Consider the following 57,097-nt stretch of genomic DNA (forward strand, 5'->3'; position numbering starts at 1 on the left):
GCGCTCGCGAGCATCGCCTCGCCGGCCTTCGCGGCGTTGTATCCGGCGCCGCCCGCATAGGCGGTCTGCGCCGCCGTCGAGGTCACGAACAGCGTGTCGGCGTGGCCGTCGGCCGCGGCCGCCTCGCGCAGGAGCGGCAGCAGGGCGGCGACGAGGAACTGGGCCGACAGCACGTTCGCCTCGAACATCCAGCGCCAGTCGTCGGCGAAGCCGTCCTCGACGCGGTCGGCGCCGCGCGCACCGCCGGCGACGTGGACGAGCGCGTGGACGGGGCCGGATGCGGCGAGCCACTCGGCGAGCGCGGCGACGTCCTCCTGCCGTATGAGGTCGGCGGCGTACGCCACGACGCCCGTCTCGGCCTCGAGCGCCTCGAGCCGGTCGGCACGCCGGGCCACCCCGACGACATCCCACCCGGAGGCGCGCAGCGCCCGCGCCGCCGCCTCGCCGATGCCCGAGCTCGCCCCTGTCACCACTGCACGTCGCGTCATGCCCGCCACGCTACCGCCGCTGTTACGTCACATTTCCCCGCCGTTGTCAGCCGCCGGACGCATGCGTAGCGTCGCATCCGACGACGGCACCGGCCGTCCTACCACGAACGCAGGAGCGAAACCATGTCGGCACCCGAGAACTGGCGGTTCGAGACCCAGCAGATCCACGCGGGCGCCCAGCCCGACCCGACGACGAACGCGCGCGCCACGCCGATCTACCAGACGACGTCGTACGTGTTCGACAACACCACGCACGCGGCGAACCTGTTCGCCCTCGCCGAGTTCGGCAACATCTACACGCGCATCCACAACCCCACGCAGGATGTCGTCGAGCAGCGCATCGCGGCGCTCGAGGGCGGCACCGGCGCGCTGCTGGTCGCGAGCGGCCAGGCCGCCGAGACCTTCGCCGTCCTCAACATCGCCGAGGCGGGCGACCACATCGTGTCGTCGAGCTCGATCTACGGCGGCACTTACAACCTGTTCAAGTACACGCTCGCCAAGCTCGGCATCCAGGTGACGTTCGTGGAGAACCAGGACGACGCCGAGGAGTGGCGCGCGGCGGTGCGTCCGAACACGAAGCTCTTCTTCGCCGAGACGATCGGCAACCCGAAGATCAACGTGCTCGACATCCGCAAGGTGTCGGACGTGGCCCACGAGGCCGGCGTGCCGCTCATCGTCGACAACACGATCGCGACGCCCTACCTCATCCGTCCGTTCGAGCACGGCGCCGACATCGTCGTGCACTCGGCGACGAAGTTCCTCGGCGGACACGGCACCGTCATCGGCGGCGTCATCGTCGACGGCGGCAAGTTCGAGTGGTCGAAGAACGTCGAGAAGTTCCCGGGTCTCACCGAGCCCGACCCGTCGTACCACGGCGCGAGCTACACCACCGCCGTCGGCGACGGGCTCGCCTACGTCATCAAGGCGCGCGTGCAGCTGCTGCGCGACCTCGGCGCCGCCATCTCGCCGCAGAGCGCGTGGCTGCTCATCCAGGGCATCGAGACGCTGTCGCTGCGCATCGAGCGCCACGTGCAGAACGCGCAGGAGATCGCCGAGTGGCTCGAGAACCACGAGGACGTCGCATCCGTGAACTACTCGGGCCTGCCCACGTCGCCGTGGTACGCCGCCGCCAACCAGTACGCGCCCAAGGGCGTCGGCGCGGTGCTCTCATTCGAGCTGAAGGGAGGGGTGGAGGCCGGGCGCACATTCGTGAACTCTCTCGAGCTCTTCAGCCACCTCGCCAACATCGGCGACGTGCGCTCGCTCGTCATCCACCCGGCCTCCACGACGCACTCGCAGCTCACGCCCGAGCAGCAGCTGACCTCCGGCGTCACGCCCGGTCTCGTGCGCCTGTCGGTCGGCCTGGAGAACATCGAGGACCTCAAGGCCGACCTCGCCCAGGCGCTCGCCGCCGCGCGCGAGACCGCCGCATCCTCGGTCTGACCCGCGCCGCGAAGGCCCCGGTTCCGCTCGCGCGGTCCGGGGCCTTCGCCGTTTCCGCCTGCCCCGCCCGTGCACAACTTTCCGGATGCGCCGCGCCGCCGCCGCCCGCGACGGCGGGTTTCGGGGTGGATCGGGTCCGAACGTCCGGAATGTCGGCCGCGGGGCGGGTCAGGCGCGCTGGCGCGGGCGGATGCTGCCGAGGCCGCCGTCGACGCCGAGCACCTGACCGGTGATCCAGTCGTTCGCCGGGTCGAGGAGGAACGCCACGGCACGCGCGACGTCGTCGGGCTCGCCGAGGCGGCCGAGCGGATGCATCGCCTCAGACACGTGGCGGGAGGTCGCGCTCGCGGTGAGCCCCGCCGTGAGACGCGTCTGCACAAGCCCGGGCGCGACGGCGTTCACGCGGAGGCCCCGCGACGCGTAGCTCGCGGCGGCCGAGAGGGTGAGCCCGATCACGCCCGCCTTCGCCGCCGCGATCGCGTCGTGGTTCGGCAGACCCGCGAGCGCCGCCGCCGACGACACGAGCACGACCGAGCCGCCCGAGCGCATGTGGGCGCCGGCGGCGCGGACCGCGGCGAACGCGGTCGCGAGCGACGCCGCCACGATGTCGTCGAACTGCGCGCGGGAGGTCAGATGCGCGGGCTTCAGCAGCATCGAGCCGGCGAACACCGCGATGCCGTCGAGGTCTCCGGCGGCCGCGACCGCGGCGTCGACGGCGTCGAAGTCGGCGGCGTCGAGCACCGTGTCGGGCTGGATGCGGTCGGTGCTCCGCGCGGTCGTGACGACCCGGTGGCCCTCCGCACGCAGCATCCGGTCGGTGGCCGCGCCGATGTCGCTCGACGCGGCGATGAGGAGGAAGCTCGCCATGCCCTCATCGTGCGCCGCGCCAACCGGCCGATCCAGGGGTGGACACATCCCTCCGCCCGTGCAGGCGCCGTCCATCCGCGGGCTATCGTGAGCCCGTGGACCCGGACGCCCTCCCCCGACTCGCCCGCGCGTACGCCGTGTTCGGCACCGACTGGGCCGTCGGCACGTCGCCGCTGTATGAGGAGTGGTCGCTCGGCATCGCCGACGACGCAGAGCTCCTGATGCGACTCGCGGCCCTGCCCCCGCGGCTGCAGCAGCCCAATCTGCTCTACGCCGCCGCCCGCTGGGAGGGCGCCCCGCTCGAGCCGTTCGCGGCGCTGCGTCCGTGGCTGCTCGCGCATTGGGACGCCGTGGTCGCCACGGCGTCGGTCCGCTCGACGCAGACGAACGAGCCGGGTCGCAGCGCGACGACGACCCTTGCGCTCGCGCGCCTGGACGGGCCGATCGCGCTTCTGGAGACCGGCACGGCGGCGGGGCTGTGCCTGTACCCCGACCGGTTCTCGTACGCGTACGAGACGCCCGAGGGCGTCCGCACGATCGGCGGGGACCGGCCCCGGCTCGTGTGCCGCGTCGACGACGCCGCCGTCGTGCCGGCGGCGCTGCCGGACGTGGTGTGGCGCGCCGGGATCGACCTGTCGCCGCTGGATGCCGCCGACCCCGATGCGCTCGCGTGGCTCGAGACGCTCGTGTGGCCGGGCCCCGATCACGACCGGCGGATCGCCGGGCTGCGCGCCGCCGCCGAGATCGCCCGCGCCGACCCGCCGACGATCGTCCGGGGCGACATCCTCGACACCGTCGCCGACGTGGCCGCCGAGTCGCCGCGCGATGCGACCCTCGTCGTCTTCCACAGCGCCGTGCTCATGTATCTCCAGCCGGGCGACCGCGAGCGGTTCGCGCACACCGCGCGCACGCTCGGCGACGCGCTCGACCGCCGCGTCGTGTGGCTCTCGAACGAGTCGCAGGGCGTGCTCCCCGCCGTCGATGCGCAGCTGCCGGCGGGCCTGCGGACCAGCGGCCGCCTCGTGCAGAGCATCGACGGTCGCCCGGTCGCACTCGCGGGCCAGCACGGCGCCGTCTACGAGTCGCGGGCCTTCCGCCCGTGACGGCGCGGCACGGACGGGCGTCGTAACACTCGGGCGCGACCGCCGCGCGCCCGCGAGAATGGAAGCACCCGACAGGCAGCCGAACGAGGCGGAGACGACGAGCCGTGGACTGGCAGACATCCGAAGACACGGTGCCGTCCGCGCCCGTGACCGAGGCGGATGCGCGCCTTCTCCTCGGTCGTCCTCCCGCCACCGGCGCGTGGCGCGACGGCGACCCGCCCGGCGACCGCCGGTTCGCGGCATTCGGGGCCTTCCGCACCGAGAGCGATGAAGAGCTCCCCGGCTTCCGCCTCGCCTACGAGACGTGGGGTGAGCTGTCGCCCGCGCGCGACAACGCCGTGCTCGTGCTGCACGCGCTGACCGGCGACAGCCACGTCCGCGGGCCCGCCGGGCCGGGGCATCCGACCGCCGGCTGGTGGGACGACCTCGTCGGGCCGGGCGCACCGATCGACACCGACCGCTGGTGCGTGGTGGCGCCGAACATGCTGGGCGGATGCCAGGGGTCCACGGGGCCCGCGAGCATCGCGCCCGACGGCTACGAGTGGGCCTCGCGCTTCCCGTATCTCACGATCCGCGACCAGGTCGCCGCGCAGGTGCGCCTGGCCGACGCACTCGGCATCGACCGTTGGGCGGCCGTCATCGGCGGCTCGATGGGCGGCATGCACGCGCTGGAGTGGGCGGTCGGCGAGCCCGACCGCGTCGAGCGCGTCGCGGTGCTGTCGGCACCGCCGGCCAACACGGCGGATCAGATCGCCCTGAACTCGACGCAGATCGAGGCGATCCGCATCGACCCGCGCTTCGCGGGCGGGGAGTTCTACGACGCGGATGCGGGCGACGGCCCGCATCGTGGCCTCGCCCTCGCCCGCCGAATGGCGCTGCTGAACTACCGCAGCCCGACCGAGCTGAACGCCCGGTTCCAGCGGTCGTGGCAGTCGGGGGTCAGCCCGCTCGGGCGCGGCGGGCGCTTCGCCGTGGAGTCGTACCTCGACTTCCACGGCAACAAGTTCACGCGCCGGTTCGACGCGAACAGCTACATCACGCTCGTCGAGGCGATGAACTCGCACGACGTCGGGCGCGGGCGCGGCGGCGTCGAGGAGGCGCTCCAGCGCGTGAGTGCGACCGCGCTCGTCCTCGGCATCGACACCGATCGCCTGTTCCCGATCGAGGGCCAGCATCGGATCGCGCGCGGCATCCCGCAGACCCTCGACGGCGATGCCGCGGTCGTGCTCTCGAGCGACTTCGGCCACGACGGCTTCCTCATCGAGACGGAGCTCGTGGGCCGGCACCTCCGCCGGCTGCTCGCGACCTGAGTCAGCGCGCGACGGCCAGCGCCGGCACGCGCTCCATCCGGAAGCTGATGAGCGCGATCACGAGGCCCGCGACCGCGAGCGCCGCCCCGACCCACGCGGGCGCGGCGAAGCCGAGACCGGCTGCGATCGCGGCACCGCCGAGAAACGCGCCGAGGCTGTTGCCGATATTCAGGGACGAGTGGTTCAGCGCCGCCGCGATCGACTGGTTGTCGCCCGCGACGTCCATGAGACGCGTCTGGATGCTGGGGCTCAGCGCCGACCCCGCGAACGCGACGGCGAACGCGAAGAGCACGAGGGTCGGGAGCCACGCCGCGGTGAGGGCGAGCAGAGCGGATGCGACGCCCAGGGCGGCGAGCCCGGCGAGCAGCCAGAAGCGCAGGTCGCGGTCGGCGAGGCGTCCGCCGACGAGGTTCCCCGACGTCATCCCGAGACCGACGATCACGAGCACGATCGACACCGCCCACTCCGGCGAGCCGGCCAGCTCGGTCACCATCGGGGCGATGTAGCTGTACATCGCGAAGAACCCGCCGAACCCGATCGCGCCCGTGCCGAGGGCGAACCACACCTGACCGACGCGGAACACGCGCAGCTCGTCGCGCAGGCGGCGGCCCGGCTGCCCGGCGTGGTGGGGCACGGTGATCGCGATCGCGAGCGTCGCGAGGGCGAACACGCCGGCCACGACGAGGAACGCGGCCCGCCAGCCGACGTTCTGGCCGAGCAGCGTCCCGAGCGGCACGCCGACGACGTTGGCGACGGTGAGACCCGTCAGCACGAACGCGACACCCTGCGCGCGCTTGCCCGGCCCGAGGAGGTCGGCGGCGACGAGCGCGCCGATGCCGAAGTAGGCGCCGTGCGGAAGGCCCGCGAGGAACCGCGAGAGGGCGACGGTCTCGAACGTCGGCGCGAGCACCGTGAAGGTCGTAAAGACGGTGAGCGCGAGGGCGAGCACGAGCATCACACGGTGGCGCGGGAACCGCGCGACCGAACCCGCGATCGTCGGCGCGCCGACGACGACGCCGAGCGCGTACAGGGAGATGAGCCACCCGGCCTGCGCGATGGCGTCGTCGGGGTTCGTCGCCCACGCCGACGGGAGGAGCTCGTGCGCGACGTTCGGCAGCAGCCCCATGACGACGAACTCGGTCATGCCGATACCGAAGCTGCCGATGGCGAGGGAGAGGAGCGCCCACATCGCCGCACCCCTCGATGTGTTCGAGGGAGTCACGACGCCAGGCTACCGCCGATCAGGCATCGGCGCGAATCGATTCGAACGATCAGGCTTCGTCGTCAAGCACCGCTTCCAGACGCTCGAGCTTGCTGTCGATCTCGCCCGTGTACCCCGGGCGAATGTCGGCCTTGAGCACGAGCGACACGCGCGAGCCGAAGGGCAGCACGGCCTCCGTCGCGCGGCGCACGACGTCGAACACCTCGTCCCACTCCCCCTCGATCTCGGTGAACATCGACGTGGTGCGGTGCGGAAGGCCGGAGGCGCGGACGACACGGACGGCGGCGGCGACGGCGTCGTGCACCGAGCCGTCGGCGTTGCCGGTGCCGGAGGGTGCGACGGAGAAGGCGACGAGCATGCTCCGACGCTACCGCGCGGCGCTCACGCGCGGGCGGCCGCGCGGCGCTCGAGCATCAGCGCGAATCCGGCGCGCGCCGGCACGCGCGCGAGCTCGACGCACGCCCACACGAGCAGCACGACGAGCGACAGGTTGCGCAGGCTCAGGACGAGCACGGGCGTCAGCTCGGTCGCGAGCAGCCGGTCGTACATCACCGGGTACACGAGCTGCGTGAGGCCCGACGCAACCAGCACGATCGCGGCAGGACCAGCCCAGCGGACACGGTCGAGCACCAGCCCGAGGGCCAGCGGCGGCACGATCCACGCGAGGTACTGCGGCGAGCCCACCTTGTTCGCCACGATGAAGGCGAGCACGAGCGCGAGCGACAGGGCGGGGTACAGCCGCGCGAAGGCCGCCCCGCGCAGCACCTTCCACGCGCCGGCGGCCAGCAGGGCGACGACCACGAGCGCGAGCACGGGCGTCATCGCCGCGGCGAGCGCATCCGCACCCGGACCGGTGACCTCGTACGTGATGATGTCGCTGTTGTAGAACACGGATGCGCCGGGGGCGCGCAGCATCGCGAGCCACACGAACGGCGTGCTGACCGTCGCCTCGACCTGCAGTCCGCGACCGGTCTGGTCGCCGACGAAGCCGAACGCGAACGCGCCGCCTCCCGCCGCCACGACGACAGCCAGCACGACCGCCGTGACGATCGCCGCCGAGGCGAGCACGGCGACGCGCCGCCGCAGCGCGACGAGCGCCGCGGCGATCATCGCGGCGGGCCAGATCTTGATCCACGTGCCCACCGCCAAGAGGGTCCCGGCGAGCCACGGCCGGCGCACGAGCCACAGCGCGCCCGCGATCGCGAGGGGAACCGTGGCGGCGTCGAGCCGGTACAGGGCGACGGGGCCGAGCGTGAAGATCGCGCCGAGCCAGAACCACGCCGCCGTCCGGCGTCCGCGCGAACGGGCGTCGCCGACGAGGAGCGCGAAGCCGGCCGCGTTCAGCAGTACGGTCAGCAGCCACCAGCCCTGGATGTAGCTGCCGATCCACGCGAGCCCCCACGCCAGCACCATGGGCACGAGCGCCAGCTGCGGGTACACCCACTTCTCGGTGATGCCCACGACACCCTGCCCGGTGAGGGCGTTCAGCGACCACGGCTCGTACACGTGGTACACGTCGCCCATCGGCTGGCTGGGGAGGTTCCAGCCGGCCCAGGCGACGGCCGCGTGCACGAGGACGAACGCGACCCAGAGCGGCGCGCGTCGGGACACCCGATCATCCTAGGACGCAGCACGGTCCGGGCCGTGGACCGGCCCGGTGGTCGGCGCGGGCTCAGTCCGCGGCGAGTCCCTCGGCGACGATGCGCGGGAGCGCCTCCGCCACGTCGAGCGCCGTGATCGGGCCACCGTGTCCACCGTGGAGGGCCGCCGCGAGCCTCCCCGCGGCGCCGTGCAGCCACGCGCCGGTCGCGGCGACCGGGCCGAAGGCGTCGGCATCCGTCGGCGTCGCCGCGGCGGCGAGGGCGCCGAGCACACCGGCGAGCACGTCGCCGGTGCCCGCTGTGGCGAGCCACGGCGTCCCCGCCTGGACGCTCCGCGTCCAGCCTCCCGGGGTGGCCACGACCGTCACGGCGCCCTTGAGGAGCACGGACACCCCGAACGCCGCCGCCGTCTCGGCGGCGGCCGCCGCCCGCCCGGTGACGGACGCATCGTCGGGCACCGGGTCGAGGCCGGCGGTCTGCCGCAGCCGGTCGTGCTCGCGCGCGTGCGGCGTCACGAGCACGGGTGCCGTGCTCCCCCGCACGAGGTCGAGCGCACCGGCGTCGACGACGACGGGCTCGTCGCCCCGCAGGATCGCCCGCAGGTCGCGCTCCTCATCGTCGCCGCGGTGCGCCGCATCCGTACCCGACCCGATCACCCACGCCTGCACGCGGCCGGATGCTGCGACCGTTTCGGGCCGACGCGCCAGCACGAGCGCCGTCGGCCGGTCGGGTCCGACATAGCGGACCATGCCCGTGCCCGTCCGCCACGCGCCCTCGACGCCGAGGACGGCGGCGCCGGGATAGGCGTCAGAGCCGGTGCGCAGCCCCACGACGCCGCGGGAATACTTGTCGTCGGATGCCGTTGGGAGCCGGAGGGCGCCGCGGACGTCGTCCCCGGTCCATTCGTCGAGCGCGCGCATGCGCGCCACCCTATCCCCGAGGAGCCGCCCGCATGAGCCGCTTGTTCTCGTCCCTGACGCTGCGCGACACGACCTTCCGCAACCGCCTGTGGGTCGCGCCGATGTGCCAGTACAGCGCCGTCGACGGCTACGCCGCCGAGTGGCACCACGTGCACCTCGCGCAGTTCGCGTCCGGCGGGGCGGGGCTCGTCGTCACCGAGGCGACCGCGGTGTCGTCGGAGGGCCGCATCTCGCCCGAGGACACCGGCATCTGGGACGACGCGCGGGCCGACGCGTGGCGGCCGATCGTCGACGCCCTCCACCGCCGGGGCGCGGTCGCCGGCATCCAGCTCGCCCACGCGGGCCGGAAGGCGTCGACGTGGTCGCCCTTCTCCGGCGAGCGCGGCACGGTGCCGGCCGACCGCGGCGGGTGGACCACCGTGGCGCCCTCCGCGGTCGCCTTCGACGGATACGCGACGCCGCGTCCGCTCGACGCCGACGGCATCGAGCGGGTGGTCGCGGACTTCGCCGCCGCCGCACGCCGTGCCGTCGACGTCGGGTTCGACGTGCTCGAGGTCCACGCCGCGCACGGCTACCTGCTGCATCAGTTCCTCTCGCCGCTGTCGAACCTGCGCGACGACGCGTACGGCGGCACGCTCGAGAACCGGATGCGCCTGCTCGTCCGGGTCGTCGCGGCCGTGCGCGAAGCAGCGCCGGCGGCCGTGGTGTTCGTGCGCCTGTCGGCGACCGACTGGGCCGAGGGCGGCTGGGACGTCGACGACACCGTCGCCGCCTCCCGCGCCGTGCGCGACGCGGGCGCCGACCTCATCGACGTCTCCAGCGGCGGGCTCGTCGCGCATCAGCGGATCACGACCGGGCCGGCGTACCAGGCCGGCTTCGCGGCGCGCGTGCGCGCCGAAGCGGACGTGCCGGTGAACGCCGTCGGCATGATCGATGACGCGCGCCTGGCCGAGCACCTCGTCGCGTCGGACCAGGTCGACGCGGTCATGGCCGCACGCGAGTGGCTCCGCGACCCGCACTTCGCCCTGCGTGCGGCCGGCGAGCTCGGCGCGGACGCGCCGTGGCCGCCGCAGTACGAGCGCGCCCGCCGCCGCTGAGCCGCGCCTCAGGCCACCACGCCGAATCAGGCGAATCGGCCGGATGCAGGACGTTTGCGGCGCATTCGTCCTGCATCCGGCCGATTCGCCCGTTCCCGACGCGCAGGAGGGCGTCTGGCGGTCACGGCCGGCGGGCGGTGGCGTCCTGCACCTCGCCGACAAGTTCCTCGATGACGTCCTCCAGGAACAGCACCGCCGTGGTCCGGCCGTCCTCGTCGCGCACCTGCGCGAGATGGCGACCGGCGCGGCGCATGAGCGCGAGCGCGTCCTCGAGGTCGGTGGACTCCATGACCGGCACCATGTGGTGGATGCGCTTGGCCGCGAGCGGCCGCGCCGCGTCGTCGCCGTGCTCGGCCGCGCGCAGCACGTCCTTGAGGTGCACGTAGCCGATCGGCACGCCCTCGTCGTCGACGATCACGTAGCGCGAGTAGCCGTGCTTCGCGACGGCCCGCTCGATCTCGCGCGGCGTCGTCGTCTCGGGGAGGGTCACGAGCTCGGCGAGGGGCACGGCGATGTCGCGCGCCTTCTTGTCGGTGAACTCCACCACGGCCGCGACCGTGCCGGCGGCGTCGTCGAGCACGCCCTCGCGCCGCGACTGGCTCACGATCGTCGCGACCTCGTCGAGCGTGAAGGTGGAGGCCGCCTCGTCCTTCGGCTCGACGCGGAAGAGCCGCACGACGTGGTTGGCGGTCCAGTTCAGCGCCACGATGATCGGGTAGAACGCCTTCGAGACCCACACGAGCGGCGTCGCGAGGAAGAGCACCGCCCGGTCGGGCAGCGAGAACGCGAGGTTCTTCGGGACCATCTCGCCGAACACGACGTGCAGGTACGACACCAGCAGCAGCGCGATCACGAACGCGATGACGTCGACCATGGCCTCGCCGAGGCCCGTGAGACCCAGCGGGGCGGCGAGCAGGTGGTGGATCGCGGGCTCGGAGACGTTCAGGATCAGCAGCGAGCAGATCGTGATGCCGAGCTGGCACGTCGCGAGCATGAGCGTCGCGTGCTCCATCGCGTACAGCGCGACCCGGGCTGCGCGCGAGCCGCGCTCGGCCAGCGGCTCGATCTGAGAGCGGCGCGCGGAGATGACGGCGAACTCCGCGCCGACGAAGAACGCGTTCGCGACGAGCAGCACGGCGAGCCATGCGAGGCCGGCCCAGTCGCTCATGACTGGTCACCCCCCTTGGCCGCGCGCACGAGGTCGTCGACGTCCTCCTCCCGCGGCGCGGGCGTGAAGCGCACGCGGTCGATGCGGCGGCCGTCCATGCGCTGCACGTGCAGGACCCCGTCCTCCGTCGGCACCTCGTCGCCGACGGCCGGGATGCGCTCGAGCACGCTCATGATGTACCCGCCGACGGTGTCGTAGACCTCGCCCTCGGGCACGCGCACGCCCGCGCGATCCAGCGCCTCGTCGGGACGCAGGTCGCCGGGGAACGTGACGGAGCCGACCGACCGGATGACCCCGGCGCGCGAGCGGTCGTGCTCGTCGAGCACCTCGCCGACGATCTCCTCGACGAGATCCTCGAGCGTGAGCACGCCGGCCGTGCCGCCGTACTCGTCGACCACGACCGCCATCTGATAGCCGCGGGCGCGCAGCTCGGGGATGATCGCGTCGAGGTGGACGGTCTCGGGCACTCGGAGCGGCTCGGTCGCGATCGCCGCGGCCGGCACGTCGGGGCGCCGGTCGTGGGGCACAGCCACGGCGGATTTGACGTGGACGATGCCGACGATGTCGTCCATCGACTCCTGGTACACCGGGAAGCGGCTGTGCCCGGTACGGACGGCGAGGCGCACGACGTCGTCGACGGTGTCGTCGGCGGCGACGGCGTGGATGCTGGGGCGCGGCGTCATGACGTCGGCGGCGCTCAAGCGCGAGAACGTGAGGCTGCGATCCAGGAGCGAGGCGGTGTCCTTCTCCAGCACGCCCGCACTCGCCGACCGGCGCACGAGGCTCGAGAGCTCCTCCGCGGTGCGTGCGCCGGACAGCTCCTCCTTCGGCTCGACGCCGATCGAGCGCAGGACGCCGTTCGCGCTGCCGTTGAGGACGGCGACCGCGGGGCGGAACACCGTCGTGAACGCCACCTGGAACGGGATCACGAGCTTGGCCGTCTGACGCGGGATCGCCAGCGCGAAGTTCTTGGGGACGAGCTCGCCGAGGATCATCGACAGCACCGTGGCGAAGCCGACGCCGATGACCGCGCTGACGGGGACGACGACGCCCTCGGGCCAGCCCCACGCTGTGAAGACGGGGCGCAGCAGGTTCGAGATGGCGGGCTCCATCGTATAACCGGTGAGGAGCGTCGTCAGGGTGATCCCCAGCTGCGCGCTGGAGAGATGGGTCGAGGTGATCCGCAGTGCGTCGATCGTCATCGACAGGCGCGATTCGCCGGCGTCGCGACGCGCTTCGAGGTCGGCGCGGTCGAGGTTGACGAGGGCGAACTCGCTGGCGACGAACAGGCCGGTGCCCACGGTGAGCAGGAGCCCCACGCCCAGCATGACGTAATCCATCACGCGTCACCCCCGCTCGAGCGGGAGCCGGGTCGGTGGGGCGAGGGTCTGCGACTAGGAGGGTCGTCCATCGTGCCGCCGATTCTACGGCAGGGCCGCCGCATCCGCGCGGCCGACGGGGAGCCCGTGTCAACCCCGTCGGCGCAGCGGCCGCCCCGCCACGACCATCGCCGGATGAGCACCACCCCCCGCACCGCCCATGCGCACGACGGCCCGACGCCCACGCCCGATTCGCCCGACAAGCCGGATTCGCCGCCGCAGCTCGAGAAGCGCTCGTGGCGGTACGTCGCGAAGAAGACGCTGCACGAGTTCCAGGCCGATCAGTGCACCGACCTCGCTGCGGCTCTGACCTACTTCAGCGTCCTCGCGCTGTTCCCCGGCGTCGTTGCCGTGTTCTCGATCCTCGGCGTCATCGGCCAGGACCGCTCCGCCCTCGACGCGGTCCTCGGCATCGTCTCCGACGTCGCCCCGGATGCGGCGGAGGGCATCCGCGGGCCGCTCGAGCAGATCTCGGGCTCCCCCGCCGCCGGCTTCGCCCTCGTGACGGGGCTCGTGCTGGCGATCTGGTCCGCATCGGGCTACGTCCGCGCGTTCAGCCGCGCGATGAACCGCGTCTACGAGATCCGCGAGGGCCGGCCCTTCTGGAAGCTCATCCCGTGGCAGCTGCTGATCACCCTCATCGGCGTCGCCCTGGTGTGCGTCGCCGCGGTGCTGCTCGTCGTGTCGGGGCCTGTCGCCGAGGCGATCGGCTCGGCGGTCGGCCTCGGCGACGCCGCGGTCGCGGTGTGGTCGATCGCCCGGTGGCCCGTGCTGGCCTTCATCGTCGTGCTGATGGTCGCGATCCTGTACTGGGCGACTCCGAACGCGCGGCAGCCGAAGTTCCGCTGGCTGAGCCTCGGCGCGGTCCTCGCGATCGTGGTGCTGGCGATCGCGTCGACCCTCTTTGGCCTGTACGTGGCGAACTTCTCGAACTACGACCGCACGTACGGCGCTCTCGCGGGCGTGATCATCTTCCTGCTGTGGCTGTGGATCGCGAACATCGCGCTGCTGCTCGGGGCCGAGTTCGACGCCGAGCTCGAGCGCGGGCGCGAGCTGCAGGGCGGCATCGCCGCCGAGGAGGACATCCGGCTGCCCCCGCGCGACACGCGCGCGAGCGACAAGGTGAAGGCGCGCGAGCACGCCGACGAGACGGAGGGCCGCCGCATCCGCCAGGAGCACGACTGACACGGTCTGCGGCCGGCCGGGGTGCGCCCGCCGGCCGGTCGCGCCGCTACCAGCTGACCGGCAGCGCCTTGCCCTCCTCGTAGCCGGCCGCGGACTGCAGGCCCACCCGCGCGAGGTCGACGAACTCCGGCACGGTGCGCGCACCGGCGTACGTGAACGACGACCGCACCCCCGACGTGATCATGTCCACGAGGTCCTCGATGCCCGGACGCAGCGGATCGAGGTAGATCTTGGACGACGAGATGCCCTCGGCGAACAGCTCCTTGCGCGCGAGCTCCCACGGGTCGAGCCGCCCGAAGCGGCCGTGCACGGCCTTGGTCGAGGCCATCCCCCACGACTCCTTGTAGGGCCGGCCGGCATCGTCGGTCAACAGCTCGCCGGGCGACTCGATCGTGCCGGCGAACCACGAGCCGATCATGACGGATGCGGCGCCCGCGGCGAGGGCCAGCGCGACGTCGCGCGGATAGCGCACGCCGCCGTCCGCCCACACGTGCGCGCCGAGCTCGCGCGCGGCCTGGGCCGTCTCCAGCACCGCGGAGAACTGCGGGCGGCCGACCGCCGTCATCATGCGCGTCGTGCACATCGCCCCGGGGCCGACGCCGACCTTGAGGATGCCGGCGCCCGCTTCGACCAGGTCGCGCACCCCGTCGGCGGTGACGATGTTGCCCGCGACGATCGGGATGCCGAGCTTCGCGTCGGCGACGGCGCGCAGCGCGCGCAGCATCCCCTCCTGGTGCCCGTGGGCCGTGTCGACGACGAGCACATCCACACCGGCGGCCGCGAGCGCGCGGGCCTTTGCCGCGACGTCGCCGTTGATGCCGACGGCCGCGGCCACCGCGAGGCGCCCGGCGGCGTCCACCGCGGGCGGGTACAGCGTCGCGCGCAGCGCGCTCTTGCGCGAGAGGGTGCCGACCAGGCGCCCGTGCTGCAGCACGCACACCGTCTCCGCGTCGGCGGCCACCAGCAGGTCGAACGCGCGTCGAGGGCTGTCGACGTCGTCCGCGTCGAGCGACGCGGCGCCGCCGCGTGCGAGGTCGCCCAGCCGCGCATCCGGGAGGGCGGTGCCCAGGCGCGATGCCGGCACGACCCCCACGATGCGCTCGATCGTCAGCGGCGACGCCGTCGACTCCGCCACGACCAGGCCATGGCCCTCGATCGAAGGGAGCAGGCGCGACGCATCGGCCACGGTCGCCTCCGGCGGCAGCACGAGCGGCGTGTCCCAGCGCACCGGCTGCGCCTTGACCCAGCGGATCGCGGCGTCCAGCTCCTGGAGCGGCATGTCCTGCGGGAGCACGCCGAGCCCGCCGCGACGCGCGAGGGTCGCGGCCAGCCGCGCACCGGTGACCGAGTTCATGTTCGCCGAGACCAGCGGGATGCGCGCGGGCGTGCCGTCGCGCGGTGTGAGATCCACGTCGAGCCGGCTCGTCACCGATGATCGCCGAGGGACGAGGAAGACGTCGGAATAGGTGAGGTCGACCTCGGGTTGCGCTCCGTAGAACTCCATAGCTCCACGGTACTTCCGCCCCCCGTCGCCGCGTCAGTGCGCCCGCCAGCAGCGGTGCGAACTGGGTTAGGCTGGTTTGTGGTGCGCGCGAGGCGGTTCTGCGCGCAGTCCACCGATCTTCTTCGAGGAAAGCAGGCGATCGACTGTGTCGAGCCAGGTGACGGGCGTCGGTACTTCCAACGAGGGCGAATTCGGCGCCAATGAGTGGTTGGTCGATGAGCTCTACGAGCAGTTCAAGGTCGACAAGAACTCCGTCGACAAGGCCTGGTGGCCGATCCTCGAGTCCTACCACCCCGTCGTCGAGGAAGGCGCCGCGCCCGCTGCGCCCGCCGCATCCGCGTCGGCCGGCGCACCCTCGGCACCCGCCGCCCCCGCGAGCAGCGCGGCCCCGGGCAGCGACGCGCACCCCGTGACCGCACCGGTTCCCGTCGTCAACTCCGCACCGCCCGTCGCCCGCACGACGGCCAAGCCCGCGGCGCCCCGCCCGATCCCCGCCCAGGCCCAGGACAAGGCCCCCGCCGGCGAGGTCGCGCTCGACGAGGACACCGTCACGCCGCTGCGCGGGATGCCGAAGACCCTCGCCGCGAACATGGACGAGTCGCTGACCGTCCCCACCGCCACGAGCGTGCGCACCGTCCCCGCCAAGCTGATGATCGACAACCGCATCGTCATCAACAACCACATGGCGCGCACGCGCGGCGGCAAGGTCAGCTTCACGCACCTCATCGGCTGGGCGATCATCCAGGCGCTCAAGGAGTTCCCGAGCCAGAACGTCTTCTACGCCGAGATCGACGGCAAGCCCTCGGTCGTCGCGCCGGCGCACATCAACCTCGGCATCGCGATCGACATCCCCAAGCCCGACGGCTCGCGGGCGCTCCTGGTCCCGAGCATCAAGCGCGCCGAGTCGCTCACCTTCGGCGAGTACCTCTCCTCGTATGAGGACCTCGTCCAGCGGGCGCGTGGCAACAAGCTGACGGCGGCCGACTTCCAGGGCACGACGATCTCGCTCACCAACCCCGGCGGCATCGGCACCGTCCACTCGGTGCCGCGCCTCATGAAGGGGCAGGGCTGCATCGTCGGCGCCGGCGCCCTCGAGTACCCCGCGGAGTTCCAGGGCGCGAGCGACAAGACGCTCAACGAGCTGGCGATCGGCAAGACGATCACCCTCACGAGCACCTACGACCACCGCGTCATCCAGGGCGCCGGCTCCGGCGAGTTCCTGAAGAAGGTGCACGAGCTGCTCATCGGGCAGCGCGGCTTCTACGACGACATCTTCGCCGCCCTGCGCATCCCGTACGCGCCGATCCACTGGGCCGCCGACATCAACGTCGACATCTCCGAGCGCATCGACAAGACCGCGCGCGTGCAGGAGCTCATCAACTCGTTCCGCGTGCGCGGCCACCTGATGGCCGACATCGACCCGCTGCAGTACGTGCAGCGCACGCACCCCGACCTCGAGATCGAGTCCCACGGCCTGACGTTCTGGGACCTCGACCGCGAGTTCGTCACGGGCGGTTTCGGCGGCAAGCGCGTCATGAAGCTGCGCGACATCCTCGGCGTGCTCCGCGACTCGTACTGCCGCACGATCGGCATCGAGTACATGCACATCCAGGACCCCGAGCAGCGGGCGTGGTTCCAGCAGCACGTCGAGGTGAAGTACCAGAAGCCCGGCCACGACGAGCAGCTGCGGATCCTCTCCAAGCTCAACGAGGCCGAGGCGTTCGAGACCTTCCTGCAGACGAAGTTCGTCGGCCAGAAGCGGTTCAGCCTCGAGGGCGGCGAGTCGCTCATCCCGCTGCTGGACGAGCTGCTGCGCGGCGCCGCGTCGGCCGAGCTCGACGGCGCTGCGATCGGCATGGCGCACCGCGGTCGGCTGAACGTGCTCACGAACATCGCCGGCAAGACGTACGGCCAGGTCTTCCGCGAGTTCGAGGGCTCGATCGCCGTCGGCAGCAAGAAGGGCTCCGGCGACGTCAAGTACCACCTCGGCACCGAGGGCACGTTCCGGGCCGAGGACGGCGGCGAGCTGCCGGTGTACCTCGCGGCCAACCCGTCGCACCTGGAGACGGTCGACGGCGTCCTCGAGGGCGTCGTCCGCGCCAAGCAGGACCGCAAGCCCATCGGCACGTTCTCGTGGCTGCCCGTGCTCGTCCACGGCGACGCGGCCTTCGCCGGTCAGGGCGTCGTCGTCGAGACGCTGCAGATGTCGCAGCTGCGCGGCTACCGCACGGGCGGCACGGTCCACGTCGTGGTCAACAACCAGGTGGGCTTCACGACCACCCCGACCGATGCGCGCAGCTCGGTCTACGCGACCGACGTCGCCAAGACGGTCCAGGCACCGATCTTCCACGTGAACGGCGACGACCCGGAGGCCGTCGTGCGCGTCGCGCAGCTGGCCTTCGAGTACCGCCAGGAGTTCAACCGCGACGTCGTGATCGACCTGGTCTGCTACCGCCGCCGCGGCCACAACGAGGGCGACGACCCGTCGATGACGCAGCCGCTCATGACCAACCTCATCGAGGCCAAGCGCTCGGTCCGTCGCCTCTACACCGAGGCCCTCGTCGGACGTGGCGACATCACCGAGGAGGAGTACGAACAGGCGAAGCAGGACTTCCAGCGCCGCCTCGAGGTCGCCTTCGCGGAGACGCACGCCGCCGAGACCGGCACGAGCCCGGTCGTCGGCGCGGATGCGGCGGACGAGCCGGTCGCGGGGGCCCCGGAGACGACCGGCGTCCCGGTGGAGGTCGTGCACTCGATCGGCGACGCGTTCGTGAACAAGCCCGAGGGCTTCACGGTGCACACGAAGCTGCAGCAGCTGCTCGACAAGCGCCTGGACATGAGCCGCAACGGCAACATCGACTGGGGCTTCGGCGAGCTGCTCGCCTTCGGGTCGCTGCTGCTGGAGGGCACCCCGGTGCGCCTGGCCGGTCAGGACTCCCGCCGCGGCACGTTCGTGCAGCGCCACTCGGTGCTCCACGACCGCGAGAACGGCCAGGAGTGGATCCCGCTGACGAATCTCAGCGACTCGCAGGGCCGCTTCTACGTGTACGACTCGCTCCTGAGCGAGTACGCCGCGATGGCCTTCGAGTACGGGTACTCGGTCGAGCGCCCGGACGCGCTCGTGCTGTGGGAGGCGCAGTTCGGCGACTTCGCCAACGGCGCCCAGTCGGTCATCGACGAGTACATCTCGGCCGCCGACCAGAAGTGGGGCCAGCAGTCGAGCGTCGTGCTGCTGCTTCCGCACGGCTACGAGGGCCAGGGCCCCGACCACTCCTCCGCGCGCATCGAGCGCTACCTGCAGCTGTGCGCGCAGGACAACATGACCGTCGCGCGTCCGTCGACCCCGGCGTCCTACTTCCACCTGCTGCGCCGCCAGGCATATCAGCGCCCGCGTCGCCCGCTCGTCGTGTTCACCCCGAAGGCCATGCTGCGCCTGCGCGGCGCGACGAGCCCCGTGGAGGATTTCCTCTCCGGGCGCTTCGAGCCGGTCATCGACGACGACCGGGGTCTGGACCGCTCGGCGGTGCGCCGCGTGCTGCTGCACGCCGGCAAGATCCACTGGGACCTCCGCAGCGAGTTCGAGAAGAACCCGAACCCCGAGATCGCCCTCGTGCGCCTCGAGCAGTACTACCCGGCGCCGCTGGAGGAGCTGAACCGCGTGCTCGACTCCTACCCGAACGCCGAGCTGGTGTGGGTGCAGGACGAGCCGGAGAACCAGGGCGCGTGGCCGTTCATCGCCCTGGAGGTGGTCAAGCACCTGCACGGTCGCACCATCCGCCGCGTCTCGCGCGCGGCCGCCGCGAGCCCCGCGACCGGATCTCCGAAGGTCCACGCGCACGAGCACGCGAAGCTCATGGAGGCCGCGCTCACACTCTGAGCGGCGCCGCCACGAACGCAGGGCCCCCATCCTCGGGACGGGGGCCCTGCGTCGTGTCCGGCCGCGGTCAACCGGACGGCGCGGCGAGGCCGAGCGCGGCGCCCAGCGCGCCCACGCCGAAGTTCACGCCGTCGTCGAGCACGGCGCCGGTGTGGCCCTGGCCGTCGAAAACCTGGGTTGCGACGTCGAAGCCGGCGGCGGTCGCCGCTGCCGCGTTGCGCTGCTGGCCCGGGCCGAACGTCTGATCGTCGCCGCCCCACGTGAACACGGCGGTGTGGCCGGCATAGGTGCCCGCCGGCGCCGCCGCCATGATCGCGGCCGGGGTGCTGGCGTTGAAGCGCGCCGAGTCTCCGCCGAAGACGTCCTTCACCGTCTCGTCGACGTGCTCCGACCCGGGGTACTCGTTGCCGGAGACGTCGAGGATGTTCCCCCACAGGTCCGGATGCTGCGCACCCCACAGGGCCGCGCACGATCCGCCGTTCGAGTAGCCGCCGATGATCCAGTAGCGGTGGTCCTGGACGATGTTCAGGTGCGCCGCCGCCCACTGCGGAATGAGCTGTGTGAAGTACGTCGCGACCGCGCCGTACATCGCCGAGTCCCCGCACGCGGGATCGCGGTCGGGCGCGCCGAGCTGATCGGCGACGATCGCGATCGGGGCCAGACCGTCGTGGGCGGCGGCGTACGCGTCGAGCGCCCGCGCGAGGTTCGTCGGGTCGGGCGAGCCCGGCTGGCCCATCATGAACACCAGGAGGGGGAGCTTCGGCGGGTCGGGCACGAGCGCGGCCGGCGGCAGGTAGAGCGCCGCGTCCCGCGCCGCGAACGCGCCGCTCGGGATGCGGGTCGCCCCGGTCAGCGCGCTGACCGTGCCCTTCGCCGGCATGCCGGCGGGGGCCGTCCACGTCTGGTACAGCGTCGCGGGGTCGGGGTCGGCGGCGGAGACGGGCGGCAGATCGGCGTCGTTGAGGGCCTGCACGCCCAGGATCGCGGCCAGGTTGTGGGTGATGCCGTACGACGTGTTGACGCCCAGGCCGCCTGCCGCCAGCGACAGCACGATCGCGAGGACGCCCGCGAGCCGACGCCACCACGGCCGGCGGGCGACGCCGATCGCTCCGGCCGCGACGCCCGCGACGGCGGCCGCCGCCCACAGGGGCGCCGGCCACGGCAGCGGGCCGTCGAAGGCGTTGCGCGCCGACAGCACAAGCGCGATCGCGAACATCGCGGCGCCCGCGCCGAGCGCGACGGCGAGGGTGAGGAGGATGCGCCGCGGCGGCGCGACGACGACCACGAGCACCGCCACGACCGCGAGCACCGCAACGATGTGCAGGACCGGACTGTCGATGAGCTCGAAGGAGAGCATGAACTGCTTCATCGGCGGCCTCCCCAGGCGGTGCGCGCGAGGGCGACGAGGTCGGCGCGCGACGCGTCGGGCAGATAGGCACGGCCGACCGCCGCGCCGATCGCCGGCAGCTGGAGCGCGTCGCGGTACGCCATGAACAGCGGCCGGTAACGCGGGCGGAACTTGCCCTTGAACCGGAACAGCGAGGCGAAGCCGTACGCGGGCTCGAGGGCGTCGGCGAGCCACCGCAGGAAGGCGCGCAGGGCTGAGGGCTCCGCATCCGCTTCGTCGGGGTCGTCCGCCAGGGGCGCCCCGGACAGGCTCAGGATCTCCGCGCCCTCGTCGCGCAGCGCCAGCGCGGCCTTCGCGATGAGGAACTCCATCATGCCGTTCGGGCCTCCGATGCGCCGGCGCATGAAGTCCAGCGTCCAGCCCGTCACGCGGCCGTGCGTCCAGGTCGGCATCCAGCTCGTGACGGCCTCGATGCGGTCGTCGGGTCCGACGGCGAGGAGCAGTCGCACGTCGGCGTCGCGCAGCTCGTCGAGGGAGCCGAGCGTGAAGCCCATCTCGGGGAGAGCGCGATCGGCCACCCACTCCTCGTCGATCGCGACGATCTGCGTCGTCTGCGCAAGCGTGAGGTCGTTCCACCGCGACCACACGGCCGTGTACCCCTCGCGCTCGGCCCGCGTGAGGGGCTGGCGCACCTTCTGCCAGGCCTTGCCGGTGAACTCCAGGCCGCGCAGGTCCAGGACCGTCTCGACGCCGACCGGCAGCGCCTGCCACCCGCGCGGGCGCAGCGCGTCCATCGTCTCCTCGTGCACGCTGTAGAGGACCGGCGTCCAGCCGTGGCGCCCGCAGAACTCGGCGAACTCCTCGACGACCTCCGCCCGGTCCTCGAGAGGCGCGAGCGGGTCCGCGAGCGCGAGGGCGACGTCGCCGACCACGCGGTAGGCGATCCCCGCCGCACGGTCGGCGGGGTACCAGTACCGGTTGCCGTCCCACGTGCCGAGGAACCCCAGGGTGTCGCCGCCGCGGCGGAGGAGGTCGCGGTACAGGCGGCCGTCCTCGCCGCGCGGAAGCCGCGGGTGGCGGTACACCCAGAGCATCGCCGCGACGACGACCGCCCAGAACAGCACGCCCACCCACTGGTAGGCGAAGAGGGCGAGACCGCGGTGCGGGAAGGGCGTGTGGCCCGCCGGCTCCAGGAACACCCGCGGGATGAACCTCCGCAACGTCAGGAGGACCAGCTCGGTGCGGGTGGGGGCCGCGTCGAACTCGTGGCTGCCCGCCGCCTCCACGAGCGCGAACGTCGTCGCGCACACGACGAATGCCGCCACCACCACACCGGTCGCGGTGCCGGCCGCGCGGCGCGTGGCGCGGATGCCGAACAGCCGGCGCGAGAGCACGAGGGCGACCACGAGCGCGACGGGGATGCCGATCGACGCCGTGACCCACAGGACGTACTCCGCGCCGCTCCCGTCGTCCCATGCGCTGACGATGTCGGGCTCGAACCACCACGCCACGACCGCGAGCACCGCGAGCGCGGACTGCACGCCGACCGCGAGCATCCACGCGGCACGTCGCCCCTGGCGCAGCCCGAGCGCCGCGACGATCAGCAGCACGAGCGGCGTGGCGGCGAGGAGCGCGGGTCCCACGCCGCGCGTGAGCAGCAGGGACAGCTGGGCGTCGCATCCGGGCAGGTTCGCCGCGGCGGCGCACCGGGCGACGAGCACGTCGTCGTACTGGGCGTACGTGTCCACGACGACCGAGAACGGCCCGCGCCCGCCGCCGGTGACCAGGCCCACGAGCGGCCCGAGCGCGCTGACGGCGACGAGGAGCGCCACGAGGGCCCGCGACTCCCGCACCGAGCTGCGGTGCCAGCCGCCGTGATGACCGGTCCGGCGCACCAGAACGGCGCCGACGGCCAGCCCGAGGATCGCCGTGGCGATCCGGTACCAGTCGTCGGCGTCGCCGCCGTACAGGGCGAACAGCGCGAGGACCCCGAAGCCGCCCACGCGCAGCCGCCGCCGCCACAGCGCCGGCGCGAACGCCGACGCCGCCATGACGACCCCCACGATCGGGATGACGGGGTCGACCACCGGCACCTCGGCGGCGACCACCGGCTGCAGGTCGGTCACCGTCCACGCGGCGGCGTGGAGTGCAACCCCGACCAGCACACCCGCCACGCCGAGGACGGGAAGCAGCACGAGGGCGCGGACGCTGCCGAGCAGGCGCTCGGCGTAGGCCAGCACCGTGAGCGACAGGACGAAGGCGAAGGCCGCGTGCACCGGCGACCCCGCCACGACGAGGGCCGTCACGAGGCTCGTCCAGCGCCCGCCGGCGAAGGTCGTCAGAGGGCCGGCGCCGTACGGCGACGAATCCGTCCCCCACAGCGTGCCGGTGGCCGTCGCGGCGACGACGACGAGCACGGCGAAGCCGACGGCGACGGGGTGGGAGCGCAGCCATGCGGCGACGATCCGCCCGCGCACGAGCGGGGCGCGCACGGGCGCGTCGGTGGAAGGCACGTCCGGATGCTACTGCCCGGCGCCCTTCCGGCCCCATCGCGTGACTATGGGGCGCCTATGGGCCGGCTGTGACCTGCCCACCGGGAGGCTCAGTACCAGATGTCGAGAGTCGGCGTCACGGCCGCGGCGAAGGCGGCGTCGAGCGCGGCGAGGACCGCCGCATCCGCCCGCACGCGACCCGCCGCCGCGAGCGCGCTCCACCGCACGCCGCCCAGCAGCGCCGACGAGAGCGCCCCCACGTCGGCGCGCACGTCGGGCTCGCCGACTGCGGCCGCCACGTGTGCCGCGCCGGCTGCGCCGGCCTCCAGCCGCCACACGCCCGTCGCGAGGCCGAGGGGATCCTCGACCGCGAAGACCACCGACAGCGGGCGCGCGTACGTGCGTGCCGCGAGCACCGCGGGAACATCCAGGACCCGCAGCCAGCCGTGGTCGGTCACCGACACCCTCGCCGCGCGCTGGTCGGAGATCATCCAGCGCACGGGGTCGTCGACGGGGCGCAGCGACGCGGTGACGGTCGCCACCAGGTCGTGCTCGATCGCGAACCGCCACAGCGCCGCGTGCGCGTCGGGGCCGTCGGCGACGAGCGCGTGGATCCGCAGCTCGTGGGCCGTGTAGTCGTCGCCGCCATCGGCCAGCGCATATACGAGGACCCCGCGGTCCACCTCGCCGTCGCGATAGACGACGGCGCGGATGCGGAGGGCGTTCTCGGTGCCCGGCCGCAGCCCCGCCACCCGTCGCCACTGCCCCGGATACGCGGGCACGGCGCCGGGCTGCGCGCGTCGGACGCGTTCGTGCAGCGCGGCGATCCGCTCGGGCACCTGCTCGCGCGCGACGAACTCGAGCCGGCCGGTCGGCGTCGGGCCGGTCCACGCCGCACGGCGCGTGTCGATGCGCCAGTCGGCGGTGAACACAGCCGGCGAGAAACCCCAACGGCCGTAGATCGTGGCCTCGGTGACGGTCAGACCGGCGAGCGGGAACCCGGCGGCGGCCGCCGTGCGCAGCTCGCCTCCCAGCATCGCCGCCGCGATCCCGCGGCGGCGGTGGGTGGGGGCGACCGTCACGCCGCTGATGGCCCACATCGGCAGGACGCGCTCCGGGTCGACCGTGACCTCGCTCGCCCACGCGTCGATCGTCGCGACGGGCGCTCCAGGATCGGCGGCATGAGGGTCGGTCACGGCGGTCAGACGCCGGTTGACGAGGGCGGCCCGGGACTCGGCGATCTGCTCGGCAGTGGGCTCCTCGTCGAGGAAGCCGCGGGCCACCGCGGGCAGGAAGACGTCGAACTCGGCGCCGTCGTTGGCCATGCGCCGATAGACCAGGCCGCGCTCGGCGAGCGCCGTCGTGGAGGTGTCGTCCAAGGGGAGGTCGCGTGCGTCGACGGTCATCCTTCCAACCTAGGCGCCGGCGCCGACGTGAGCACCGGCATACTGATCGCGTGCACGTCGCCCTGCTCGCGAACCCGGCCGCGAGAGGCGGCACCGCCGTCGCCGCCGCCGAGCGTGCCGTGGCGCGGCTGCGGACGCGGGGCATCCGCACCACGGTGCTCAGCGGCGGCAGCGCGGAGGAGACGACGGCGCTCCTGCGCGCCGCGCTGGAGGCCGACGTGAGCGCGGTGGCCGTAGCCGGCGGGGACGGCACGGTCCATGCAGCGCTGCAGGAGCTCGCCGGCACGGATGTGCCGCTCGGCGTGATCCCGTGCGGCACGGGAAACGACCTCGCGCGCGCCCTCGGCCTGCGCCGGCTGCATCCGGAAGCGGCCGCCGACGTGATCGCGGACGGGCGGACCCGTCGCGTCGACCTCGCGCGGGTCACGCGCGCGGATGGATCGGAGCGCCTGTTCGCGACCGTGCTCGCGTCGGGGTTCGACGCCCGCGTCAACGACCGCGCGAACGCCATGCGGCGGCCGCGCGGGCGCGCGCGCTACCTGGTCGCCATCCTCCGGGAGTTCGTCGCCCTGCGCCCTGAGCACGTCACGCTGTCGGGCGTGTCGGCCGCGGGCGCCGCGGTCGTCTTCGACGGCGAGGCCACGCTCGTCGCCGTGGGGAACACGCCCTCCTACGGCGGCGGCATCCCGATGTGCCCGGCCGCCGATGTCGCCGACGGACTGCTGGATGTCACCGTGGTCCGGCCCGTCGGCCGTCTCGAGCTCCTGCGCCTGCTGCCGCGTGCGTATCGCGGCACGCACGTCGCGCTCGCGCAGGTGTCCACGTGGCGGCTGTCGTCCGTGCGGATCTCCGGCGCGGGGGGCACGGCCTACGCGGACGGCGAGCCGATCGCCGACCTGCCGCTGACGGCCGCCTCGGAGCCGGCGGCGGTCCGGATGTTCGTGCCCGTCAGCTGACGGGCTGTGCGCGCAGGCGCGCGATGACGAGGTCGCGCAGCTCCTCGGGAGCGGTCTCCTTGCACGCCCGGGCAACCACCTCGGTCAGCGTCCGGGCGAAGTGCGCCTCGTCCTGGCACCCCGGGCAGTGCTCCAGGTGCTCGGCGATCTCCGCGTGCGAGGTCTTGCACACCTCGTTGCGGAGGTACTCCTCCAGGTCCTGCCGGGCCTTGTCGCAGCCGCAGTCGCTCATCGTCGCACTCTCCTACTTCTGAGCGGGCGCGGCAGCGCTGATGCCGCGCTCCCGCGCGTAGTCGGTCAGCAGCTCACGCAGCATCCGCCTGCCTCGGTGCAGACGGGACATGACCGTGCCGATCGGTGTCTTCATGATGTCGGCGATCTCCTGATAGGCGAAGCCCTCGACGTCGGCGAGGTACACCGCCATCCGGAAATCCTCTGGAATCGACTGGAGGGCGTCCTTGACGACGGATGCGGGCATCCGGTCGATCGCCTCCGCCTCGGCCGAGCGCGCGCTCGTGGCCGTGGTCGACTCCGCTCCCCCGAGCTGCCAGTCCTCGAGGTCGTCGATGGTGCCCTGGTAGGGCTCCCGCTGCTTCTTGCGGTAGGTGTTGATGTACGTGTTCGTGAGGATGCGGTACAGCCACGCCTTCAGGTTCGTGCCCTGCGTGAACGTGCGCCACGACGCGAACGCCTTCACGAACGTCTCCTGCACGAGGTCGGACGCATCCGCCGGATTGCGCGTCATACGCATCGCCGCCGCGTACAGCTGATCCATGAAGGGGAGTGCCTGCTCCTCGAACTGCGCGCGCGCGTCGACCCCGGCATCGGCCTTGTCGTTCATCACGCGCCAGTCTACGTCGGACGTCGTCCGCCGGTCCGAGACCAGCGTGCGCGGACGCTCGAGCACAACCGTCATCGCACCCCTCCTTCACTAGGGTGGAACCGATGAGCGCCGACACCTATTCCCCCGTCCCGGACGCCGCACCGCGCGGCGAATGGACGGCGCCGGTCGCGACGGCGCCGCTGCACGCGACGGTCCCGGTGCCCGGCTCGAAGTCGCTCACCAACCGCGAGCTCGTGCTCGCCGCGATCGCCGACGGCCCGGGCGTGCTGCGTGCGCCGCTCCACTCCGATGACTCCGCGCGCATGATCGGCGCGCTGCGCGCATTGGGCGTCGGGATCGAGCGCGTCCCCGCCGAGGATGGCGGCGACGACGATCTGCAGGTGACGCCGGTCTCCCCCTTCCGCGGCGACGTCGAGATCGACTGCGGTCAGGCGGGCACCGTCATGCGCTTCGTGGCGGGTCTCGCGGGCCTCGCGACCGGCGATGTCGTGATCACGGCGCACGAGAGCGCGCTGCATCGCCCGATGGGCAACCTCATCTCCGCGCTGCGCGAGGTGGGGGTCGACATCGACGACGGCGGCCGCTGGGCGCTGCCGTTCACGGTGCGCGGGCACGGGCACGTCCGCGGCGGCGAGGTCGAGATCGACGCCGGCGCATCGAGCCAGTTCGTCTCGGGCCTGCTGCTGGCAGCGCCCCGCTTCGACGTGGGCCTGCACCTGCGCCACGTCGGCGACCGCCTCCCGAGCATCCCCCACATCGACATGACCGTCGAGGCGCTCGCGCACCGCGGCATCCATGTGGAGCGCCCCGCCGTCGGCGAGTGGATCGTGCCCGCCGGCCCGGTCCGCGCGAAGGACGTCGCGATCGAGCCGGATCTGTCCAACGCCGCACCGTTCCTCGCCGCCGCGATGGTGGCGGGCGGGCAGGTGACCGTGCCGGGGTGGCCGCCGCACTCGACGCAGCCCGGCGCCCTGCTCGCGCAGATCCTCCCCGAGATGGGGGCCAAGGTCGGACGCCGGGCCTCGCAGCTGACCGTGAGCGCGGGTGAGGGCATCAGGGGGATCGACCTCGATCTCTCGGCGGCGGGCGAGCTCGCCCCCACCCTGTTCGGGCTCGCCGCTCTCGCGGACGGCCCGACGACCCTGCACGGCATCGGCCACATCCGCGGGCACGAGACCGACCGCATCGCCGCCCTCGCGGGGAACCTGCGCGCCCTCGGCGGCGAGGTGCACGAGCTCGACGACGGCCTGCGGGTCATCCCGCGGCCGCTCCACGGCGGGGTGTGGCCGGCGCACCACGATCACCGCATGGCGACGACGGGCGCGCTGATCGGGCTGCGCGTGCCGGGCGTGCGCGTCGACGACATCGGCACGACCGCGAAGACCCTCCCGGGATTCACGCGCCTGTGGTCCGCGATGCTCGAGGACTCGCGCGGATGACCGCGCGGCGGACGCTCTCGGAGGAGGCGCGGTGAGCTGGCTCACCGACGACGACGAGGACGACGACGCGTTCGACGAGAGCGACGTGCGCGTCCGCCCGAACCCGAAGGCGAACCGCCCGCGCACGAAGCGCCGTCCCGCACATGCCGACGCCACCGTCGCGCGCGTGCTGGGCGTGGACCGCGGCCGCTACACCGTCCTCGTCGACGAGGACGGACCCGAGGAGCGGCGCGTCCTCGCCACCCGCGCCCGCGAGCTGCGGAAGCAGCCGATCGTGACCGGCGACCGGGCGCGCGTCGTCGGCGACACGTCGGGCACCGAGGGCACGCTCGGGCGGATCGTCGGCATCGAGCCGCGCACGTCGCTCCTGCGCCGCAGCGCCGACGACACCGATCAGGTCGAGCGGATCATCGTCGCGAATGCCGATCAGATGCTCATCGTCGTGGCGGCGGCCGACCCGGAGCCGCGCGAGCGTCTCGTCGACCGCTACCTCGTCGCGGCGCTCGACGCGGGCATCCGCCCGCTCCTCGTCGTGACCAAGACCGACCTCGCCGATCCGGCCGGCTTCCTGTCCCACTTCGACGGCCTCGACCTCGAGGTCTTCACGAGCGCCCGCGACGAGATGCCGCTCGAGCGCATCGGCGCGGCCCTCGTCGGGCACGCGACGGTCTTCGTCGGGCACTCCGGCGTCGGCAAGTCCACGCTCGTGAACGCCCTGACCGGCTCCGAGCGCGCCACGGGGCACGTGAACGAGGTGACCGGCCGCGGTCGGCACACGTCGTCGTCGACGGTGTCGCTGCGCTATCGGAGCGACGCCGGCAACGGCTGGGTCATCGACACTCCCGGCGTCCGCTCGTTCGGCCTCGGCCACGTCGACCCGGCGCACATCCTCGATGCCTTCACCGACCTCGCCGAGGTCGCGAAGGACTGCCCGCGCGGATGCACGCACCTCCCCGACGCCCCCGACTGCGCCATCGTCGAAGCGGTCGCCGAGGGACGCCTGGGCCCGGGCGGTGTCGCGCGGCTGGACTCCCTGCAGCGCCTGCTCGAGACGTTCACCGACGCCCCGGGCCACCGTAGGCTGGAGGGGTGACCACTCTCTCGACGGGCGACATCGCCCCCGATTTCACGCTGCTCGACCAGGACGAGCACCCCGTCTCGCTGTCCGCTTTCCGCGGCCGCCGCGTCATCCTGTACTTCTACCCCGCCGCGATGACCCCCGGGTGCACCACGCAGGCGTGCGACTTCCGCGACAGCCTCGGCTCCCTGCAGGGCGCCGGCTACACGGTGCTCGGCGTCTCGCGCGACACCCCGGAGAAGCTGCGCGAGTTCCGCGAGCGTGACGGTCTGGCCTTCCCGCTCCTCAGCGACCCCGATCACGCGGTCCACGACGCGTACGGCGCATGGGGCGAGAAGCAGAACTACGGCAAGACGATCACGGGGGTGCTGCGCTCGACCTTCGTCATCGACGAGGACGGGCGCATCGAGCACGCGCTCTACAACGTCAAGGCCACCGGCCACGTCGCGCGGCTGCGCAAGACGCTCGGCGTCGACGCGGCCTGAGCCCGCGCAACACGCGGCGCGCCGCGATCACGCCGCGTCGCGGCCCGATCCGCCCTCTCGGCGCGCGGAGAAGAACAGCAGCGCGCCGCACACGAGGGCCGGCACGGCCAGCAGCGCGGCGACGGCGGGGTTCGCGCCCTCTCCGACGAGCGCGCCCCCCGCGACGGCGAGGATGAGCGCCTGCACGACGATGCCGCCGGAGCGTCCCCACGAGCGCCCGCGCGCCGTCGCGATCGCGAAGGAGATCACGGCGGCGACCCCCACGAGCGTGAGCACGGCGAGGGCGAGCGCGCTGGAGAGCGACGCGATGTCACCGGTTGCGATCGCGACGATCTGCTCGACGAGGAGCACGGCGACCCCGAGCGCCTCGAGGCCCAGCAGCACGGCCGCTGCGATCCGAATGCTCATGCGTCTCCTGTTCCAGCGGACGTCGCGCACGGGTAACGCGGTGGAAACCTCTTGGTCACCTCTTGATCACACAGAGTGCCTGTGGGACCATTGAGTAAGCCGTGTGCTCCCACAGCGACGTGGGGCGAGTCTCCGACTCGCATCTCCCACCAGAGTATCGGACGCCCGAGTCCGGGCCCGAACCGACCTGATTTCCGTTTGCAAGGAGCACCCCCATGGATTGGCGCGACAAAGCCGCCTGCCTGACCGTCGACCCCGAGCTGTTCTTCCCGGTCGGGAACACCGGGCCGGCCGTCGACCAGATCGAGAAGGCCAAGTCGGTCTGCGCGCGCTGCACCGTCACGGAGATCTGCCTGCAGTACGCCCTCGAGTCCGGCCAGGATTCGGGCGTGTGGGGCGGCCTGTCGGAGGACGAGCGCCGCGCCCTCAAGCGCCGTGCCGCCCGCGCGCGTCGCGCCAGCTGACGACACCCCATCCTTCACCGCGCGCGGCGCGCCGGTCGGGTCCGCCATCAGTTCGCGCTGCGCTCGATGTAGCGCAGCGGGATCTCGATCGTGACCTCGGTGCCGCTTCCGACGAGCGTGTGCCAATCGATCGTGCCGCCGAGCTCCCCCTGGATGAGCGTGCGGACGATCTGCGTGCCGAGCCCGCGTCCGACCTGACCCTCGGGCAGACCCACGCCGGTGTCGCGCACGCTCACCTCGAGTACGTCCTCCGTCCGCTCGGCGGCGATCTCCACGTCGCCCTCCTGCCCCGCAAGGCCGTGCTCCACCGCGTTGGTGACGAGCTCGGTCAGCGCGAGGGCGAGCGGCGTCGCGTACTCGCTGGGCAGCGTCCCGAATCGGCCGGTCGTGCGGGTCTTCGCGCGGGTGTTCGGCGCCGCGGCGACCTCGGCGACGAGCTTGAGCACGCGCGCGAACACGTCGTCGAAGTCGACGTTCTGCGCGAGCCCCTCGGACAGCGTGTCGTGCACGACCGCGATCGCCGACACGCGGCGCATCGCCTGGGTGAGCGCGTCGCGCGCCTCGTCCGAGTGGGTGCGGCGGGCCTGGATGCGCAGCAGCGACGCGACCGTCTGCAGGTTGTTCTTGACGCGATGGTGGATCTCGCGGATCGTGGCGTCCTTGGTGATGAGCTCCTGCTCCTGATGGCGGATCTCCGTCACGTCGCGGCACAGCACGATCGCGCCGACGCGCGTGCCCCGCTCGCGGAGCGGGATCGTGCGCAGCGACACCTGCACGCCGCGCGCCTCGATGTCGGCGCGCCACGGCGCCCGCCCCGTCACGACCACGGGCAGCGACTCGTCGACCTGCCGCTTGCCCGGCAGGATGCGGGTGACCACCTCGACGAGCGACTCGCCCTCGAGCTCGTCGTCGAAGCCCATCCGGTTGAACGCGGACAGCGCGTTGGGACTCGCGAACGTCGTCACGCCGTCCACGTCGAGGCGGATGAGTCCGTCGGATGCGCGCGGGGCGCCGCGCCGCGGGGCCGTGGGCGCGGACAGATCGGGGAAGGCGGCGGTCGCGATCATCCCGAACAGGTCGTCGGCGCAGTCGTTGAAGGTGATCTGCTGACGCGAGGGCGTGCGCGTCTCCCCCAGGTTCGTGTGGCGCGTGAGCACCCCGACGGTGGTCACCGGCGCACCGGCGGCGTCGCGTTCGCGGACGATCGGCACCGCGCGCACACGCGTCGGGGTCTCCTCGAACCAGTCGGGCGACGCGGAGTCGACGATGCGACCGGTCTGGAAGGCTTCGCGCACCTGCGTGTGCCACTGCGGGCGCACACGGTCGCCCACGATGTCGCGGTAGAAGAGGGTCGCCGCGCCGCCCGGGCGCGTGTGCGCGACCGCGACGAACGAGTCGTCCTGCGTCGGCACCCACACCACGATGTCGGCGAAGGCGAGATCGGCCAGCAGCTGACCGTCGCCGGCGAGCCGATGCAGCCATTCGACATCCGCCGCGGACGAGCGGCCCTGGGCGTAGACGAGGTCGCTGAGGGTGGACACTCCCCCAGGCTAATCCCCCCGGGCGCTCACGCGTTGCGCACGGCCCGGCCGGCAGCCGCGCGTTCGCGCGTACGCCGGCGCTCGCGCACCGGTGCTCCGGGCGCGGGGTGGATCGCCTCACCGACGAGGCGACGCACCGCCGCGGCCAGCGGCGAGCGCGGCGCGGTGTCGGCGACGGCCCGCCCCGCCAGCATCGCCGCGTCGACGGAGCGCGGATCGGTCGGCACGAACCACACGTCGCGGATGTCGGCGAACCGCTCGAGCGTCCGCCGCACCTGGCCGCGCGCATCCAGGCCCAGGGTCGCCGCCCGCACGCGGTTGACGACGACGACCACGCGGGTCGCCCCGACGGTCGCGCGCAGCTCGGCGTAGGCGCGCACGAAGCGGGCCACCCCGATCGGGTCGCCGGCGCACACCGCCACGACGAGGTCGGCGGCCTCCAGCGCCGCGATCGTCGCGGCGTTGCGGCGCGGGCCGTCGAGGTCGCTCACGATCTCCTCGTCGCGCTCGAGGGACGCGGCGACGTCCACGACCGTCGCCTGCGCCCACGAGCGGCACGCGCCGAGGGCGGCCGCGACACGGTCGGCGGAGAGCTCGGGCCACCGGCCCGGCCGGTTGATGCCGGTGAGCACGTCCACGACGCCGCCCGCCGTGCGCACCGGCACGCTGATGCGGTCGAGCTCGGCGGCGTCCAGCCCGCCGAGCCCCGCCTGACGGCATGCGGCGGCGAAGCCCGGCCCCTCGTCGTGAAGTCCGAGGGCGAGGGCGAGCGACGGCGCGTGGGCGTCGGCGTCGACGAGCCCGACGCGGCCGCCGTCGCGGGCGAGCTCCGCGGCGATCTCGGTCGCAAGGGTCGAGCGTCCGGGCGCACCGTGCGGACCCCACACCGCCACGATGCGGCCGTCCGCCCCGCGGGGGGTGGCGGGCATCGGCGCCGCGGCGGGCAGGCGGAGCGCTTCGGCGAGCGCCCACCCGGCGGTGTCGGCGGGCAGGGCCGGCGCGACGCCTGCCCGCTCGGCCAGGCGCCGACCGCGCTCGTCGTCCGCGAGGGCGACGATGCGGATGCCCCGCGCGTCGCACGTCGCGAGGACGCGCACATCGAGGGAGGCGGGATCGGCTCCCACGATGAGGGCGTCGACGTCTTCGGCCAGCGCCACGCCGTCCAGCAGCGCCTCGGGGGCGGTGGCCGCCGCCTCCAGCCCGCTGTCGACGAGCTCGGCGGCCAGTGCCCGCCCGCGCGGGAGCGGCAGAGCGACGAGCACCCGCATCAGGGCGCCACCCCGGCGATCGGCACGACGGAGAGCACAGACCCGTCGGCGAGGGCGGCGAGAGCTGCCGCGACATCCGCCCTGGGGATCACGAGCTCGAGCGCGACACCCGAGCCCGCCAGCGCCCCGTCGTCGCGCCGCACGGCGGCCACGGTCGCCTCGGGCACCAGGATGCGCGGCTCGAGGTAGGTCGAGGGCTCTTCGCCCGGAGGCGCCGACCACAGTTCCACGCGTGTCCCCGATGTCACCGACTCCGGGACGTCAGCGGCCGCGTCGACCACGATCGAGGTGACGCGGGCGTCGTCGGCCGCCCCGATCGCCGCCGCGGGGACCAGTTCGCCTGCCGCGACGACCCGCGTCGCCACCGCGCCGTCGTCGAGCGACTGCGGGCGCAGGTAGGCGTCACCGGCGGCGCCGAGGGCCACCTCGACCGCACGGAAGTCCGACGAGTCGAGCGTCTCGCCCGGAACGATCGTGCGCGCCGCGGCGAGCACCGGTGTGGTCTGGCGCGCGGCCGCGACGACGAGCCACACGCCGGCGATCGACGCGGCGATGAGCACGATGCCCAGAAGGAAGCGCGCGTCGCCCCAGAACGGTCGCGGGCGACGGCGGGGCGCAGGAAGAGCCGTCATGGCCGATATCGTGCTCCGGCCGCGCCGTCGGCGTCCGCGATTATCCACAGCGCCGAGGGGCGCAGAGGGCGGTCGGGGGCCGACCGCCATAATGGGCACATGCCCGAGCGCCCCCCGACCGGCTCGCGCCTGCTCGCGCCCGCGCAGGTGGCGGAGCTGCTGGGCATCGGCGTCGAGGAGGTCATGGCTCTCGTCCACGAGCGGCGCCTGTCCGGCTCCCGCGTGGGGACGCCGGCGCGATGGCGCATCGAGGAGACGAGCGTCGAGGACTACCTCGCCGACCAGGCGGAGGACGCGCGGCGCATGGCGCTGTGGCGCCAGTCGAACGCGGCGAGCTTCCCCGAACTGTGGGGTCGCGGCCCCCGCGGCGAGCGCTGACGCGCGCCGATCACACCGGGCGCGCCGGCGCGCCGTCGACCGCGATCCACGCGATCGACGAGAACGGCACGAGCCGGTAGCCCACGATGTCGGATGCCCGCCGCGGCGCCCCCGCGTCGTGCAGCGCGAGGTCGAGGTGGTCGGCGCCGGCGCGGTCGATCGTGCCCGACAGCGTCCGGCCGTCGCGCGTGTGCACCGAGACTCCCGCGCGGCGACGCACGACGTCGCGGACGGCGAAACCGAACGTCGCGCGCCGCGCCACGGTGGACGCCGAGGCGGCGTCGGGGCGCGCCGAGCGGAGCAGGTCGGCGTGCGGCAGCGACACCGACACGATCGCCGCGAGCGGGACGAGGGCCGCGCCGGCGCGCGAACCCCACGGCGACAGCAGGAGCCAGTCCGCGCCGAGTCCGACGATGGGCGCGGTGATGACCGCATCCGCCCCCGCGTCGACGCCCACCGCGATGGTCTCGGCGCCACCGCCGGAGAGCGCCGCGAGCCGCTCGTGCAGGCTCAGGCGCGACAGGCGCAGCCGCTCGGCCTCGGTCTCCAGCGCCGCGCGCTCCGCCTCCCACTCGGAGGCGAGCTGATCCTCGACGTCTTCGAAGAACCGGTCCCAGCGCATGGCGCGAGGCTAGAGCACGCGCGTGAGGCCCGCGTGAGACTTTCCACATGTTGCCCGGGCGCCCTGTTGTCCGGATAAGACGCATGGTCTACTGACTGCCGAGGATCCCCCCGGTCCTCTCCTCATCCGGTCGAGAGGGGCACGCCATGGCATCGACGCCCGCGGGAGTCACCCGCACCCATCCGATGACGGCGCGCGTGTGGGATGCCGACGAGTTCTTCGCCCCGCAGCGCACATCCGCCGCCGCCCTCCCCGATCCCGAGCCGCTGCTGCGCAACCTCACCCGCGGCGTCCTCGAAGTGCTCGCGGGCGTCCGGGAGATCGAACAGCTCGCGCGCTGGGTGACGGAAGACACGTTCCGTGCGCTCCTCACGCGCGCCAACCTCGCCACGCGCGCCCGCAGCGCCCGCGGCGTGCCCGCCACGCGGCCGGTCTACGCGATCGGCTCCGTCCGGATGTGCGTGCCGACCGACGGCGTGGTCGAGTCGGTCATCGTGGTCCGCACACCGCCGCGCACGCGAGCCATCGCCGTGCGGCTGGAGGGGATCGACGGCCGCTGGCGGGCGAGCTCGCTCGCCCTGCTCTGATCAGTCCTCGGCGTCGATGAGCTCGAGGAGACCTCGCAGCGCGTCGCGGATGTCGTCGTGGTCGTACTGGCCCGCGCGACTCTCCCCCGCGATCACGCCCGAGCGGTGCACCTTCGCGAAGTCGCCGTAGGGGAACGAGTACGCACCCTTCGTGTGCGGGTCGGCGTCCTTGTCGATGCCGAGGTGCCAATGGGAGTACTCGGTCCACCCGTGCGTCTCGATGAAGTCGTTCTCCTGCCAGGCCGATGGGGCGGCCTCCGACCACGCGTCGCGGTCGTCGCGGACCACATCGCCGTCGCGGACGAGGGCACGCGCCTGACGGAGCGCGGGAGCGTTCAGTTCGATCGCCATGCGACGAGGCTAGGCGCCCGCATCCGCGCCCGGCGAGGGGCTTGACGGGTCAGGGCCGGTAGGACGCGAGGAAATTCCCGAGCCGCTCGATCGCATCGGTGAGCACGCGCGCCTCCGGCAGCGTCACGATGCGCAGATGATCGGGCGTCGGCCAGTTGAAGCCCGTGCCCTGCACGAGCAGCACGTGCTCGGCGACGAGGAAGTCGTACACGAACTGCCCGTCGTCGGGGATGTCGTAGACCTCCGGGTCGAGGCGGGGGAACGCGTACAGCGCGCCCTGCGGCTTGACGCACGAGACACCCGGGATCGACTCGAGCGTCTGCCACGCCGCGTCGCGCTGCTCGTGCAGCCGCCCTGTCGGCGCGATGAGCGCGTCGATCGACTGCACGCCGGACAGGGCGGCCTGGACGGCGTGCTGCGCGGGGACGTTCGGGCACAGCCGGGTGCTCGCCAGCAGCGTGATCCCCTCGATGAAGCCGCGCGCGTGGTCCTGGGGCCCCGTGATGACGAGCCATCCGGAGCGGTATCCGGCGACGCGATAGGTCTTGCTCAGGCCGTTGAAGGTCAGGCACAGCAGATCGGGTGCGACGGTCGCCATCGGGATGTGCACGGCGCCGTCGAAGAGGATGCGGTCGTAGATCTCGTCCGAGAGCAGCAGCAGCGAGTGCTCGCGCGCGATCTCCGCGATGCCCTCCAGCACTTCGCGCGAGTACACCGCACCGGTGGGGTTGTTGGGGTTGATGACGACGATCGCCTTCGTCTGCGGCGTGATCTTGGCGCGGATGTCCTCGAGGTCGGGCTGCCAGCCGTTCTGCTCGTCGCACAGGTAGTGCACCGGCGTGCCGCCGCCGAGCGCGGTCATCGCGGTCCACAGCGGGTAGTCCGGTGCGGGGATGAGCACCTCGTCGCCGGTGTCCAGCAGCGCCTGCATCACCATCGTGATGAGCTCGGACACGCCGTTGCCCAGGTACACGTCGTCGGGGTCCACGTGCGGGAAGCCGTCGACCTGCTCGTAGCGCGAGACGACCGCGCGGCGCGCCGACATGATGCCGCGGCTGTCGCTGTAGCCGTGGGCGTGCGGCACCGCCTCGATCATGTCGCGGACGATCTGGAACGGCGCCTCGAATCCGAACACGGCGGGGTTGCCGGTGTTGAGCTTGAGGATGGTGTGCCCGTCGGCTTCGAGCCGGTCGGCCTCGACGAGGGCCTGTCCCCGGATCTCGTAGAGGACGTCCTTCAGCTTCGACGATTGGTCGAGGGGTCGCAGCGGGCTCATCCGCTCAGACTAACGCCGGCGCACGCGTGCGACCGGCCGCGGGAGCGTGCCAATGCCGCTCCCGTGGCCGGTCGCGACCGCCTACTTCTTCTTCTCGGCGGCGCGGCGCTGCTGGCGGTTCTGCGCGGGCGCGGATGCGGCGGCTCCGCCGTCCACGCGCTGCCCGAACGCACCGCGGGCCGCCGGCTCGGCGGGCCGCGTCTGCCCCGCGGCAGAGCCTGCCGGGGCCGCGCCGGCCGCGGCGGCGGCCTGCCGCATCCGGTTCGTCGCGGCCTGCTGCACCTGGCCGCGGTCGTTGCGCACCTCGACCTCGCCGGCGTCGTTCGCCGCGGAGTACTCCAGTCGCTGGACCTCGCCGGGGCCGTTGCTGAGCCCCTTCGCCTCGACCTCGGCGGCCTGCTCGCCCTCGACGCGGCGCACCTCGACCTCCAGGTTGAACAGATAGCCGACCGACTCCTCCTTGATCTGGCCCATCATCGACTGGAACATCTGGTAGCCCTCGCGCTGGTACTCGATGAGCGGGTCGCGCTGGGCCATCGCCCGCAGGCCGATGCCGTCCTTGAGGTAGTCCATCTCGTAGAGGTGGTCGCGCCAGCGGCGGTCGAGCACCTGCAGCACGACGCGGCGCTCGAGCTCGCGCATCGCGGCCTCGCCGAGCTGCTCCTCGCGCTTGGCGTACGCGATGCGGGCGTCGGAGAGGATCTCGCGCTTGAGGCCCTCCGGGGTGATGCGCCCCTTCGTGCCGGCGTCGGCGACGACCTCGTCGATCGTGACACCCACCGGGTACAGCGTCTTCAGCTCGGTCCACAGGGCGTCGAAGTCCCAGCTCTCGGTGTGCCCGCTGCCGGTGTGGTCGTCGATGACGGCCGAGATCGCGTCCTCGATGAAGTGCTGCACACGGTCGGCGATGTCGTCGCCCTGCAGGATGTGCCGACGGTCGGCGTAGATCGCCTCGCGCTGGCGGTTCAGGACGTCGTCGTACTTCAGGACGTTCTTGCGCAGCTCGGCGTTGCGGGCCTCGACCTGAGCCTGCGCGCTCTTGATGGCGCGCGAGACCATCCCCGACTCGATCGCGACGTCGTCGGGGAAGTTCGCCCGCGACAGGATCGCCTCGGCCGCGCCGGACTGGAACAGGCGCATGAGGTCGTCGGTGAGCGACAGGTAGAAGCGGCTCTCGCCGGGGTCGCCCTGACGGCCCGAGCGACCGCGCAGCTGGTTGTCGATGCGGCGGGACTCGTGGCGCTCGGTGCCGAGAACGTACAGGCCGCCGGCCTCGACGACCTTCGCGGCCTCCTCGGCGACGGTGTCGCGGACGGCGTCGTAGACGCCCTCCCACTCCGCCTCGTACTCCTCCGGCGTCTCGACGGGGTCGAGGCCCTTGGCCTTCATCTCCTGGACGGCGAGGAACTCGGCGTTGCCGCCGAGCATGATGTCGGTGCCGCGGCCGGCCATGTTCGTGGCGACCGTCACGGCGCCCAGGCGCCCCGCGCGCGCGACGATCTCGGCCTCACGCGCGTGGTTCTTGGCGTTGAGCACCTCGTGCTTGACGCCCTTCTTCGCGAGGAGCCGCGAGAGGTACTCGCTCTTCTCGACGCTCGTGGTGCCGACGAGAACCGGCTGGCCCGTCGCGTGGCGCTCGGCGATGTCCTCGACGACCTGGGCGAACTTCGCCGTCTCGTTCTTGTAGACGAGGTCGGACTGGTCCTTGCGGATCATCGGCTTGTTGGTCGGGATCGGCACGACGCCGAGCTTGTACGTCGACATGAACTCGGCCGCCTCGGTCTCGGCCGTTCCGGTCATGCCGGCGAGCTTGTCGTACAGGCGGAAGTAGTTCTGCAGCGTCACGGTCGCGAGCGTCTGGTTCTCGGCCTTGACGGGCACGTTCTCCTTGGCCTCGATGGCCTGGTGGATGCCCTCGTTGTAGCGGCGCCCGACGAGGATGCGCCCGGTGTGCTCGTCGACGATCATGACCTCGTCGTTCATCACGACGTAGTCGGTGTCGCGCTTGAACAGCGCGAGCGCCTTGATCGAGTTGTTCAGGAACGAGATCAGAGGCGTGTTCGCCGACTCGTAGAGGTTGTCGATGCCGAGGTAGTCCTCGACCTTCTCGATGCCGGGCTCGAGCACGCCGATCGTGCGCTTCTTCTCGTCGACCTCGTAGTCGACCCCCGCCTCGAGCGTGCGCGCGATCTTCGCGAACTCCGCGAACCACCGGTTGGCCTCGCCGGAGGACGGGCCGGAGATGATCAGCGGCGTGCGCGCCTCGTCGATGAGGATCGAGTCCACCTCGTCGACGATCGCGAAGAAGTGCCCGCGCTGGACGAGGTCCTCCTTGCGCCACGCCATGTTGTCGCGGAGGTAGTCGAAGCCGAACTCGTTGTTGGTGCCGTATGTGATGTCGGCGTTGTACTGCTCACGGCGGACGTCGGGCGTCTGGCCCGACACGATGACGCCGGTCGTCATGCCGAGGGCGCGGTAGACGCGGCCCATCAGCTCGGCCTGGTAGGACGCCAGGAAGTCGTTGACCGTGACGACGTGCACGCCTTCGCCGGCGATCGCGTTGAGGTAGACCGGCAGCGCCGCGGTCAGGGTCTTGCCCTCACCCGTCTTCATCTCCGCGATGTTGCCGAGGTGCAGCGCCGCGCCGCCCATGACCTGCACGTCGTAGGGGCGCTGGCCGAGCGTGCGCTTGGCGGCCTCGCGCACGGCGGCGAAGGCCTCCGGCATCAGCCGGTCGAGCGTCTCGCCCGCCTCGTAGCGCGCCCGCAGCTCGACGGTCTCGTTGCGCAGCTCCTCGTCGGTGAGGTGCTCGTAGTCCTCCTCGAGCGCGGCGACCGCTTTCACGACCTGCTGGAGGCGGCGCAGGATGCGGCCCTCGCCGGCGCGGAGCAGTTTCTCGAGAGGGTTGGCCACGGAGGATCTCCATCTGTCGGGGGCGTCGCGGTGTCGGATGGTCCGCGACGCGCGCCTGCGGACAGGCACACCCCGCCATGTTATCCGTTCGTGACCTCTGAGGTTCCTGGCAGACCCGCCGTCCGGTCGCGCCCGTCCGTCCCGGCCGCGCCAGCTCGGCGCGCGCCGTCACGCACGACCGCGGGGGTCGTGCCGAAACGGGCGCGGAAGGCCCGATGGAAGCCCGAGGGGTCGGACCGAGGCGGTGGCGGACATCATCGAGGAGGCGGCGCGATCGAGCGCGCCCGCCCGCTGAGCGAGCTTCGCGGGGCCGCCCGCTGAGCGGTCAGCGAACACGCGGCGCGGATCCGGCGGTGGCTCGTAGGATCGGATCATGGCGGGCTTCTGGGGCAGGCGAAAGCGTGAAGAGCAGGATGCAGCCGACGCGGACCTCATGCGCCGCGCCGAGATGGCGCTCGTCGCGGCCGATGAGCGCATCCGGCTCACCTCCGACGAGTTGAACTTCGCGGTCGCCGAGCTCGGCGAAGGACCGACGGCCGATCTGCGTGCGGCGCTCGACGCCGTCAAGACGCACATGGGCGAGGCGTTCACCCTGCATCAGCTCAACCACGACGAGATCCCCGACACCCCGGAGGAGCTGCGCACACGCAACGCCCGCATCGTGCAGCTGTGCCAGTGGGCGGAAGACCTCCTCGAGGAGCGCACCACCGCGCTGCAGCCGACCATCGAGCGGGTGCGCCGGGCGCCCGAGATCCTGCAGCGCGTGCGCGACGACCGCGAGCGCCTCGCCGATCGCATCGACCCCGCCCGGGAGGCGCTGCTGCGCCTCTCGCAGCGCTACAGCCCGTCCGCGCTCGCCCAGGTCGCCGGCAACCCCGACGAGGCCGCGCAGCTGCTCGATTTCGCCGTGCACACCGCGGACGTCTCCGACCGCCGGCGCGCGGCCGGTCAGCGCGAGCAGGCCTCCGTCGCGCTGGAGGCCGCGACCGAGGCGGTCCGTCGAGCGGAGTCGCTCCTGGACGCCGTCGACGCGTTCGAGATCGAGGCGCTGCGCGCCGAATCCACCCTCGCCGCCGTCATCGACGATTCCCGCGGAGACCTCATCGAGGCACGGTCGGGACCGCAGACTCCCGCGGTGCGCGCGGCGATGGCCGACCTCGACGCGGCGCTGCAGGCGCTGCCCGCGGGCGGCGGCAAGGACGATCCGTTCACGACGCTTTCGCGGCTGCGGACGGCCAACGCGGCGCTGGACGCCGCGCGCGAGCGCGCCGCGCGGCCGGTGCCCTCGCAGGCCCACGTCGACCACGCCGTCGACGACGCCGACCGGCAGATCTCCGTCGCGCGCAGCGTCATCGCCGGGCACCGCGGCTACATCGGCGCCGACGCGCGCACGCGCCTCGCGGAGGCCGAGCGGCTGCGCGCGGAGGTTCCCCTCGGCCCGATCGACGAAGACCACCGCGAGCGCGCGATGGGCACGGCCCGCCGCGCGGGCACCCTCGCCAGCGAGGCGCTCCAGCTCGCGCAGCAGGACATCGAGTCGTCCCGCTACAACGACTGGGGCGACGGCGGCTGGGGCGGTCGCGGCGGCCGTGGCGGCGGCATGGGCGGCGGCAACATGGTCGGCGGCATGCTGGGCGGCCTCGTCATCGGCTCGCTCCTGGGCGACATCTTCGACGGCTGACCCCGCTCCGGCGCAGCGAGCACGACGCCGCCGCACGTATTCAGGCTGCGGGCCCCGACATCGGCCGAATCCGGCCCTTCCGGCGGGTGCGCCCGGGCGTCAGCCTGAATTCGTGTCGGCGCAGCGCGGCCGGACGCAGACGACGGGGCCCCCGCCGCGCGAGGACCCCGTCGGAGAGCGGACGTCAGGACGCGACGGCCTGCGGCTGCGCGGCGGTCGCGAGCGAGATCACGCCGTAGTCCCAGCCCTTGCGGCGGTACACGACGCTGGGGTGATCCGTGCGCGCGTCGATGAAGAGGAAGAAGTCGTGGCCGACGAGCTCCATGCGGTCCACGGCGTCCTCGACCGTCATCCACTCGGCGTCGAACTGCTTCTCGCGGATGACGACGGGACTGTAGGGGGCCTCCTCACCGTCGGCGACGACCGGGATGCTGCCGGTCGCGACGGCGCGGATGACATCGACCGAGGCAGGCTGCACGTCGATGCCCTGCAGGGCCCCGGAGCCCTTCTCGAACTTGGCACCGCGGGGGTGGTTGCGGTTGTCGACGCGCTTCTCCTTCGCGCGCCGCAGCTGCTCGGCCATCTTGTCGACGGCCTTCTCGAGGGCGGCGAACTTGTCGCCGTCGACCGCTTCGGCCCGCACCACGGGCCCCTTGTGCGTGAGGGTCAGTTCGACCGCCTCGTCCTCCATGCGGCCGTTGCGGTACGACCGGTGCGTCACTTTGACGTCGAGCGTCTGCGCGCGGGGACAGAGGTGTTCGATGCGAGTGGCCTTCTCCTCGACGACACTGCGGAAGCGGTCGGTGATCCCGACTCCCACGCCGACGATGCTGGTGTCCATCCGTTACCTCCTTGTTCCGGGGCCGCCCACGTCCGGGTTCCACCTTTCCAAGGGCGGCCATCCGTCGCCTTGTGTCCCCCCACCGTAGTCGCCCGGTCCCGCTGTGTCACCCGTGTTCCGCGACGCCACAGGAGGTTCATCGCGCGAGGGCCAGCCGGCGCGGCGTGGCCGCCGCCGTCACGGCTCCGACGACCTCCGCGCCGCCCTCGCGGAGGGCCCGCGCGGCCTCCTGCAGGGTCGCCCCCGTGGTGACGACGTCGTCGACCAGGAGGATGCGGCGGCCCGCGCACGGGCGTGCACGCATGCTGCCGGCCACGTTCCCGGCGCGCTCCACGCGCCCGAGCGCGCGCTGGTCGGCTGTCGGGCGCCCGAGGCGCAGCAGCGGCTCGGTGCGCCATCCCGCGCGGCGGGCGAGCAGCTCCGCGACCCGGTAGCCGCGGCGGCGCATCGACGCGCGCGAGGTCGGCACGGCGACGACGGCGTCCGCGGGGGGCCACGACGCCGTCAGGGCTGCGGCCGTGAGTCCTGCGGCGAGAGGACGCGCGAGACCCGTGCGGCCGTCCTCCTTCAGCGCCCGGATGACGCGCGCCGCGACGCCGTCGTAGACGAGACCGCTGCGCACCTCGAGCCCCGCGACGCTGCGCGCGACGACGGCGGGGAGGAGGGCCGTCCGGCACCGCGCGCACAGTACCTCGTCGGGGGCGTCGCATCCGGCGCACGCGACCGGCAGGACGAAGGCGAGGGCGGCGGCGAGCGCGCCGCGCAGCGTGTCGGAGTCCACGTCGTCAGGCTGCCGCGCGGGCGGCGCGGCCCGCGCGGCAACCGCAGTGCTCGGGGATGAGGCGTACGTGACCCATGCCGGGGAGGAGGGCTCGGCCGCGGCCGCGATCAGGGCATGCCCTGCTGCCCGGCGAGCACGGCGACCCCCGTCACCGTCTGCGCCCAGTTCGGACCCTGGCGGACGTAGACGACGCCGTCACCCGAACGCAGCCGCGCGCTCGAGTTGCCGCCGGCGATCGCGACCGCACCGTCGGGCACGGTGAGGTCGGAGCCCGGGCCGCCGACGGGCTGCTCGCGCAGCACCATCTCGCCGCCCGCGGTCACGAGCACGCCCAGCGTCGTGTCGTCGAGCCACGCGAGGCCCATGGCGTCGCCGTCGAGCGACGCCAGCACGCGCACGTCGCCGAGCGAGATGTCGGTGCCCTCCGCCGAGCGCCGGATGCCGGCGACCCACAGCTCGGTGCGGCCGCGATTGACCACGGTCGCGGCCATGCGGGTGCCATCGCGCGAGACGCGCATCGCGGAGATGCTCGCCGCGCCCGCCCACGCGTCGGCGACGGCGACGGCGGGTCCGTCGACGGGGTGGGCGAGGACGACGGGAGGGCTCGCGGCCGGCACGGTCCAGATCGTCCCCGACGGATCGATCGTCGGCGGCACGAGACCCGGGCGTTCGTCGAGCGTGGCGAGCTCGCCGTCCACCCCCGCGCGCAGCACGACGCCGGCGGTGGTCCGCGCGGCCGCCGTCGTGAGATCGGGCGCGACCTCGACCGCGTCGACGGCCACGGACGCGAGCGCCTCCGACACCGGCACGTCCTCGACCCCGTCGCCGTCGGCGAAGCCGAACGAGCCGTCCGCGCGTTTGACGAGGGACTGCGAGTCGACCCGCGTACCCCTGACGGTGGCGGCGGATGCCTGCAGCGGTGTGCCGTTGACGGTCATCTGCACGGCCGCCACGTCCGCGGTGCGCAGCGACGCCTCCAGCTGCGCCTGCATGCGGCCGAGCGCCGTCTGCCCGAGGGACAGCGCCGCATCCGACAGCTCGACCTGCGCGGAGTCGTCGACGCTCGGCACCGCGCCGGAGACGGTGACGTCCTCGGGGAACGCCGAGACCACCGCCCCCGCCAGCCACGCGCTCGGCTGGCCGTCCACGAGCGCGGTCGCCACCGCGGTCGCGATGTTCGCCGACGGGAACCACCGCTCGTCGGGGACGAGGAAGCGGTAGTCGCGGTCGAAGTAGAACAGCGACACCGAGTCGTAGACGCTGCGGAACTCCTCCTCGAAGAGCACGACGCCGTCGGGGGCGTCGGAGATGCGCCACTCGCCGTCGACCTGTTCGAGCGTGAAGCTCAGGGTCACCGACCCCTCGTCCTGCGGCGAGTAGGCGCCCGAGGCGTCGACGAGCCCGGTGGGGACGACCTGCATCGTGCTCACGCCGTCGACGGGCTCGGTCGGCGGCGTGCGATGGGCGAGCCGGTCGATGATCACGCTCGCGCGCGGGTTCCACTGCGCCGCGAAATCGGGCGCGAGGAACTGCCGCGCGATCGCCCACTCCCCTTGCGGACCCGACCCGGCGCGGATGAACCCGTTCACGATGTCCTCGGGCGACGCACCCTGCTGCGGGCCGTTCGGCACGAAGCGGATCTCGGGGTCGCTGCCGGCGTCGACGGGCGAGAGCCCGGGGTTCACCTGCCCCGACGTCGGCAGCCCGGCGCACGCGGCGAGCACGAGGACGAGCGCGAGCACGGCGCCGCCCCACGCGCGCCTCACGCGCTCCCCCGCGGGATCTCGATCGGCTGCGTGAGGCCCAGCGCGTCGAACGCGCCCGGCTCGTCGGCCGACTCCAACGGGATGGGCGATCCCGCGGGGGCGCCGGGCGAGCGCGGCAGCGTGAGCACGAAATGCGAGCCGCGGCCGAGCTCCGACCACACCTCGAGCCGGCCGCCGTGCAGCCGCGCGTCGCCGAGCGCGATCGAGAGCCCGAGGCCCGTGCCGCCGATCGTGCGCACGCGCGAGGGGTCGGCGCGCCAGAACCGGTCGAAGACGTGCTCGACCTCTTCGGGGCGCATGCCGAGGCCGAAGTCGCGCACGCCCAGCGCGACGGCGTGCTGGTCGCTGTCCACGGTGACCACGATGGGGCGCCCTTCGCCGTGCTCGATCGCGTTGCCGAGCAGATTGCGGACGATGCGGCGGATGCGGCGGGCGTCCATCTCCACGAGCGAGTGACCGCCGGGCGCCACGAGGCGCACATCGGAGCCGTGCTGCTCCGCCAGCTGCGCCATCGAGGCGATGACGTCTTCGGCGAGGTGGGCGAGACTCGTCGGGTCGCGTTCGAGCTGCACCGATCCGGCGTCGTACCGGCTGATCTCCAGCAGGTCGGTCAGCAGCGTCTCGAAGCGCTGCACCTGCGCGTGCAGCAGCTCGGCCGCGCGCGCCGTCGTCGGATCGAACGCCTCCCGCTGGTCGTTGAGCATGTCGGCGGCGAGGCGGATCGTCGTCAGCGGCGTCCGCAGCTCGTGCGACACATCCGACACGAAGCGCTGCTGCACGAGCGAGAGGTCGGCGAGCTCCTTGATCTGGGCCTGGATGCTGTCGGCCATCGCGTTGAAGGAGCGCCCGAGCACGGCCAGCTCGTCGTCGCCGCGGACCGGCAGGCGCACCTCGAGGTCGCCCGCCGCGAGCTGCGCGCTCGTCTCGGCCGCCTCGCCGATCGGCACGGTCACCGAGCGCAGCACGAACCACGTGATGCCGCCGATGAGGGCGACGAGGGCGAGGCCCGACACCCACAGCGTCGCCTGCACGAACGTGAGGGTCTGCGCGGCGCCCGAGAAGTCGTACGCGAGGTAGAGCTCGTACGGTCCGACGCCGGGCACCTCGAGCTGCTGGCCGACCACGACCCCCGGGATCGCGTTGCCCTCGCCGTCGCGGAGCTGCGCCGACTGCCACCACTGGGTCTGGGCGTTGCTGCGCACGAGCGTGCGCAGCTCGGGGGTCACGAACGCCGGGTCGAACCCGCTCGAGTCGATGTTCTGCGGCGCGATGCTCGAGGCCTCGGTGGCGATGCGGAACGTCGCGAACGAATCGGCGGCCGACTGCTGCGCGAGCGTCGTCAAGGTGTTGCGCATGAGGTTCTGCACGCGCACCGGGTCGTCCGTCGTCACGGCGGCGTCGAGGTTCGCCTGCGCGGCGGCGGTGGCCTGCTGGGCGCCGTACTGCACCTGCCGCAGCCGCGACTGGAAGAGGTCGTTCTGGATGACCAGCGCCATCCACACGCACGCGACGAGGATCGTCACCGCCGTGAGGCCGAGCGTCACGACGATGGTGCGGAACCGCAGCGAGCGCCGCCACAGCTCCGTCACGCGCCGGGGCCACGCGCGCCACCCGGCCACGACGGTCGGCACGGCGCGACGAGGGGTGCGCGCCGCGGTCGCGGTCATCCCGGACCGATCCTCACGCGACCGCTCCCGCCCGGTACCCGACGCCGCGCACGGTCGTCACGATGCGGGGGTTGTCGGGGTCCTGCTCCACCTTCGCGCGGAGGCGCTGCACATGCACGTTCACCAGGCGCGTGTCGGCCTTGTAGTGGTAGCCCCACACCTGCTCGAGGAGCATCTCGCGGGAGAACACCTGCTGCGGCTTGGAGGCGAGCGCGACGAGCAGCTCGAACTCCAGCGGCGTCAGGGCGATCACGTCGTCGCCGCGGCGCACCTCGTGCGCGGCCACGTCCACCGTGAGGTCGCCGATGCGCAGCGATTCCCCGGGTCCGGATGCGGCGGGGCGCAGGCGCGTGCGGATGCGGGCGACGAGCTCCTTGGGGTTGAACGGCTTGACGATGTAGTCGTCGGCGCCGGATTCGAGGCCCTTCACGACGTCGGCGGTGTCGGTGCGCGCGGTGAGCATGATGATCGGCACCCCCGACTCGGCGCGCACGCGCGTGCACACCTCGATCCCGTCCATGCCGGGGAGCATGAGGTCGAGGAGGATCAGGTCGGGCCGCTCGCGCCGCCACGCCTCGACGGCCTCCGCGCCGTCGGCGCAGAACACGGTGTCGAATCCCTCCGTGCGCAGGACGATGCCGATCATCTCCGCCAGAGCGGTGTCGTCGTCGACCACCAGGATCCGTGATGTCATGTGCGCTGTCGTCCTCACCTTCGGCGCCTCTGGCGCCACGCTGCGCCGGACGCACGCTTCGTCCCCCCGCGCTCTCCACAGGGTAGTCGACGGCGCCGGGCTCCGGCCGAACGCACCGCGCCCGTGTGCCACGATAGGGAGGACCTGCCCTCGAGGAGGCCCCGTGAGCGCGTACCCGGCTTGGACGCCGGCCCCCCGCCCCGGCATCGTGCCGCTGCATCCGTTCGGCTTCGGAACGACGCTCGGCCGCTCGTTCACGGCGCTGCGGCAGAACCCCGGCGTGCTGCTCGGCTTCGCGCTCGGCGTGCAGGCACTCGCGTACGTGGTGGTGCTCGTGCTGGTGGGCGCCGTCGCTTTCGCGACGTTCTCGCGCCTGGACACGGTGCCCGAGGGCAGCGATGACTTCGACGCCATCCTGGCCGGGTCGATCGCGGTGACGGTGGTCGTGGGCATCGTGCTCTCCCTCGCGGCAGGCGCTCTGACCGTGATCGTCCAGGGCGTCGTGGTGAGTGAGGTCTCGGGCGCCGTGCTCGCCGAGCGCCGCACGCTCGGGCAGACGTGGCGACGGGTGCGCCCGGTCGCGTGGCGCCTCCTCGGCTGGAGCGCGCTCGTGCTCCTCGCGATCGTCGTCGTCCTCGGCGCGGTGGTCGCCGCGGTGGTCGCGCTCGGCTTCGTCGCGCCGCCCGCCGCGATCGGCGCCGCCGTTCTGTGCGTGCTGGGTCTCATCCCGCTCTGGTACTGGCTCACCACGAAGCTCGCGCTCGTGCCGGCCGTGCTCGTCATGGAGCATGCGCGCATCGGTCAGGCGGTGGGGCGCTCGTGGCGGCTCACCCGCGGTCGGTTCTGGCCCGTCCTCGGCGTGCTGTTCATCGTGTCGCTGACCTTCAGCGTGCTCGCGCAGATCGTCGGCGTCCCGCTGCAGTTCCTCTCGCTCGGGCTCGGCACCGTCATCGCGCCGACCGGCGACCCCGATGCCGGCGCGGTCATCGCCGTGATCGTCGTCGGCCTGCTGACGCAGATCGTGACGCTCCTGGTCCAGTGCGTCGCGCTCGTCGTGCAGTCGACGGCGAGCGCGCTGCTCTACGTCGACTGCCGCATGCGGCACGAGGGTCTCGACCTCGACCTCGTCGCGTACGTCGAGCGACGGGATGCGGGGGCGGCCGACCTGCCCGACCCCTACCTCGCCCACATCGGGCGCCCGGCGCCGCCCCGCTTCGGCTGGGCGCCGGTGCCGCCCGGACTCGCCGGTCCCCCCTCCGCGCCGCCGGCGGCCGCCGCGCCGCAGCCCGCACCGGCGGCGTGGCCGGTGACCGCGCCGCCGAGCTCCCCCGCGCCGGCCTCCTCGCCGACGCCGCCCGCGCCCTCGCCGGCGCCCGCACCGGATGCGACCTCGTGGGCCCCGCCGCCGGGATCCGCCGCCCCGTGATCGCCGCCGTCCTCGCCGCGGCCCCGCTGCTGCCCGACCCCGACGACGCCCGGGACTGGGCACGTCGGGAGCTGAGCGATCCCGCGTACGCGGCGGCGGAGCCGACGCCCCTGGACCGCATCGCCCGCGCGGTGGGCGACGCCCTCGCCCGACTGTTCGACCCGCAGCTCTCGGGCGGCTGGGGCACCGCCGCATCCGTCATCGTGACCGTCGTGGTCGTCGCCGTGATCCTCGCCGCCCTGCTCATCTGGGGGCGGCCCCGCTCACGGGCGCGCGTGCGCGCCGCGGCGGCGCCCCTGTTCGGCGAGACCGATGTGCGCTCGGCCGCCCAACTGCGCGCGGATGCGACCGCCGAGGCCGCGCGCGGCGCCTGGGACGCGGCGGTCGTGCTGCGCTTCCGGGCCCTCGCCCGCGCACTGGCCGAGCGCGCGCTCGTCGATCCCGCCCCCGGCACGACCGCGCAGGGCTTCGCCCGCTCCGCCGCCGCCGTGTTTCCCACAGGGCACGACGCCCTCGCGGACGCGGCGACGACGTTCGACGACGTCCGGTACCTCCGCCGCCCCGGCACGCGCGAGGCGTACCAGCGCGTCGCCGCGCTCGACGACGCGCTCGCGGCCGAGCGCCCGCAGCTTCAGGCGGTTCCCGCGTGAGCGCGGTCGACGCGCCGGCGGCGCCGGCGACGCGTCGTCGCGCCCGCCGCATCGCGGGGTGGAGCGCGTTCGCCGTCGCCCTCACCCTCGTCGCGGGCGTCGGCGCGCTGCTCGCCGGCGGCGGCTGGAGCGCGCGCGACGCGCTCGACCCCGAGTCGGCAGGCCCGGGCGGCACGCGCGCGGTCGTCCGCATCCTGCAGCAGCAGGGCATCGACGTGCGCATCGCCCGCGACCACGACGCCGCCATGGCCGCCCTCGCCACGGGCCCGGCGACCCTCGCCCTGCCCGACGCGCCCGCTCTGTCCGACGACCGCCTCCGCGAGCTGGCGGATGCGGCGACGGCGGTCGTGCTCCTCGAACCGCGGTCGCGGTCGCTGCGCGTCCTGCTGCCCGGGTCGACCGTCGTCGGCGCGACGGCCGGCACGACGCCGACGGCGACGTGCGGCGGCGACCTGGCCGCCACGGGACCCGTCACGATCGGCGACCTCTACTCCCCCGGCGAGGGCGTGGCCGGCTGCTACCCGGCCCAGGACGCGTACGGGCTGCTGCGCGGCGGCGGCATCACGGCGCTGGACGCACGCACCGTCCTCGCCAACGACGCGCTCGATGCGGAAGGCAACGCGGCGCTCGCCCTCCGCGTGCTCGGCGGCGAGCCGACCCTCGTGTGGTACGTGCCGTCGCTCGCCGACGCGGACGGCGCCGCTCCCACTCTGGGCGAGCTCACGCCGGCCTGGGTGACACCCACGATCCTGCTGCTCGCACTGTCGGGCATCGTCGCCGCCGTGTGGCGCGGGCGCCGGTTCGGTCCGCTCGTCTCCGAGACGCTGCCGGTGACCGTGCGGGCGTCGGAGACGACGATCGGGCGCGGTCGCCTCTACGCCCACAGCGGCGATCGCGGGCATGCGGCCGCGCAGCTGCGCCGCGCCGCATCCGAGATGCTCGCCCGCCGCCTCGCCCTCGGCCCGCGCGCACGCCCGATCGAGATCGCCGACGCGGTGGCGGCGCTGACCGGCGCCGACCGCGCCGCCGTCCTCGACGCCCTCGCCGGGCCGCCGCCGGCGGACGACCGCGCGCTCGTGATGCTCGACCAGCGCCTGCGGGCCCTCGACTCCGCGGTTCGCGCCGCGCTCCGACCGCCTTCGACCGACGGGAGACCCCGATGACCGACCCCCACGCCACCCAGGCGCTCCCGGCGCCCGCCGAACGCGACGACGAGGCCCTCCGGCGGTCGATGCACCGCGTGCGCGAGGAGATCGGCAAGGCCGTCGTCGGGCAGGACGGCACCGTCACGGGCCTGCTCATCGCCCTCCTCGCCCGCGGGCATGTGCTTCTGGAGGGCGTGCCGGGCGTGGCCAAAACCCTCCTCGTGCGCAGCTTCTCGCGCGCGCTGGGCCTGGACACCAAGCGCATCCAGTTCACGCCCGACCTCATGCCGGGCGACGTGTCGGGCTCGCTCGTGTACGACGCCCGGTCGGGCGAGTTCGAGTTCCGTCCCGGTCCGGTCTTCGCCCACGTCGTGCTCGCCGACGAGATCAACCGGACGCCACCGAAGACCCAGGCCGCGCTCCTGGAGGCGATGGAGGAGCGGCAGGTCTCGACCGACGGCGTGACCCGCGCGCTCCCCGAGCCGTTCCTCGTCGCGGCGACACAGAACCCGATCGAGCAGGAGGGCACCTACACGCTGCCCGAGGCGCAGCTCGACCGGTTCCTCCTCAAGCTCGTCGTCGATCTGCCGCCGCGCGACGCCGAGCTCGCGGTGCTGCGCCGTCACGCGGACGGCTTCGATCCGCGCCTGCTCGAGACCGCCGGCGTGTCCACCGCCACGACGCCCGAGGAGATCCTCGGCGCACAGCGGGCCGTCGCCGCCGTCACGGTGTCGGACGATGTGCTGGGGTACGTCGTCGACCTCGCCCGCGCGACGCGCGAGAGCCCGTCCGTGCAGCTGGGCGCGAGCCCGCGCGCGGCGACCGGACTGCTGGCGGCGGCGAAGGCGTGGGCCTGGCTGAGCGGCTACCCCGCGATCACCCCCGATCACGTCCAGACGATGCTCGTCCCGGTGTGGCGACACCGCATCCGCCTGCGGCCCGACGCGGAGATCGAAGGGGTGTCGGTCGACGCGATCCTCACCTCGGTGCTGCAGCAGACCCGCGTGCCGATCTGATCGTGTTCGTCAGCGGTCGCCTCGTCCTGCTCGTCGCCCTCGGCGTCGTGCCCGTCGTGCTGCTCGCGGCCGGCGGCGCGCCGGCGTGGGCCGTCGCGGGCGCGTGGGTCGTGCTGGCCGCCGCGCTCGCCGCCGCCGACGTCGCCCTCGCGGCCGACCCGCGGCGGCTGCGGGTCGAGCGCCGGCTCCCCGTCCGCACGCTCAAGGACGACCCGGCGGTGTCGGAGCTCGTCGTGACGAACACGGGTGACCGGCGCCTGCGCGGACTCCTCCGCGACGGATGGCAGCCGACGGCCGGGGCGGACGACGCGCGCCTCGCCCTGGACGTCCCCGCCGGCGAGCGCCGGATGCTCCGCCAGCCGCTCCGCCCGCGTCGCCGCGGCGAGCTGCGGACCGCGTTCGTCGCGGTGCGCAGCCTCGGACCGCTCGGGCTCGCGGGGCGCCAGCGCACGCTCGACGCGCCCGGGCGCATCCGGGTGCTGCCGCCCTTCCGCGCCCGCCGGCATCTCCCCTCGCGCCTCGCGCGGCTGCGAGAGCTCGACGGCGCGACGAGCGTGCTCGTGCGCGGGCCCGGCACGGAGTTCGACAGCCTGCGCGAGTACGTGCGCGGCGACGACGTGCGCGCGATCGACTGGCGCGCCACCGCTCGCGCGGGGACGACGATGCTGCGGACGTGGCGACCCGAGCGCGACCGCCACGTGGTCATCGTCATCGACACCGGGCGGACGGCGGCCGCGCGCGTGGGCGACGGCACGAGGCTGGATGCGGCGATGGAGGCGGCGCTTCTGCTGTCGGCCCTCGCCGCCCGCGCCGGCGACCACGTGCACGTCGTGTGCTTCGACCGCGTCGTGCGGGCGCGCCTCACCCGGACGGACGGCCCCGCGCTTCTTCCCGCCCTCGTCGACGCGCTCGCCCCGGTGGAGCCGCAGCTCATCGACACGGACTGGGACGCCGCGTTCGCCGCGGTCCGCTCGTTCACGACGCGGCCGAGCCTCGTGGTGCTGCTCACGGCGCACGACGAGCCCGCGGCCGCGCGCGGCTTCCTCGGGTCGCTCCCGGCGCTCGCGGCGCGCACGCGCGTCCTGGTCGCGACGGCCACGGATGAGGAGGCGGCGCCGGCCCCGCGCGAGGCGCTCGACGTGTACGTCGCCGCCGCGGCGGCCCGCGGGCGCGCGGATGCCGAGCGGGTGGCGGCCGCGGTGCGTCGCGCGGGCGGCGAGGCGCTCGCCGCATCCGCCGATGAGCTGCCGCCACGGGTGGCCGACCGCTATCTCGCCCTCAAGGCGGCCGGACGGCTCTGACCCCGAGGGTGCACCCCGCACGCGAGAATGCACCGCCGGGCGAGCGGGCTCGCCACGACGGTGCACTCTCGGGAGGGGATCAGCGCAGGTCGAACCGGTCGAGCTCGGTCACCTTGCGCCACGCCGCGACGAAGTCGTGTACGAACTTCTCCTTCGCGTCGTCGGAGGCGTAGACCTCGGCCAGGGCGCGCAGCTCCGAGTTCGACGCGAACACGAGGTCGACGCGCGTGCCGACGCCCACGCGCTCGCCCGAGCCGTCCTTCACGCCCTCGAAGGCGTGCTTGCCGGCGTCGAGCGGCTTCCAGGTCGTGCCGAGGTCGAGCAGCTTCACGAACACGTCGTTCGTGAGCGCGCCCGGGGTGTCGGTGAAGACGCCCCAGTCGGAGCCGTTCGCGTTCGCCCCGATCGCGCGCAGGCCGCCGACCAGCACCGTCATCTCGGGGGCGGTCAGCGTCAGAAGGTTCGCCTTGTCGAGCAGGAGGTACTCGGCCGGGAGCTTCGCGTCGCGCGAGACGAAGTTGCGGAACCCGTCCGCGATCGGCTCGAGGTAGCCGAACGAGTGCACGTCGGTCTGCTCCTGCGTCGCATCGGTGCGCCCCGGGGTGAAGGGCACCTCGACCTCGACGCCCCCGGCACGGGCGGCCTCCTCGACACCGGCGTTGCCGGCGAGCACGAGCAGGTCGGCGATGGACACGCGCGTGCCATCGGTCTGCGCCGCGTCGAAGTCGGCCTTCACGCGCTCGAGCACCTCGAGCACGCGCTGCACGCGCGCCGGGTCATTGACCTCCCAGTCCTTCTGCGGCGCGAGGCGGATGCGAGCCCCGTTCACGCCGCCGCGCTTGTCGCTGCCCCGGAAGGTGGATGCGGCGGCCCACGTCGTGGCGACGAGGTCCTGCACCGACAGGCCGCTCCCGAGGATGCGGCGCTTGAGCTCCGCGGCGGCGGACGCATTGACGAGCGGGTGCTCGACCGGCGGCAGCGGGTCCTGCCACACGAGGTCCTCCGCGGGCACCTCGGGTCCGAGGTAGCGCGCCTTCGGGCCCATGTCGCGGTGGGTCAGCTTGAACCACGCGCGCGCGAACGCGTCGGCGAACGCCTCCGGGTCGGCCGCGAACCGCCGCGAGATCGCGTCGTAGGCGGGGTCGACGCGCAGGGCGAGGTCGCTCGTGAGCATGCGCGGCTCCCGGCGGCCGTCGGAGTGGGCCAGCGGCACCATGTCGGCGCCGCCGCCGTTCTTCGGGCGCCACTGGTACGCACCGGCGGGGCTCTGGAAGAGCTCCCACTCGTAGGCGTAGAGGATGTGGAAGAACTCGTTGTCCCAGCGCGTCGGGTGGGAGGTCCACGTCACCTCGAGGCCGCTCGTGATCGTGTCGTCGCCCTTGCCTGTGCCGTGCGAGTTCGTCCAGCCGAGGCCCTGCTCCTCGAGGTCGGCGGCCTCGGGGTTGGGACCCACCGCGTCGTCGGGCGCGGCGCCGTGCGTCTTGCCGAACGTGTGGCCGCCGGCGATGAGTGCGACCGTCTCCTCGTCGTCCATGCCCATGCGACCGAACGTCTCGCGGATGTCGTGCGCCGACAGCGCCGGGTCGGGGTTGCCGTTGGGGCCCTCGGGGTTGACGTAGATCAGGCCCATCTGCACCGCCGCGAGCGGCTTCTCGAGCTGCCGGTCGCCGGTGTACCGCTCGTCGCCGAGCCACGTCGTCTCCGGACCCCAGTACACGTCGTCGTCGGGCTCCCAGACGTCGGGGCGGCCGCCGGCGAAGCCGAACGTGCGGAAGCCCATCGACTCCAGCGCCACGTTCCCGGCGAGGATCATGAGGTCGGCCCACGAGATCGACTGGCCGTACTTCTTCTTCACGGGCCACAGCAGCCGCCGGGCCTTGTCGAGGTTGACGTTGTCGGGCCAGCTGTTCAGCGGCGCGAACCGCTGCATCCCCGCGCCGCCGCCGCCGCGGCCGTCGGTCGCGCGGTACGTGCCGGCGCTGTGCCACGCCATCCGGATGATGAGCGGGCCGTAGTGACCGAAGTCTGCCGGCCACCAGTCCTGCGAGGTCGTGAGGGCCTCTTCGATGTCCTTCTTCACCGCCGCGAGGTCGAGCGCCTCGAAGGCCGCGGCGTAGTCGAAGTCCGGGTCGAGCGGGTTCCGCTCGGCGGAGTTCTTCGCGAGGATGCGCACGTTCAGGCTGTTCGGCCACCACACGCGGTTGGCCGAGCCGCGCGTGGGGTGCGGGAGCGCACCTTCGGGCTCGCTGTCGGCGGGGGCTTCGCCGACGGGCAGGCGGTTGTCGTCCGAGGCGCTGTCGTCATGGAAGACGGGGCAGCCGGGGGCGATGTCGCTCATTCGGATCCTCTCGTTTCTCTTTCGGGGGTCGGGGAGGAGCAGGGTCAGCGCAGGCCGTCGCGTCCTTCCGCACGGCACGCGGGACACACGCCCCAGAAGGTCACCTCGGCCTGGCGGATGTCGTACCCGCCGGCATCCGGCACGTGCAGGCACGGCGCCTCGCCCACCACGCAGTCGACGTCGTCGACGCGGCCGCACACCGTGCACACGACGTGGTGGTGGTTGTCCTCGACGCGCAGCTCGAACATGCCGGGTCGGCCGGCCGGCTCGATGCGCCGGGCGAGGCCGGCCGCGACGAAGTCGCCGAGGGCGTTGTAGACCGACTGCAGGCTCGTGCCGGGGAGGGCCGCGCGGATTCCGTCGAAGACGTCGTCGGCCGAGGCGTGCGGGTGCGTGCCGAGCGCGGCATACACCGCCAGGCGCGTCGCCGTGACACGCAGGCCCGCGGCGCGCAGCCGCTCCGCGGGAGCGATCGGGGCGGCGGCGTGCATGCCTCCACCCTAGCTCTTTTTGAGTTACTCAAAAATCGTGCGGACGTGACGTCGCGATCATCCGGAGGTGAGCGTCGGGGTTCCCGCCTCGTACTCGGTGAGATCGCCGGTCTCCCCCTGCCGCACCGCGCGGCGTCCCAGCACGAGCATGTAGGCGAGGAACGCCGCCCACACCGCACCACCGACGGCGAGCTTGACGGCCACAGGCCACGGCGCCGGCGTGACGAACCCCTCGAAGACCCCCGACACCGCCAGCACGAACACGAGCCCCAGCGCGATCGTCCCGAGCGAGCGACCCGCGGCGGCGAGCGCCGCCGCGCGCGTGCGCGGGCCCGGAGCCACCCACGCCCAGAAGATCTGCAGCCCGGCCGCTGCCGCGACGAACACGGCGGTGAGCTCCAGGAGACCGTGGGGAAGGATGAAAGCGAAGAAGACGTCGCCGCGGTCGAAGGCGAACATGACCGCGGCCGCCGTGCCCACGCCCACCGCGTTCTGCATCACGACCATGAGCGGCCAGACGCCCGTGATGCCGAACGCGACGCACTGCGCCGCGATCCACGCGTTGTTGGTCCACACGGTCCCGGCGAACACCGCGGCGGGGTTCTCGCTGTAGTACGACGTGAAGTCGTCCTGGGCGTAGGCGGCGAGGTCGGCCTCGTCGCCGAGCGCCGCCAGGACGGCCGGGCTGCCCGCGATCCACAGGGCCACAAGGGCTCCCGCGATGACGAACCCGACGGCGACAGCCAGGGTCGTCCATCGCACGCGGTACAGCGCGGCCGGCAGCTGCAGCACGAAGAAGCGCGGGATGGCCGCGCCGATCCCCTCACGCACGCCCGTGAGTCGCAGACGCGTGCGCGCGAGCATGGTGGACACGTGATCGCCCTGCGGCGTGCGGCCGGCCGACGTCTTCAGATCGGCCAGATCGGCGGATGCGGCGCGGTAGCGGGTGACGAGCTCATCGACCTGCGCGCCGGTCAGCCGCCGCTCGCGGCTGAGCTCCTCGAGACGCTCCCATTCCGCCCGGCGGGCGGCCGTCAGGGCGTCGAGGTCCATGTGTTTCACTGTACCCATGGCACCCGCGCCCGCCGCGTCGACCATCGCCCAGGACGAGACCCTCACCGGCGAGGCGGTCGCGCTCGACGTGCAGTCGGTCGGGTTCTTCCTGCGGGGTGTCGGGGCACTCATCGACGTCGTCGTCGGCGTGGCGCTGCTCCTGCTCGTCGCGGCCGTCGCGTCGTGGCTGGGCTCGATCGGCGCGCTGCCGCCGGAGGCGTTCCCGCCGATCACGATCCTCATGATCGTGCTCGTCACCGTCGCCGTGCCGACCACGGTGGAGACGGCGATCCGCGGGCGCAGCCTCGGCAAGCTCGCCGTCGGCGGTCGCATCGTGCGAGCCGACGGCGGGGCGATCGGCTTCCGCCAGGCGTTCCTGCGGGCCCTGGCCGGTGTGCTCGAACTGTGGTTCACCCTCGGAGCGCTCGCGGCGGTGGTCGGCGCCTTCACGCCCCGGGCGCAGCGCCTGGGCGACCTCCTCGCCGGCACCTACAGCGAGCGCACCCGCACGCGCGCGCTGCCGCCGCCCGCCCCGGGCGTCCCGCCGGCCCTGACGGGGTGGGCGGCGACCGCCGACGTCGCGCGCATGCCCGAC

The 57,097-nt window shown here is 73.3% G+C and carries 50 protein-coding genes (2 of these 50 cut by a window edge); 20 read left to right on the plus strand and 30 right to left on the minus strand.

Annotation, left to right across the window (positions count from 1 at the left end; translation table 11 throughout):
- Positions 1-488, minus strand: partial view of an SDR family oxidoreductase gene (locus EI169_RS12135; protein ID WP_205783796.1) — the 5' portion only. The gene continues 295 nt to the left of window position 1, outside the view; only the first 488 of its 783 coding nucleotides appear in the window; it begins with the start codon at positions 486-488; its stop codon lies off the left edge, out of view.
- A 123-nt stretch (positions 489-611) separates the two neighbouring features.
- Between EI169_RS12135 and EI169_RS12140 the strand changes: the two genes are divergently transcribed.
- A complete protein-coding gene (locus EI169_RS12140) occupies positions 612-1,931 on the plus strand; it encodes a bifunctional o-acetylhomoserine/o-acetylserine sulfhydrylase (protein ID WP_125132562.1) in 1,320 nt (439 codons plus the stop codon).
- A 168-nt stretch (positions 1,932-2,099) separates the two neighbouring features.
- On the opposite strand, the gene EI169_RS12145 is transcribed toward EI169_RS12140, so the two are convergent.
- Entirely contained in the window at positions 2,100-2,798 is a 699-nt protein-coding gene (locus EI169_RS12145; protein WP_125132563.1) for an SDR family oxidoreductase, read from the minus strand.
- 95 nt (positions 2,799-2,893) lie between these two features.
- On the opposite strand from EI169_RS12145, the gene EI169_RS12150 reads away from it, so the two are divergent.
- Positions 2,894-3,901, plus strand: coding sequence for a DUF2332 domain-containing protein (locus tag EI169_RS12150; protein WP_125132564.1), 1,008 nt, complete (start codon positions 2,894-2,896; stop codon positions 3,899-3,901).
- A 104-nt stretch (positions 3,902-4,005) separates the two neighbouring features.
- On the plus strand, positions 4,006-5,211 hold the full coding sequence (locus tag EI169_RS12155; RefSeq protein ID WP_125132565.1) for a homoserine O-acetyltransferase: 1,206 nt from the start codon (positions 4,006-4,008) through the stop codon (positions 5,209-5,211).
- Between the two features lies 1 nt (position 5,212).
- Here EI169_RS12155 and EI169_RS12160 read toward each other — a convergent pair whose 3' ends face one another.
- From EI169_RS12160 to EI169_RS12175, 4 genes are all read right to left on the minus strand, one after another.
- Positions 5,213-6,400 (minus strand): MFS transporter, encoded by a 1,188-nt coding sequence (locus EI169_RS12160; protein ID WP_205783964.1) that lies wholly within the window; start codon positions 6,398-6,400, stop codon positions 5,213-5,215.
- 82 nt (positions 6,401-6,482) lie between these two features.
- A complete protein-coding gene (locus EI169_RS12165) occupies positions 6,483-6,791 on the minus strand; it encodes a thiamine-binding protein (RefSeq protein ID WP_125132567.1) in 309 nt (102 codons plus the stop codon).
- A gap of 23 nt (positions 6,792-6,814) precedes the next feature.
- Positions 6,815-8,044, minus strand: coding sequence for a glycosyltransferase 87 family protein (locus tag EI169_RS12170; RefSeq protein ID WP_125132568.1), 1,230 nt, complete (start codon positions 8,042-8,044; stop codon positions 6,815-6,817).
- Between the two features lie 61 nt (positions 8,045-8,105).
- The gene (locus tag EI169_RS12175) at positions 8,106-8,954 is read right to left on the minus strand and encodes an ADP/ATP-dependent (S)-NAD(P)H-hydrate dehydratase (protein ID WP_125132569.1); all 849 of its coding nucleotides are present in this window, start codon (positions 8,952-8,954) and stop codon (positions 8,106-8,108) included.
- Between the two features lie 32 nt (positions 8,955-8,986).
- Here EI169_RS12175 and EI169_RS12180 point away from each other — a divergent pair, with 32 nt between their 5' ends.
- Positions 8,987-10,051, plus strand: coding sequence for an NADH:flavin oxidoreductase/NADH oxidase (locus tag EI169_RS12180; RefSeq protein ID WP_125132570.1), 1,065 nt, complete (start codon positions 8,987-8,989; stop codon positions 10,049-10,051).
- A gap of 121 nt (positions 10,052-10,172) precedes the next feature.
- On the opposite strand, the gene EI169_RS12185 is transcribed toward EI169_RS12180, so the two are convergent.
- Together EI169_RS12185 and EI169_RS12190 are read right to left on the minus strand one after the other, a co-directional pair.
- On the minus strand, positions 10,173-11,219 hold the full coding sequence (locus tag EI169_RS12185; RefSeq protein ID WP_125132571.1) for a hemolysin family protein: 1,047 nt from the start codon (positions 11,217-11,219) through the stop codon (positions 10,173-10,175).
- On the minus strand, positions 11,216-12,559 hold the full coding sequence (locus EI169_RS12190; protein WP_125132572.1) for a hemolysin family protein: 1,344 nt from the start codon (positions 12,557-12,559) through the stop codon (positions 11,216-11,218). Before EI169_RS12190 ends, EI169_RS12185 begins: the two co-directional genes overlap by 4 nt.
- A 174-nt stretch (positions 12,560-12,733) precedes the next feature.
- On the opposite strand from EI169_RS12190, the gene EI169_RS12195 reads away from it, so the two are divergent.
- A complete protein-coding gene (locus tag EI169_RS12195) occupies positions 12,734-13,783 on the plus strand; it encodes a YihY/virulence factor BrkB family protein (RefSeq protein WP_125132573.1) in 1,050 nt (349 codons plus the stop codon).
- A 46-nt stretch (positions 13,784-13,829) separates the two neighbouring features.
- Here the strand turns inward: EI169_RS12195 and EI169_RS12200 are convergent, their stop codons facing one another.
- Positions 13,830-15,287, minus strand: coding sequence for a GuaB1 family IMP dehydrogenase-related protein (locus EI169_RS12200; protein ID WP_125132574.1), 1,458 nt, complete (start codon positions 15,285-15,287; stop codon positions 13,830-13,832).
- Between the two features lie 145 nt (positions 15,288-15,432).
- Between EI169_RS12200 and EI169_RS12205 the strand changes: the two genes are divergently transcribed.
- Positions 15,433-19,164, plus strand: a complete 3,732-nt coding sequence (locus EI169_RS12205) for a multifunctional oxoglutarate decarboxylase/oxoglutarate dehydrogenase thiamine pyrophosphate-binding subunit/dihydrolipoyllysine-residue succinyltransferase subunit (protein ID WP_125132575.1) — start codon at positions 15,433-15,435, stop codon at positions 19,162-19,164.
- Between the two features lie 67 nt (positions 19,165-19,231).
- On the opposite strand, the gene EI169_RS12210 is transcribed toward EI169_RS12205, so the two are convergent.
- The 3 genes from EI169_RS12210 to EI169_RS12220 all read right to left on the minus strand — a co-directional run bounded on the left by EI169_RS12210 (position 19,232) and on the right by EI169_RS12220 (position 24,410).
- The gene (locus EI169_RS12210; protein WP_125132576.1) at positions 19,232-20,533 is read right to left on the minus strand and encodes an alpha/beta hydrolase-fold protein; all 1,302 of its coding nucleotides are present in this window, start codon (positions 20,531-20,533) and stop codon (positions 19,232-19,234) included.
- Positions 20,530-23,025, minus strand: a complete 2,496-nt coding sequence (locus EI169_RS12215; protein ID WP_125132577.1) for a phosphatidylglycerol lysyltransferase domain-containing protein — start codon at positions 23,023-23,025, stop codon at positions 20,530-20,532. Before EI169_RS12215 ends, EI169_RS12210 begins: the two co-directional genes overlap by 4 nt.
- An 89-nt stretch (positions 23,026-23,114) precedes the next feature.
- Positions 23,115-24,410: a GNAT family N-acetyltransferase gene (locus EI169_RS12220; protein WP_125132578.1), complete on the minus strand. Its 1,296-nt coding sequence runs from the start codon at positions 24,408-24,410 to the stop codon at positions 23,115-23,117.
- Between the two features lie 50 nt (positions 24,411-24,460).
- Between EI169_RS12220 and EI169_RS12225 the strand changes: the two genes are divergently transcribed.
- Entirely contained in the window at positions 24,461-25,366 is a 906-nt protein-coding gene (locus tag EI169_RS12225; protein ID WP_125132579.1) for a diacylglycerol kinase, read from the plus strand.
- On the opposite strand, the gene EI169_RS12230 is transcribed toward EI169_RS12225, so the two are convergent.
- Together EI169_RS12230 and EI169_RS12235 are read right to left on the minus strand one after the other, a co-directional pair.
- Positions 25,359-25,598, minus strand: a complete 240-nt coding sequence (locus tag EI169_RS12230; RefSeq protein ID WP_125132580.1) for a zf-HC2 domain-containing protein — start codon at positions 25,596-25,598, stop codon at positions 25,359-25,361. The genes EI169_RS12225 and EI169_RS12230 overlap by 8 nt on opposite strands.
- Before the next feature lie 12 nt (positions 25,599-25,610).
- A complete protein-coding gene (locus tag EI169_RS12235; RefSeq protein ID WP_240640738.1) occupies positions 25,611-26,207 on the minus strand; it encodes a sigma-70 family RNA polymerase sigma factor in 597 nt (198 codons plus the stop codon).
- Positions 26,208-26,311: 104 nt separating this feature from the next.
- Between EI169_RS12235 and aroA the strand changes: the two genes are divergently transcribed.
- The 3 genes from aroA to bcp are packed head-to-tail and all read left to right on the plus strand — an operon-like array spanning position 26,312 to position 29,212.
- Entirely contained in the window at positions 26,312-27,649 is a 1,338-nt protein-coding gene (gene aroA, locus EI169_RS12240) for a 3-phosphoshikimate 1-carboxyvinyltransferase (RefSeq protein ID WP_125132582.1), read from the plus strand.
- Positions 27,650-27,680: 31 nt separating this feature from the next.
- Positions 27,681-28,742, plus strand: coding sequence for a ribosome small subunit-dependent GTPase A (rsgA, locus tag EI169_RS12245; protein ID WP_125132583.1), 1,062 nt, complete (start codon positions 27,681-27,683; stop codon positions 28,740-28,742).
- On the plus strand, positions 28,739-29,212 hold the full coding sequence (gene bcp / locus EI169_RS12250) for a thioredoxin-dependent thiol peroxidase (protein ID WP_125132584.1): 474 nt from the start codon (positions 28,739-28,741) through the stop codon (positions 29,210-29,212). Before rsgA ends, bcp begins: the two co-directional genes overlap by 4 nt.
- Before the next feature lie 27 nt (positions 29,213-29,239).
- On the opposite strand, the gene EI169_RS12255 is transcribed toward bcp, so the two are convergent.
- Positions 29,240-29,620, minus strand: a complete 381-nt coding sequence (locus EI169_RS12255) for a histidine kinase (protein ID WP_125132585.1) — start codon at positions 29,618-29,620, stop codon at positions 29,240-29,242.
- A gap of 215 nt (positions 29,621-29,835) precedes the next feature.
- Between EI169_RS12255 and EI169_RS12260 the strand changes: the two genes are divergently transcribed.
- The gene (locus EI169_RS12260) at positions 29,836-30,084 is read left to right on the plus strand and encodes a WhiB family transcriptional regulator (protein WP_019182239.1); all 249 of its coding nucleotides are present in this window, start codon (positions 29,836-29,838) and stop codon (positions 30,082-30,084) included.
- Positions 30,085-30,131: 47 nt separating this feature from the next.
- Here the strand turns inward: EI169_RS12260 and EI169_RS12265 are convergent, their stop codons facing one another.
- The 3 genes from EI169_RS12265 to EI169_RS12275 are packed head-to-tail and all read right to left on the minus strand — an operon-like array spanning position 30,132 to position 33,525.
- Entirely contained in the window at positions 30,132-31,625 is a 1,494-nt protein-coding gene (locus EI169_RS12265; protein ID WP_125132586.1) for a PAS domain-containing sensor histidine kinase, read from the minus strand.
- 26 nt (positions 31,626-31,651) lie between these two features.
- Positions 31,652-32,893 carry a P-loop NTPase gene (locus EI169_RS12270; RefSeq protein WP_125132587.1) on the minus strand — a complete coding sequence of 414 codons (1,242 nt, stop codon included), beginning with the start codon at positions 32,891-32,893 and terminating at the stop codon, positions 31,652-31,654.
- A complete protein-coding gene (locus EI169_RS12275; protein ID WP_125132588.1) occupies positions 32,893-33,525 on the minus strand; it encodes an SAF domain-containing protein in 633 nt (210 codons plus the stop codon). The genes EI169_RS12270 and EI169_RS12275 overlap by 1 nt, the downstream gene beginning before the upstream one ends.
- Before the next feature lie 99 nt (positions 33,526-33,624).
- Between EI169_RS12275 and EI169_RS12280 the strand changes: the two genes are divergently transcribed.
- Entirely contained in the window at positions 33,625-33,903 is a 279-nt protein-coding gene (locus EI169_RS12280; protein ID WP_125132589.1) for a helix-turn-helix domain-containing protein, read from the plus strand.
- A gap of 10 nt (positions 33,904-33,913) precedes the next feature.
- On the opposite strand, the gene EI169_RS12285 is transcribed toward EI169_RS12280, so the two are convergent.
- The gene (locus tag EI169_RS12285; protein ID WP_125132590.1) at positions 33,914-34,525 is read right to left on the minus strand and encodes a hypothetical protein; all 612 of its coding nucleotides are present in this window, start codon (positions 34,523-34,525) and stop codon (positions 33,914-33,916) included.
- Positions 34,526-34,671: 146 nt separating this feature from the next.
- Here EI169_RS12285 and EI169_RS12290 point away from each other — a divergent pair, with 146 nt between their 5' ends.
- A complete protein-coding gene (locus EI169_RS12290; protein WP_125132591.1) occupies positions 34,672-35,112 on the plus strand; it encodes an Rv3235 family protein in 441 nt (146 codons plus the stop codon).
- Here EI169_RS12290 and EI169_RS12295 read toward each other — a convergent pair whose 3' ends face one another.
- The 3 genes from EI169_RS12295 to secA form a co-directional block, all read right to left on the minus strand.
- Positions 35,113-35,463 (minus strand): hypothetical protein, encoded by a 351-nt coding sequence (locus tag EI169_RS12295; RefSeq protein ID WP_125132592.1) that lies wholly within the window; start codon positions 35,461-35,463, stop codon positions 35,113-35,115.
- A 49-nt stretch (positions 35,464-35,512) separates the two neighbouring features.
- Positions 35,513-36,739, minus strand: a complete 1,227-nt coding sequence (locus EI169_RS12300; RefSeq protein WP_125132593.1) for a pyridoxal phosphate-dependent aminotransferase — start codon at positions 36,737-36,739, stop codon at positions 35,513-35,515.
- An 81-nt stretch (positions 36,740-36,820) separates the two neighbouring features.
- Entirely contained in the window at positions 36,821-39,652 is a 2,832-nt protein-coding gene (gene secA, locus EI169_RS12305; protein WP_125132594.1) for a preprotein translocase subunit SecA, read from the minus strand.
- A 373-nt stretch (positions 39,653-40,025) separates the two neighbouring features.
- Here secA and EI169_RS12310 point away from each other — a divergent pair, with 373 nt between their 5' ends.
- A complete protein-coding gene (locus EI169_RS12310; RefSeq protein WP_125132595.1) occupies positions 40,026-41,333 on the plus strand; it encodes a hypothetical protein in 1,308 nt (435 codons plus the stop codon).
- Between the two features lie 184 nt (positions 41,334-41,517).
- Here the strand turns inward: EI169_RS12310 and raiA are convergent, their stop codons facing one another.
- The 5 genes from raiA to mtrA all read right to left on the minus strand — a co-directional run bounded on the left by raiA (position 41,518) and on the right by mtrA (position 47,082).
- A complete protein-coding gene (gene raiA, locus EI169_RS12315) occupies positions 41,518-42,174 on the minus strand; it encodes a ribosome-associated translation inhibitor RaiA (RefSeq protein WP_125132596.1) in 657 nt (218 codons plus the stop codon).
- 136 nt (positions 42,175-42,310) lie between these two features.
- On the minus strand, positions 42,311-42,955 hold the full coding sequence (locus tag EI169_RS12320; RefSeq protein ID WP_125132597.1) for a phosphoribosyltransferase family protein: 645 nt from the start codon (positions 42,953-42,955) through the stop codon (positions 42,311-42,313).
- A gap of 107 nt (positions 42,956-43,062) precedes the next feature.
- Positions 43,063-44,721, minus strand: a complete 1,659-nt coding sequence (locus EI169_RS12325) for an LpqB family beta-propeller domain-containing protein (protein ID WP_125132598.1) — start codon at positions 44,719-44,721, stop codon at positions 43,063-43,065.
- Positions 44,718-46,388: an MtrAB system histidine kinase MtrB gene (gene mtrB, locus EI169_RS12330; protein ID WP_125132599.1), complete on the minus strand. Its 1,671-nt coding sequence runs from the start codon at positions 46,386-46,388 to the stop codon at positions 44,718-44,720. Before mtrB ends, EI169_RS12325 begins: the two co-directional genes overlap by 4 nt.
- 13 nt (positions 46,389-46,401) lie before the next feature.
- Complete coding sequence (gene mtrA, locus EI169_RS12335; protein ID WP_125132600.1) at positions 46,402-47,082, minus strand: MtrAB system response regulator MtrA; 681 nt, start codon at positions 47,080-47,082, stop codon at positions 46,402-46,404.
- A gap of 163 nt (positions 47,083-47,245) precedes the next feature.
- Between mtrA and EI169_RS12340 the strand changes: the two genes are divergently transcribed.
- Genes EI169_RS12340 through EI169_RS12360 form a run of 5 tightly spaced genes read left to right on the plus strand, consistent with a single transcriptional unit; the run spans position 47,246 to position 52,620 of the window.
- Positions 47,246-48,508: a glycerophosphoryl diester phosphodiesterase membrane domain-containing protein gene (locus EI169_RS12340; RefSeq protein ID WP_125132601.1), complete on the plus strand. Its 1,263-nt coding sequence runs from the start codon at positions 47,246-47,248 to the stop codon at positions 48,506-48,508.
- A complete protein-coding gene (locus tag EI169_RS12345; protein ID WP_125132602.1) occupies positions 48,505-49,158 on the plus strand; it encodes a DUF4129 domain-containing protein in 654 nt (217 codons plus the stop codon). The genes EI169_RS12340 and EI169_RS12345 overlap by 4 nt, the downstream gene beginning before the upstream one ends.
- Positions 49,155-50,321 carry a DUF4350 domain-containing protein gene (locus EI169_RS12350; RefSeq protein WP_125132603.1) on the plus strand — a complete coding sequence of 389 codons (1,167 nt, stop codon included), beginning with the start codon at positions 49,155-49,157 and terminating at the stop codon, positions 50,319-50,321. Before EI169_RS12345 ends, EI169_RS12350 begins: the two co-directional genes overlap by 4 nt.
- Entirely contained in the window at positions 50,318-51,319 is a 1,002-nt protein-coding gene (locus EI169_RS12355; protein ID WP_125132604.1) for a MoxR family ATPase, read from the plus strand. Before EI169_RS12350 ends, EI169_RS12355 begins: the two co-directional genes overlap by 4 nt.
- 2 nt (positions 51,320-51,321) lie before the next feature.
- Positions 51,322-52,620 carry a DUF58 domain-containing protein gene (locus EI169_RS12360; protein WP_125132605.1) on the plus strand — a complete coding sequence of 433 codons (1,299 nt, stop codon included), beginning with the start codon at positions 51,322-51,324 and terminating at the stop codon, positions 52,618-52,620.
- A 79-nt stretch (positions 52,621-52,699) separates the two neighbouring features.
- Here EI169_RS12360 and katG read toward each other — a convergent pair whose 3' ends face one another.
- From katG to EI169_RS12375, 3 genes are read right to left on the minus strand one after another with little or no spacing between them, the layout of a single operon-like run.
- A complete protein-coding gene (gene katG, locus EI169_RS12365) occupies positions 52,700-54,958 on the minus strand; it encodes a catalase/peroxidase HPI (RefSeq protein WP_125132606.1) in 2,259 nt (752 codons plus the stop codon).
- A 44-nt stretch (positions 54,959-55,002) separates the two neighbouring features.
- The gene (locus EI169_RS12370; RefSeq protein WP_125132607.1) at positions 55,003-55,449 is read right to left on the minus strand and encodes a Fur family transcriptional regulator; all 447 of its coding nucleotides are present in this window, start codon (positions 55,447-55,449) and stop codon (positions 55,003-55,005) included.
- 57 nt (positions 55,450-55,506) lie between these two features.
- Positions 55,507-56,502 (minus strand): stage II sporulation protein M, encoded by a 996-nt coding sequence (locus tag EI169_RS12375; protein ID WP_125132608.1) that lies wholly within the window; start codon positions 56,500-56,502, stop codon positions 55,507-55,509.
- Between the two features lie 16 nt (positions 56,503-56,518).
- Between EI169_RS12375 and EI169_RS12380 the strand changes: the two genes are divergently transcribed.
- A protein-coding gene (locus EI169_RS12380; RefSeq protein WP_125132609.1) for an RDD family protein crosses the window boundary here: on the plus strand, positions 56,519-57,097 show its 5' portion. Its footprint extends 234 nt past the window's final position; 579 of the gene's 813 nt are visible here — the first part of the coding sequence; its start codon is at positions 56,519-56,521; its stop codon lies off the right edge, out of view.

The sequence above is a fragment of the Microbacterium sp. 10M-3C3 genome (assembly GCF_003931875.1).
Lineage (GTDB): Bacteria > Actinomycetota > Actinomycetes > Actinomycetales > Microbacteriaceae > Microbacterium.

Bases quoted from the DNA above. Each gene is read 5' to 3' on its own strand.
- EI169_RS12140 (WP_125132562.1), top strand. From the start codon at position 612: ATGTCGGCACCCGAGAACTGGCGGTTCGAGACCCAGCAGATCCACGCG.
- EI169_RS12145 (WP_125132563.1), bottom strand. From the start codon at position 2,798: ATGGCGAGCTTCCTCCTCATCGCCGCGTCGAGCGACATCGGCGCGGCC.
- EI169_RS12160 (WP_205783964.1), bottom strand. From the start codon at position 6,400: ATGTGGGCGCTCCTCTCCCTCGCCATCGGCAGCTTCGGTATCGGCATG.
- EI169_RS12165 (WP_125132567.1), bottom strand. From the start codon at position 6,791: ATGCTCGTCGCCTTCTCCGTCGCACCCTCCGGCACCGGCAACGCCGAC.
- EI169_RS12175 (WP_125132569.1), bottom strand. From the start codon at position 8,954: ATGCGCGCGCTCGACGAATGGACCGGGGACGACGTCCGCGGCGCCCTC.
- EI169_RS12180 (WP_125132570.1), top strand. From the start codon at position 8,987: ATGAGCCGCTTGTTCTCGTCCCTGACGCTGCGCGACACGACCTTCCGC.
- EI169_RS12185 (WP_125132571.1), bottom strand. From the start codon at position 11,219: ATGAGCGACTGGGCCGGCCTCGCATGGCTCGCCGTGCTGCTCGTCGCG.
- EI169_RS12190 (WP_125132572.1), bottom strand. From the start codon at position 12,559: ATGGATTACGTCATGCTGGGCGTGGGGCTCCTGCTCACCGTGGGCACC.
- EI169_RS12195 (WP_125132573.1), top strand. From the start codon at position 12,734: ATGAGCACCACCCCCCGCACCGCCCATGCGCACGACGGCCCGACGCCC.
- EI169_RS12200 (WP_125132574.1), bottom strand. From the start codon at position 15,287: ATGGAGTTCTACGGAGCGCAACCCGAGGTCGACCTCACCTATTCCGAC.
- EI169_RS12210 (WP_125132576.1), bottom strand. From the start codon at position 20,533: ATGAAGCAGTTCATGCTCTCCTTCGAGCTCATCGACAGTCCGGTCCTG.
- EI169_RS12220 (WP_125132578.1), bottom strand. From the start codon at position 24,410: ATGACCGTCGACGCACGCGACCTCCCCTTGGACGACACCTCCACGACG.
- EI169_RS12230 (WP_125132580.1), bottom strand. From the start codon at position 25,598: ATGAGCGACTGCGGCTGCGACAAGGCCCGGCAGGACCTGGAGGAGTAC.
- EI169_RS12235 (WP_240640738.1), bottom strand. From the start codon at position 26,207: ATGAACGACAAGGCCGATGCCGGGGTCGACGCGCGCGCGCAGTTCGAG.
- aroA (WP_125132582.1), top strand. From the start codon at position 26,312: ATGAGCGCCGACACCTATTCCCCCGTCCCGGACGCCGCACCGCGCGGC.
- EI169_RS12255 (WP_125132585.1), bottom strand. From the start codon at position 29,620: ATGAGCATTCGGATCGCAGCGGCCGTGCTGCTGGGCCTCGAGGCGCTC.
- EI169_RS12260 (WP_019182239.1), top strand. From the start codon at position 29,836: ATGGATTGGCGCGACAAAGCCGCCTGCCTGACCGTCGACCCCGAGCTG.
- EI169_RS12270 (WP_125132587.1), bottom strand. From the start codon at position 32,893: ATGCGGGTGCTCGTCGCTCTGCCGCTCCCGCGCGGGCGGGCACTGGCC.
- EI169_RS12275 (WP_125132588.1), bottom strand. From the start codon at position 33,525: ATGACGGCTCTTCCTGCGCCCCGCCGTCGCCCGCGACCGTTCTGGGGC.
- EI169_RS12280 (WP_125132589.1), top strand. From the start codon at position 33,625: ATGCCCGAGCGCCCCCCGACCGGCTCGCGCCTGCTCGCGCCCGCGCAG.
- EI169_RS12285 (WP_125132590.1), bottom strand. From the start codon at position 34,525: ATGCGCTGGGACCGGTTCTTCGAAGACGTCGAGGATCAGCTCGCCTCC.
- EI169_RS12290 (WP_125132591.1), top strand. From the start codon at position 34,672: ATGGCATCGACGCCCGCGGGAGTCACCCGCACCCATCCGATGACGGCG.
- EI169_RS12295 (WP_125132592.1), bottom strand. From the start codon at position 35,463: ATGGCGATCGAACTGAACGCTCCCGCGCTCCGTCAGGCGCGTGCCCTC.
- EI169_RS12300 (WP_125132593.1), bottom strand. From the start codon at position 36,739: ATGAGCCCGCTGCGACCCCTCGACCAATCGTCGAAGCTGAAGGACGTC.
- EI169_RS12310 (WP_125132595.1), top strand. From the start codon at position 40,026: ATGGCGGGCTTCTGGGGCAGGCGAAAGCGTGAAGAGCAGGATGCAGCC.
- raiA (WP_125132596.1), bottom strand. From the start codon at position 42,174: ATGGACACCAGCATCGTCGGCGTGGGAGTCGGGATCACCGACCGCTTC.
- mtrB (WP_125132599.1), bottom strand. From the start codon at position 46,388: ATGACCGCGACCGCGGCGCGCACCCCTCGTCGCGCCGTGCCGACCGTC.
- mtrA (WP_125132600.1), bottom strand. From the start codon at position 47,082: ATGACATCACGGATCCTGGTGGTCGACGACGACACCGCTCTGGCGGAG.
- EI169_RS12355 (WP_125132604.1), top strand. From the start codon at position 50,318: ATGACCGACCCCCACGCCACCCAGGCGCTCCCGGCGCCCGCCGAACGC.
- katG (WP_125132606.1), bottom strand. From the start codon at position 54,958: ATGAGCGACATCGCCCCCGGCTGCCCCGTCTTCCATGACGACAGCGCC.
- EI169_RS12370 (WP_125132607.1), bottom strand. From the start codon at position 55,449: ATGCACGCCGCCGCCCCGATCGCTCCCGCGGAGCGGCTGCGCGCCGCG.
- EI169_RS12375 (WP_125132608.1), bottom strand. From the start codon at position 56,502: ATGGACCTCGACGCCCTGACGGCCGCCCGCCGGGCGGAATGGGAGCGT.